Source organism: Trichocoleus sp. FACHB-591 (genome assembly GCF_014695845.1).
GTDB lineage: Bacteria > Cyanobacteriota > Cyanobacteriia > FACHB-46 > FACHB-46 > Trichocoleus.
This window is the reverse complement of the sequence record NZ_JACJPA010000114.1, coordinates 115,344-172,799: the sequence shown is the minus strand read 5'-3', so window position 1 is coordinate 172,799 and position 57,456 is coordinate 115,344. Positions and strand designations below refer to the sequence as shown.

The following is a 57,456-nucleotide window of genomic DNA, read 5'->3' as shown; positions in this document are numbered from 1 at the left end:
CTCAAAGTCGAGAAGGGAACCCATCGCCTCGTTCGTATTTCTCCCTTTAATGCTAATGACAAGCGGCAAACCAGTTTTGCTGGGGTGGAAGTAATGCCGATGATTGACAGCTCTGTAAACCTAGAGATTCCAGAGAAAGACCTGGAAATTACGACCTCACGAGCAGGTGGTAAAGGAGGGCAAAACGTCAACAAAGTAGAAACGGCGGTTCGGATTACCCACATTCCTACAGGCATTGCAGTGCGCTGTACGCAGGAGCGATCGCAGCTCCAAAACAAAGAAAAAGCCCTGGTAATTTTGAAGGCGAAATTGCTGATTATTGCCCAAGAGCAACGAGCTAAAGAGATTGCTGACATTCGTGGAGATATGGTGGAAGCCGCTTGGGGCAACCAAATTCGTAACTATGTCTTCCATCCCTACCAGTTGGTGAAAGATCTGCGAACTGGGGTGGAGACTACGGCGATCGCAGATGTGATGAATGGCGAGCTAGATTTCTTCATCCAAGCTTGTCTACGCCAAGACAATCAACTTGTTGAGAGCCAGTCCGCTTAGAGTTCTATGCCGGGGGCAGGGATCTAGCTGTTTGTCAGGGCGAAGCATTCGTAAACAGGCTCATCAGCCAACCTGTGTTTTTATACGAACGCTCCGCCCTCAAGGGTTATGGCTATTCGCCAGTAATCGCGAGACCATCGACCCAAATCCGAGGACAGACCCCACCGGGAGTCACTTCGGCTTCTGGCTCCACATAAGCGATCGCCTTGAGCAGTTCCAAGAAGTCTCCAGCTACGGTGGCCGACTCCACACTGACGCGATCGCCTTTGTTCACCACCCAGCCATCAAACGGTAGCGAGAACGAGCCTTGTAATGCTTGCACGCCTGCGTGAAGGGCTTGCAAATCATCAATCAAAACTACATTTTCAGCAGTGGCGAGGTCGTAGGTTTTATCAGTCGATTGACCAGCAGCAACGTGGTAGTAGTGCGGCCCCACAGTAATTTTTGCGCCCATATTGGCGTTGCCTGTGGGCTGAGCATTCATGCGCTTGGCAGTTCCGGCGCTGTGGAGGAAACCACTCAAAACACCTTCGGTGATTAGGGAGACTTTACGAGTTGGAGTGCCTTCGCCATCAAACATCTCCGCGCCGATATTACCGGGATGATGTGGGTCATCACAGACGGAAAGTAGAGGCGAAGCAATCTGGGTTCCCAGAGATTCGGGAGTAGAGAGACTTTGTTTGTCGAGGATACTTTGGGCGTTGTACAGGTTAGAGAACGCACCCAACAAGCTCAAGAACGCTTCGGGAGAGAACGCTACCAAGTATTTGCCCGACTGAATTTTGTTGTAGTTCAAGTGGCTGATGGTTTTCTCTGCCGCTTCCTGCACGCAAGCTTGCACATCTAGCTCTGGGAAGCCATGACCCACCCTGAACGCCCCTGCACTACGCGGCTTTCTGCCTTCTTCCTCGGTTTTGCTGTAGAGATACACCGAGGCATAGGAGCCGCCCTCATACCGCTGCGCTCCCTCACTGTTGAGGTAGAAGCGATCGAAATCGCGTTGCGCCATGCCGTTATATGGAACTCCAGCGATCGCCGGATGTGCTTCCAGTAATTCCTTTTCAGCCTTCACCAATGTCTCAATCAGCGTTGAGACTGGCGCTTGAGGAGTCTTCTCGTGAGAGGTTCCGGGAATCGGAACAGTGGCTTCGGGGCTAAAGTCGGGTACATGCTCTTTAGCGCCAAAGAAACTAGCCTCGTAAGCGGTTTTCAGTGCCAACTCTACCCCTGCTGGATCAACATCTGTGGTAGAGGTAATCCCCACTCGGTGCTCTTCATTCCACACCCGCACCGTGACGCTAGAACGATTCGATGCCTTAACTTGTTTCGGTTCTCCCTGGTCTACCTGAGCGCTAGTTTCATCCACCGAGGAACCGTAAATATCAAATTTTTGGATACCAAGTTTTGTGGCGCTTTCTTTGGCGTAAGTCGATAATTCTTGAATATTCGGCATATTGCAGTCTTACTGGCTAACGTATGTCTTTGTAAAAACCTTGTATTGAGTCTTAGTAGACCTCTCCCCAAACCCCTCGCCTCGCAGGAGAGGGGCTTTGAATTTGGCTCCCCTTCCCTCCGAGGGGAAGAGGCTGAGGATTAGGTCTTCAGGGAACCCCCTAACGTCCACCGACAGTGATCGAATCTACCTTGATGTGGGGTTGGCCGACGGTGACGTAGATGCTGCCACTGACCGAACCGCAGAAGCCTGCTGCCAAGCCTAAATCTTGAGAGCACATGGAGATCTTGTTCATGATTTCCTTGGCTTCACCGATCAGAGTTGCGCCCTTAAGAGGCTTGGTGACTTTGCCGTTTTCAATTAAGTAGGCTTCATCTACTGAAAAGTTGAATTGTCCGGTGGGGCCGACGCTACCGCCGCCCATCTTCTTGCAATAGATCCCTTTGTCGATCGAGGCAAATAGATCTTCAACGGAGTGCTCACCAGGGGCAATGTAGGTATTCCGCATCCGGGATGCTGCGGCGTGAGTATAGCTTTGGCGACGACCGCTTCCGGTGCGAGGATGTCCGGTGCGAATCGAACCTGTGCGATCGCTCAGGAAGTTCTTCAGGATGCCATTTTCAATCAGCAGCGTCCGTTGAGCGGGCATCCCTTCGTCGTCCATGTCGATGGTGCCGAACTCATCGGTAGACAAACCTTCATCCCAAGCAGTTAGGCTTTCATGGGCAATCTTTTCGCCTTTTTTGTCGATAAAAGGCGTAGTTTTGCGCTCAATTTGAGTGGTTTCGAGCAAGTGGCCGCAAGCTTCGTGGAAGATTACCCCACCAAACTTGTTCGCCATGATGATCGGGTAAGTACCTGATTCCACATAGTCGGCATAGAGCATCTTGCCTGCGGATTCGGCCACATCTGCGGCAGTAGCGGCGTAGTCCCAACCTCGGAGGAAGTCAGGGTTGCTGGTGTCTCCGACGCGCTGGCTGATAGAAGAACGGTTAGCGCCATCGGCACAGAGCAAACTGTAACCCACGGATTGAGTCAGACGAATATCTCTGGCAAAGGTGCCATCACTAGCTGCGACTAAGACTTCTTGCCAGTCGCGGAAGTAAGCAGCCCGTCGAGACTGGACGTGAGTAGCCTTGGTCTGTAGCTGAGCGTTAGCCGCTAAAAGAATGTCGCCCATCTCTCTCATGGAGCTGCAACCACCGAGCCAAGCTTCTTTGCCTTTTTTGGTGGCGTAGTCGCGCAGCAGTTCCAGGTTAATTTCAGGGACAAACGCACTGGGAGCAGGTAAATGCAAACCCAGAATCGACAAACCTTTTTCGAGAGCGGATTTGAGGCCAGAAAAAGTCAGGTCGTTGGTACTGACGTAGCAGTCCGCTTTACCCCGAAACACCCGCACGCCCGCCCCTGTGGATAAGCGGGGGGCAATGCTGCTGATGCCATCATCTTCTGCTAGACAGCTGATGTAATTGGTGCGCTCCAAGAAAAATTCGATAAAATCAGCGCCCGCTGCTCGTCCTAGCCCTAACAGTGTGGAGAGGGGAGCTTGCCAGGTTTCATCAAAGCGATCGCGGGTGGAGTTGTATTGGAGGGTGGGTAATTCTTTAGAGAGCAACAAAGTCTTTGGAGGCATCGATAACGTCATCTGCGGGCGTCCTTACAGAAAGTTGACTGACAAGCCTATTGGTTTCAGTCTAACAAATCGCTAGAAGCCTGATGATTGCTAACGTTTATCCTTCTTCGGCATCCCCAAAGCGGATAATGTCGTCTTCTCCTAAGTATTCGCCATTCTGCACTTCAATCATCACCAGTGGAATCACGCCTGGATTCTCAACTCGGTGCGGCATGCACATCGGCACATAAGTGGATTGCTTTTCAATCAGAATTTTTTCTTGGCCGTCACAGATCACCTTGGCTGTCCCAGAAACCACGATCCAGTGCTCACTGCGGTGGTAGTGCATTTGGGTGCTGATGTGGTGCCCTGGCTGTAGCTCAATCCGATTGATGCGGTAGCACTTGCCTTCTTCTAGGGCGGTCACTGTACCCCAATTTCGCATGCGGGTGGTAGCAGTATTGGCCAACTGGTTTGCCAACAGGGGTGTGGTGGGAGTTTGCTCGTTATTTTGGTTACTGCTCATCGGCGGCTCTCCCTATCTTTGTGGCTGGATCTTTGTGACTGGCTCAGATGGACGACGCTGGAATTATTCAAAATTTACCTCAGACCCGCTCAGGTTCCAATCATCTCGTGACTGAATTAACGCCTAATTTGCTTAGCGGGGTGAGGTCAGTCACATCTTTACCCAATCTTTATCACGTCTCCGGACGATTACGGTCACAGGTTTATAGGCGTGTCATCACCCGATCGAACGAAAAAATAGATCACAGTAGGAAAACAGTAATAACACTGAAACTAGCTGTGTTGATCCAGGAGTATTCGCCAATCTGGTTAGGTTGGTATCACGACTGGTGCTGAACTTATCGCATTTGTTCTAGGTGGCAACCAGGGTCCAGCTACCACACTCAACCCTGGTTGTTCTCCCAAGTCCGTATTACTTAGGAGTTACTTTTTATCATGACAAATAAACAGCGGGAGTTTGCAAAGGATCAGCCTTTTGTAACTCACCCTTCAGCCTTCCTGGGAACACCGCTGACCTACATCGTGTTGCCACTTTGCGGGGGTGTGGTGGGAGAAGCGATCGCTTCTCCTAATCCTGCTGAGTCATCGATTCATAACAACTCCCAAGCTGAGGAACAACTTGTCCCTGCAACCGCTCCTACAACTGAGAAGTTGTCTGGGGAGCCAGCTCAAACTAGCGAACGAGCCATGACCAACCTCTGTGAAGTGGCGATCGCCCTCTTGATCTTTGGCAGCATTCTGGGTTGGCTCACGACAGTCCCTATGTGGCTACCGCAATTTTTTCCCAAACCCTACTCCGCAACGTCCTGGTGTGTGCATTTTTACTCAAACTCACGGCCATTAGAGCGCTTGGATATTAGTTGAACCATAAAAGTTCAGTCATAAAAAATTCCCCAGGCCATTTGTGGCTCTAGGGAAGGGTGTAGGAATTATGAAATCTAGGGAGGAGAAGTTAACCAGTTAGGTAGGCGTAGCTTGGAGATTGCCTTGAAGTAGGCGCAGAATGGCCGTTTTTTCTAAAAGCCCGACCAAAATACCATTAGTCCGAACTACAGGTAACGCTGTCAGTTGTTGTTGCTCTAGCAAATTCACTACATCGCTCAGCGGTTGGTCTGCCTGAATTGTGGTTTCAGGGTTAATGGGTTGCATCACATTCCACACTTGGGTTGTAGCCCAACGTTCTACTGGTAAATGTTGCAGGTCAGCCAGCGCGATCGCTCCCATCAACTGCCCGGTTGTATCGGTGACTAAAAAGCGTTGCCAAGCCATCTGGTGGAATAAAGACCAGTCGGCAAATTCTCGCAGGGTCCAGTCAGCTTGTACGACTGGGCCATTGGGAGTCACCGCATCGGCTGCCGTAAATCCAGACAATTTGGATTGCACCGTGGCATATTGAGCCGTTCGGCCTGCATTCTGGAGCAAGAACCAACCAATCAGCAAGTTCCAGAAGTTAGCAGTGCTGCCAAAGACCAAGAGAGGAACTAAGCCAGAGGCGATCGCGGCCCAACCCAAAACTTGACCCGCTCGGCTGGCGAAGGCTACTCCTTTGTAAGGATTTCCGGTAAGCTTCCACACCAGCGCCTTGAGGACGTTTCCGCCATCGAGCGGCAAGCCTGGGATTAGGTTAAAGAGGGCTAAAGCTAAGTTAATGGAGGCGACCAATCCTAAAATAGCGGCCAGTGGACCTGAAACAGGGCTAACTAGAGCGATCGCAGTTAGAAGTCCAGAAATTATCAGACTGACCCCAGGACCTGCAACAGCCACCCAAAAGGCTTCAGCCGGAGTCTCCGATTCTTTTTCTAATTGGGCGAGTCCGCCAAAGAGAAACAGCGTAATCGATTTCACGCCAATCCCTTGCCGCAGAGCGACAAAGCTATGACCCAGTTCGTGAGCCAACACCGAAGCAAAGAGCAATAAAGCTGTGACTAAACCAAGTCCGAGGGGAAGCAAGCCACCCAAGCTAGGAAACTGAGCTGCCAGCCCACTACCGTAACTCCAAGTGACAAGTCCCAGGACCAGAAACCAAGATGGATGGAGATAAAACGGAATACCAAACAGATTACCGACGCGCAGAGTGCCGTTCATACGGGGCACCTCTAAAAATTGTTTACTTTCACTGTAAACAAATGTAAACAATTCTCTCAGCTTTCACTAGGGCGGAAGCCGCACTTTAGCGTTCGGTTATAGGAACCTTCATTCCTAGGGCTCTTCATCCCTAGGGATAGAGTTACTCCGCCGCGATCGCTCTTACAAGGTAATAGAAAAGATATCTCTCGAAGCAACTCGGTGCCCCGTACCCATGATGGCAATCTCCAAGATTCAGGTACGCCCGATTCACTTCCGTTTTCCCGATACCATTGAGCGCTATTGGCTCGGTGACAGTGCTTACAATACTCATCTGCTAAATAGCTTGACGTTGCTGCTCCCTAATATCGAGCGCTATATGAATCACGTCATTAAGCAGCAATTGCCTCACATTACTGACCCCCAGCTTCAGCCACAGGTGCGAGCGTTTGTTGCCCAAGAGTCCCAACATGCCAGCCAGCACACCCATTTTTGGAAAAATCTCCAACAACAGGGGTATTGCTTTGATGGATATGTCCGTTATGCCCAGGGGATTTGGCGACGGCTGACGCAACATGGGAGTTTGATCCTGAATCTAGCGATCGTGGCTGGGGGAGAGCACCTGACCTCGCTGATGGCCGAGGTCATTTTGACTGAACGCTTCCTCGATCCAGCAGAACCCAATCTCAAAGCGTTATTTGAATGGCACGCCGCCGAAGAAATAGAACACCAAGCAGTGGCTTTTGAGGTGTTGCAATCTGCGACTCGCAATTATGGAGTGCGCCTCTTGGGTTTAGTAATCTCAAATCTTTTAATGCTGGGTCTGATGAACTGGGGCATAATTCTGCTGTTGCAGCAAGACAAAAAATGGAGCGATCGCCAAGTTTGGCAAGACCTAATGCAATTTTGGTTCTTCAAAGAGAAGCTTTTGTTCAAGGCAATCATCAGCGGGTTTCACTATGCTCGGCCTTCTTTTCATCCCTCTCAAAAAGCCAACCAAGTGTTAGCTGCGAGAGTGCTACATTCCATCGCTCCTCACCCCAGCTCACCACTACGCTTGTAGCGAATTTTGAGGCCCAAAATGATTGAGGAAAGAATTAGGGTCACAACATTGGCACAAATGACTGGAATATCGTGAACATAACTGCCGTAGACGAGCCACAGCACAATCCCGACGCAAAGCGTGATCAGCATGCTCCAAGAAAGGTCATCGGCTGACTTAGATTTCCAGGTTTTGATTAGTTGGGGCAAGTAGGCGATCGTGGTTAGACTGCCTGCAATTAGTCCTAGCGTGGTGGTAAATTCCATTGCAACTTTTCTCCAGCGTCATTGACACAAACTTGAACCAACTCAGGAGCGATCGCGCTCTAGCTTCTTGGTTGTAGCTGGGAATCTTCAGAGATGCGATCGCAGGTTTACCCAGACTGCTGTAATTACCTATTACCCTCTGCGTGGAATTTCGGATTTAGATTATTGAGATTTCGCTAGAAGAAGCAAATTTGCTGGGGTGCAGGAGTAACCTCTAAGTACTACTTTTTAGGTGGGATCGAGCCAAGATTAACCAAGATGAATACAGCTCAGACTGACACCCTAAAAACTGCCCATCAAGCTTTTGATCGCTTTACCCACGGTTTAGCTACGGGTGAATGGCAAGCGTTTTTGGACATGGTCACCGAGGATTTTAGCTTCTGGTTTCCGATCGGGCCGTATCACGGGCTCAATACAGGAAAAGCTCGGACTGAGGCTTTTTTGCAGTATGTCTCTGATACGTTTGAGGATGGTCTGACTGTGACGCTCGATCGCGTCATGAGCAACGACACCACAGTGGTGTTTGAGTTTCGGGATGAGGGGATGATGCGGGGTCAGCCTTACAAAAATCGGGTGGCGATCGCTTTTGATGTGCGCGGAGACAAAATTTGCGCTTACCGCGAGTACTTTGGCAGTGATGGCAAGTCTTATTGATTGCAGTTCACTTCAGAAATAACTCTCGAATTCCCGAACTACTAATTTCGATCGCCAGTGCCGCTAACAGAAACCCTAAAAGTTGCGTGATGATGATTGCGCCTTCTGCCCCTAACCAATGATCGATGCGAGAAGACTGACGCACAATAAACCAAGTCACGAACATCGCACCCACAATCCCGATCGCAACACTGAAATGACCGATCGCGGAGTCTGCGTCAGACATCAACAACATCACACTGGTTAGGGTGCCTGGTCCTGCCAAGAGCGGAAATGCTAACGGGGTAATGGCTACGTCTCGACCTTGCTCCATAACTGGAGTCTCTGTATGCCCTTCCAGCATCTTTAAGGCGATCATCAGCAACAGTAAGCCGCCAGCTATCTCCAAGGAACCCATGCTGATGTGCAAGTAATCCAAGACTGTTTGACCACCAAAGGCAAAGGCTAGAATTACCGCAGTGCCAACAAGACTAGCGCGATCGACTACGCTATTTTTCTGCTCTATTTCCATGCCCTTGGTCAAAACTAAGAAAATAGGGGCATTCCCCAAAGCATCAGCTAAGACGAAGACCGCCACAAAGGTTTTGACCAGAACTGGAACATCTATAAATGTTTTGGCTAAGCTAAGGAATTCCATACCAGGGAAGCAAATTTTCTCAACAGTAGCGCGATCGCCTGTGCCTTACATTCCCTCCTTGGCTGATTTGTGAATCGCACAACAAGTTGAAGTGTTGCTGTAACATTCAAACACCCAACGAATCCATTCGTTTCCCTCTTAAAATGCCCAGCGTTCATCGTCCGATTTATCTGGATTGCCACGCTACGACTCCGGTAGACCCCAGAGTGCTAGACGCGATGCTGCCTTACTTTACGGAGTATTTTGGTAATCCGGCGAGTGTGACTCATACCTACGGTTGGGAAGCCGAAGCCGCGATCGCCAAAGCGCGGGAGATTTTGGCATCTGCGATTAACTGCGGGCCAGAGGAAATCGTCTTTACCAGCGGGGCTACAGAAGCGAATAATTTGGCGATCAAAGGAGTGGTGGAAGCCTACATTAGCAAGGGGCGGCACATCGTTACGGTAAGCACTGAGCATAGTGCGGTTCTCGACCCCTGCCGCTATTTAGAGTCTTTGGGCTTTGAAGTCACTTATCTACCTGTGCCATCCGATGGCTTGATCGACCTGGCAGAACTGGAGCGATCCTTTCGGCCTGACACGATTTTGGTTTCGGTGATGGCTGCCAATAATGAGATTGGGGTGTTGCAGCCACTGGCTGAGATTGGGGCGCTTTGTCGTCAGCATCAAGTTCTCTTCCACACCGATGCGGCTCAAGCGATCGCCAAGATTCCTCTAGATGTGGCGGCAATGCATATTGATTTGATGTCGCTCACAGCTCATAAGGTTTATGGGCCAAAGGGGATTGGCGCGTTATATGTGCGGCGGCGCAATCCCAGAGTGCAGGTGGCACCTCAACTACATGGTGGTGGGCATGAGCGAGGCATGCGATCGGGCACGCTTTACACACCGCAGATCGTCGGTTTTGCTAAAGCAGTAGAGTTGGCACTGGCCGAGCAAGACACAGAAACTCAACGCCTGATCCAATGGCGCGATCGCCTCTGGAAACAACTCAGTACGGTGGGCAATATCTACCTCAATGGTCATCCCACGCAACGTCTCCCTGGCAATCTCAATGTCAGTGTGGCAGGAGTAGATGGGCAGGCATTGTTGTTGGGGTTGCAATCGGTGGTGGCAATTTCTTCTGGTTCCGCTTGCACTTCGGCTGAAATCAAACCTTCCCATGTGTTGACTGCTTTAGGGCGATCGCCAGAATTGGCCTATGCTTCCATTCGGTTTGGTCTTGGACGGTTCAACACAGAAGCGGAAATTGACCAAGTCGCACAACAGGCGATCGCAACCATCCAGTCTTTGCGGGGTGCGGCAGTTTCTAGCCCAGCCTAGCCAGTTGACCCGTTTTCTAAAGCAGTCCTAAGGTTTCTAGAGCTTGTTTAGCTGCGCTCTTTTCGGCATCCTGTTTTCTGTGCCCCTTGCCTTCGCCGTACTTTTGGTCGGCTACGCGCACTTCAGCGGTAAATTCTCGCGCATGATCTGGGCCAGATTGAGCAATGATGGCGTACTTGGGGTTCTGACCTACTTTGGCTAAGGCCCAGGCTTGAAACCGACTCTTGAAGTTGATTTGTGCTGCGGTATCAACCAAAGTATCCGCGATCGCTTGAAACAGCGGTTCTACGTAGTTGCGGACTATCTCAATATTGGAACCTGTATCTATGAAATAAGCCCCAATCACTGCTTCAAAAGTGCTGCTGAGCAAGTTGGGATTTTCCCGCCCCCCGTTAATTTCTGCGCCTCGGCCCAAATGCATGAGGGGACCGAGGTTGAGGGCGATCGCAAATTTGGCGAGCTGTGACTCATCCACCAAGGCAGAACGTAGCGGCGTTAATTCTCCTTCTGGTTTTTCAGGGTAGTGCTTGTAAAGAAATTCGCCGCTAAGAAAGTTCAATATGGCATCGCCTAAAAACTCCAAGCGTTCGTTATCTTCCCCAAACGCCGGATGCTCGTTGGTGTAGGAACTGTGGGTCAGCGCTCGTTGTAACAAAGCGTTGTTTCGGAAGATGGGCAGTTTTTGCATCTCTACTCTGGTATGGCTCAGGCTCACCCACCTAGGTAAGCCAACTGGAGGGAGCAAAGAGGTCAACAATTCAGGGAATATACAGATTAATAGAGCTTCTTCACGTTTTCCTTACAGAATCGTCCTCATGAATACTGACAATAGCAGTCTTGGTTCTGCCATTGGGCCAATTATCCAACGCATTTTTACTTCTGGAAAAATCACCCAAGCCGACGAATATGGGTTTTTCTCGGCGATCGCTTCAGACGCAGTGTTGAGTGCTGAGGAGTTGAGTCAAATTCGGCGGATTTCTGACCACTTGGATATGGGACTCCTGAAAGTAGTGGATTGAGTTCCAACTGCTAGAGCAGCAAACCTGATCAACTGACGATCAACTTCCACAACAGTGAGCCGATGGCAATCGTAGCTAAGTGTTGGGGCAGCAAGCTGACCAAAGGTTGACGCGCAATTTTCTGAGTCAAAATCACACTCAACCAGACTGAGGCAATCAGCGTCACGGCTTGCAGGAATGCGATCACTGCGGGTTCAGCTACGGCGATTGGCACATTCACGCCGCTATAGCCAAAGGTGGCTAGCGTAATCGGCAAGACTCGGCCTGCTTCGGTTAAACCCAAGCGCAGATAGTGAGCTAAGCTGCCGCCCAGCACCAGTGGAAGATAGCCGTAGGCCAACTCTAAGAATGGACGCGGCTTGATGGTGCGGCTAGAAACTCGGACTAAGCCTTGAGCCAAGAGCGCGATCGCCACAGGCACCAACAACACCACAACAGAAACGGCAGCATGCCAACTAAAATGCTCTAAATGCAAATTCCAGCCAAAGTGATTTTGGATTTCAGGGAGGCGATGCAGAAAAATTGCTCCAAACAAGAGAAACAGCAACGCAACTTCGGCATAAGTCGGCTGATGGGTGGTCCAAAGCTCAATGCCTGGAGGCCGTAGATTCACTTCCACTGAGCGGTGGGGACAAGCTTTGAGGCAGGTCATACACAGTACGCAGTCGCGGTTGTCTTCCAGTTGGGCGGGGTGCGAGTAGAGCGGGCAACCGAGGCTTTCTTGGCCTTCGCCTTTTTCGGGACCACCTTTGTAGCATTGATAGGTGGTACAAGTCGCAGAACAAATGCCTTGCTGTGCCCGCAATTCAGTCATGGAGAGCTTGGCAAACAAGCCGTTCATGCCACCAATCGGGCAAAGATATCGGCACCAAAAACGGCGCTCAAACAACAGCGAAAAAATTACCGCCCCAGCCGTAATCAGCAGTAAGAGACAACCCGCCAGATAAGCTGTGTCTTCTAAATTCCAAAGTTCTTCCCAGAGTAAAATGAGCGTGAATAAGCCGAACAGAAACCAGCCACCCCATTTCTCAGCTTGTTGGCGGGGCCAAGGCAGTAATTCGCGCGGAAAGACTTGTAAGGAAAGCTTCTGGGCTAGCTCACCGTAGATCATGAAAGGACAAACCGAGCACCACAACCGTCCCACAAAGGGAAAGGCAAAGAGCATCAGCGGCCACCACCAAGCCCAAAATAAATTGAGGCCAATGTTGGAGTCACGAGTTTGGGGGCCGAACATCAAGATGGCGACGATGACAGCAAACATACCCAAAGTAAAGCCAAAGTTAATGCGATCGGGCCACCAATCACTCCGTAGAAACTGCCGCAACTTGGGATAGGCGTTGAGCAGGTTCACTCGGAAGCGTCTAGTTTTGTTGCTCACGGCCCAGAAGACTTCTTCCGTAAGTTCTGGTGCGCCATTCGATTGCGCGATCGCCCGTTCGATCAGTCCTTCTAGTTCCGTGAAGTTGCCCGGAAAGTCATAGCCTTGGAGTCGGCGCAGTGCTTCTGGGGTGACGTGGGGGCGAGCAATATTTTTAGTTCGACAGGTCAAGCTGATGTAGTACTCGGCTTGGGCCGCAATATCCGCCTTCCGCACCCGCAACGGTGGCACCTTGATCACATGAGGAACGCAATGCTTCCGTTCTAGCTGCGGCAAAGTTTTTTCCGACACCATCATGATCCGAGCGTGGCTGCGTTTAGGTTCTGGTGTTGGTTCTCCTTCGCGGCTAATTGGAGTGTAGGTTCCGGTTTCTAGTAAGAGCAAAATTTTGTCTAGCAGCGCGGGGGGTAGTTCTTGGATGTTGTTGAGGAGGAACGTACCCTGACCAATCCACTCTAGTAGCCCTGCCTTGCCGCCTACACGACCAAACAATTCCGCGCCGCTGGCTTGCAGCGTGTTGCAGTTGATTTTGATCATCGGTTGGTGGCGATCGCGGGAGCCAAAGTGAATCAAGGCTGCGGTGTTGTCTTTGCCCAGTCCTGGTTCACCAAACACCAATACAGACTTGCGATCGGCAGCCGCTTTTTTGATTTCCTGGCGCAATCGCACCGCATAACGACTAGAACCAACAATTCCCCGCCGCACTTTTGGCACCAAATAAGGACGCAACGCAGTTTGGCGTTCTTGCTCGAAGGCGAGTTGGGAGGCGACTTGATCTAGTTGGACAGCGAGTTGTTGGGCGGAACGAAACAGATCGGCGTTGAGTTCAGCCGCGCCATTCGATTGGCTAATCGCTTGCTCCAATAGGCTTTCTAGCTCTGGTAAATTACCAGGCAAGTCGTAGCTGGCTAAGACTTCGGCAGCTTCAAGTGTGAGTCTGGGTCTAGGAATGCCTTCCGCACGCGCAAAACAACTGATGTGATATTCAGCTTTGGCTTTGATATCAGCTTTGCGATCGCGCAGGGGTGGAACTTCTATCCAGTGACCCCACAAAGCTTGCCCAGGTTCAAGGCTCAGTTGCTCATTGACCTGATCTAGCGATCGCTCTGCGGTCAGGATGATGCGAGCTTCACACTGCTGCAATTCAGCCATCGGCTCTCCGTCACGGCTCACCGGGCGATATTCTCCAGTTTGGAGGAGTTGAATTACCTTGGCTTGCAGTTCTGGCAGGAGGTCTTGCAAGTGATCCAGCACTAACGTTCCGGTGCCTAGGTAAGCAAGTACCCCCAGTTTGCTACCTAATCCTGGGCTGCTGCGGCCAAACAGTTCCACCCCACTGCTAGAGAGCGTGCCACAGTTGAGCCGAATTAAGGATTCGTGCCGCGCCGCAGACGTAAAGTGAATCAACGCCGCTAGGTTGACTTTGCCAACTCCCGCTTCTCCTGTCAGTAAAACGGGGGTGCGATCGCGAGCGGCCTCTCTCACTTGTTTGCGGAGCCTGATCGCCACTTCACTACTGCCAATTACCCCCCGCTTCAGTTTAGGAATCACATAGGGTCGTAATGCTGATTGGCGCTCTTGTTCATAGGCAAGTTGAGAGGTGACCTGGTTCAGCTCCGCCGCAAGTTGGCGCGAGAAGGTACGGCTAATCTCTGGATATTGTTGCGCTAACTCTAGAAACTGTTCTTTAGTGATCCGCCACAACAAACCGTCGTCAAGCGTAATGACGGTTCGCTCAGTCGGCTGCTCTAGCAACAGTTCCTTGAGATGAATGATGCTTCCAGGCAGCAAGCTCACTGCTTTAGCAGGGCCATTGGGGCTGGTGTGGTAACTCTCTAAATGTCCTGCTTTCAGGATGTAAAGTACGTCTGGATGGGTATCTTCTAGAACCAGACGGCGATTTTCTTGTAACGGTTCTTCGACAATAGCAGCGGCGATCGCCTCTAGGGCTTCATCGGAGAGCGATACCAACTGGGTATGCTCTTTTAACCATTGAATCCGCTCAGCCCCATCCATATGCTCGCCCCCTATATTGTGGTTTGAACCCGATATGTCTAAATCGTCTTACCAATCCACCTTACCAATCGACTAGCGATCGCTCTTGCACTACCCGTTTGTAAACTACTTCTGTTTGTTGGGCAATTTTGGCCCAACTGAACCGCCGCCCCAAGTCTTCATAAGCATTGTCTATGAGCCACTGGGCATAACCCGGATTCTTCAAGACTTCCAAAATGCCCCAAGCTAGGGACTCAGAATTATTGGCCCAAGTCACAATACCTGTTTTGGTATGACGCACCACTTCAGGAAAGCCACCTGTATCCGAGACCACAACAGGTACTCTCGCCGCAAAACTTTCTAAAGCCACAATGCCAAAGGGTTCGTAGAGACTAGGGAAAACCGCACAGTTGGCAATGGTTTGAAACTTATTTAAGTCTTCCTCAGACATAAACCCGGTGAAGTAGGTTTTGTGGGCAATGCCGAGGTTCCAAGCCTGCTGTTTCAAGTGGTCTGTATTGCCGCCGCCGATGACCACCAACTTGGCATAGCCGCCCATTTCCCACAGCACCTTGGGCATAGCATTGAGCAGAACTGCCACGCCTTTTTCATGAGTCATGCGGCCCACGTAATAAACAATTTTTTCAGCATCCTCGGCAAACTGGCGACGGAAACTAGCAAAGTCAAAATCTGGGTGCCGTCGCTTCTTCTCGGGGCGGATGCCGTTGTAGATGACATCTACTTTTGCTTCAGGACTGCCCAATGCCCGTGCAGCTTCAGAGCGCATGTAATCGGTACAAACGATGACTCGCCAAGCGTTGTAGGCTAGATGAGTTTCTTTGCTACTGATGTAGTGGTGGATGTCGGTATGAATGCCGTTATGGCGGCCATATTCAGTGGCGTGAATGGTCGCAATGAGCGGGGTTTTAAACGTGTGCTTGAGAGCGATCGCCGCATCTCCAACCAGCCAATCGTGGGCATGGATCAGGTCGAAGGGGCCATCTTCTAGAATCAACTTGCCACCATGACGGCCCATGCTCTCGTTCATATTCACGACCCAGTGGAAAAAGTCGTGGCTATAGCCCACAGGCACCCGATGCACTTTGACCCCATCGACCACTTCATAACTGGGGGCTTGCCCAAATTCGACGGTAATCAAATGCACTTCATGGCCCAGCTTGACGAGTTCTGGATATAGCTCGGCCACATGTCGGGCAATGCCGCCCACAATGCGAGGCGGAAATTCCCAAGCTAATACCAGAATTTTCATCAAACGCTACTCCTGCACCTTCACATAAGTCCTAAGAACTTCACATATCAGTGTAGCGGCGACTGTAATTGCTACGAAGGAATGCAGGCATGATTCCTAAATCTTCACAAAGCGTTGCTTGGCTAGTCAGGCTGTCGCAAAATGGGTTCCAGCTCTTGCCGAAAACTAGACCAAGCCGTAGTCGCGATTGCGTCAGAATTAGCAGTACGCTGCATCAACAACACGCCATCTCGGAAGCCAATCAACCCGTAGGAGCGATCGCCCAAAAGCCGATCAACGACAGGCACCATTGTCTTCAGCAGCAGGCGATCGTCATCAAACACAACTTGGTACTGCCGTAACTGTTGAAAGTCCAGAATCACATAGTCCACCAAAACCACAGCCCGCGCATCATTTCTCACTTGTAGGGCTGGAAAACGCACAATCTCTCGCCGATTGGAGAGGTGAGGCACGATATGAGTGGTGGCTGAAACGCTGGCATCCGTTGAAATTTGAGCCATCAAGCCGCGAATTGCTGCCGCATGTTGCCATTGAGCTTGAGGCGCTGAGTAAACCCAAGGCTGAAACGAATCGGGAATCAGAAAGGACAAGGCTCGGTTGGGATTCGAGACAATCGTCAAAATTAGCGACACACTGAGGCAGAAAATCCAAAAGCGTCGAAACCGCCGAGTAAACGCCCCTGGATGCTTGGCCCACCACAGCACCGCTCCATAAAAGAATCCGGGAATCACCGTTAGGGCGTAGCGTAGGTCAATCGACAGGGCAGTCGGGTCTTGCCGCATGAAATTTTGCAGTAACGGAAACCCAGCCACCAGCCAAGCCGCTGGAGCCACCGCAGGCACAAAGGCTAAAGGTAGCCAATGGGCTAGTAAATAGCTAATCGTGCGATCGACAGGCGTGATAACTTCTTGAATTAACCGCAGCGGCTGAGTGGCGATCGCTCCAATCACCTGGATCGAAGATGCTTCCCGGTTGCCCACAAAATGCCCAAACTGCTCCACCATAAACCGTCGCGAAATATCAGGCGAGAACAGTGGCATGGCCCAGTTCGTCACTAGCAGTATATAAGCCACACTCAGCGCACACACACCCAACCCCGCCCGGAGATGCCGCCGACTCACCGCTAGATAAAACCCCACACTAAATAAGACGACACCCGCATCTTCTCGTACTAGCAGCGTCAGTCCTGCTAGCAGCCAGAACAGCCACCACCAGCGCTTCTCCATTGCCAGCAGCAGCCCAAAAATAAACAACGGAATCTGACACAAATCATGGAAGTTAGCCACCGTTGGCCCAATCACTGCTGCCGCCCCATAAAAGCTAGCGGCAATCATCACGGCTAAGGGTGGGTTGTGATAGTGCCGCGCTAAGGCATAAAGCACCAAACCAGCCGCTGTTATCAACGCGACTTGTAGCACTGACAGCAGCGCGGGAGAGGGAAACAAGGCATAAATTGGCAACCAGAGCAGCAACGCAGGCGTAAAGTGCTGGCCCAAACGGTGATAAAACACTTCTGGCACTTGACCGTCTTGGGTGACTGCTGCCGACAGCGTCGAAGAGAGTGAGCTTTGGAAGAAGCGACCGTGCAAGCCATTCCAAAACACTTGATTAAAAATGCCTTGGTCGAAGGCCACATAGGTTGGATAGAAGTTGTAATACCGATGCAGCGCGATCGCGGACAACACGACAAAAAAAGCGATCGCCATACCCCCCACCCACCGCAACTCCGGCTGTTTCTGCCACTGCTGCAACATGATTAGATGACTCTCTTCGCTACAGCCTTAACGCTCTCATGTTGTCGGCCTTGGCTCAACCCATTCCCCGAAATTTCTGCGATCGCCTAGAGTTTCGTGAATATTTCCAGACAAGACGCCAATTTTTACTCAGGTTTTGCCTATGTTAGGGGTAAGAAATGTCCTGCCTAAGTTCTGTTCGGGACTGGAGCTGTCGATCATGCCGTCTACTACTTCTCCTTTGCTGCCCCCACTGCTACTGGCTACGGATGGTTCTACAAGTGCTGGCACGGCACAACGGCTTTTGCTTCCGGTAATCCAGCTTTTCTCCCAACTGCCGCCTGAGGCAGACCGACAAACCTGGCTAGACATTCTCACTGTACAGCCTCGGCCTGCGGGAATGCGCCCAAGACTCCCGGCTCTATCCAGGAAACCAACGGCTGAAACCCGAACGCCTGAAGCAGAGCCAGAACTGACCTCACCCTTGCCACTACCTGAAGTAGAGAATGGGCATCGGGCTGATTTGAACCCGAATGATCTGTTCGCTCAAATTAAAGCTGAAGTGCCGCTAGACAGAAAAATTGCTTACCAGAGCCGAGAGGGGCGACCTGCGACTGAAATTTTGAACCATGCGCGGACAATTCAGGCTGGATTGATTGCAGTAGGTCATCGGGGTGTTGGTGGATCCCGGGAGTTGTTGCTGGGTAGCGTTTCTTCAGCGATCGCACGTTATGCCACCTGTCACGTCTTAGTCGCGCGAGGTTTACCTGAAACGCCGACACTGCAACCAAAGTGGCACCACGTACTTCTGGCCGTGAATGGCTCCCAATCCACTAAGCAAGCGATCGCCCTGACGCGCCAGTTAATTCCCGCAGGTATCCAGCGAGTCACCATCCTCTGTGCCCAAACACCCCTCAATCCTCACTACTTGTTTGGGCCGTTCGCCACTCCCACCCCTAATTGGCAACTCACGCAATCCTTGCAACAAGCCCAAAAAGAGCAAAGTGAGCAAATCATTCAAAAGGCGCAAGAGAAGCTAGCAGGAGCCAATGTAGCAATCACCAGCTTGATCCAGACTGGAGAGCCAGGGCCGATTATTTGTCAAATCGCTCAACAGCAGCAAGCCGATGTGATTATTTTGGGGAGCGATCGCCACCCTGCGTTTCGCAATATTCGCCTCACTGCTACAGGCGACTACGTCCTCCATCATGCGCCTTGTCCGATTCTGCTTTGCCGCACAGCGCGATCGGAAACGGAAACCAACCTAGGATCTGAGTCTGAGATTTCGCGCGAGGAGGCCTAGAACACGATAGTCTATATAGATGGTGGCAGTTCTACCTAGTCTTGTTTGAACCCAATCCAACCTATTTTGCCTATCCTAGGTGCTGACGAGAGATGGCATGAAAGCATCTCCTGACAAGCCAATCGACCCTGAAACTCCGCTACAACTACTTTTATTTGTAGACAAGCGCCCGAATTCAGGGGAACAGATTCGGCACATCCGTAATTATCTGAAAAATCTCAAAGCTCAATATTCGTTCGATCTACAAGTTATTGACGTAGGAGAACAGCCCTATCTAGCCGAACACTTTAAGCTGGTAGCAACCCCCGCTTTAATCAAAATTCAGCCAGAACCGCGACAAACGCTGGCGGGTAGTACTCTAGTGACTCAATTAGAAAATTGCTGGCCCCGGTGGCAACGTTCTGTTGAGGAATATCTAGCAACCTTAGAGTCACAAACAGATTCGTCTAGTCCGGAACGCCCCAACTCAACCATTGACTCAGTAGCCTATTCAGCCGAGTTGATGCGGCTTTCAGACGAAATTTTTCGCCTACAACAAGATCAAGAAGACTTGCAAGAGCAATTGCGGTTCAAAGACCGCATTATTGCCATGTTGGCTCATGACCTACGTAACCCTCTAACGGCGGCCTCGATCGCGATCGAAACGCTAGAACTCAGCTACAGCCCCAAGGAAGGGTTGAACACTCGCCTTAAGCCTGCTGTCACAGCTCAATTGCTCAAGCACGCTAAAACTCAAACGCGAGCGATCGACCGCATGATCACAGATATTTTGCAAGCAGCTCGTGGTACTAGCGGAGACTTTCAGATCCAGCCGCAGAAACTAGATTTAGGGTCGCTTTGCCAAGAAGTTTTAGTATATCTGCGCGATCGCTTTCAACCCAAAGAGCAGCAGATTACCCACGATATTCCGAGTGACTTGCCGTTGATCTACGCGGACCCAGAGCGCGTCCGCCAAGTTCTGATTAATCTGTTAGACAATGCCATCAAGTACGCTCCCGCAAAAGGCACCATTGCCTTTTCAGTCTTGCACCGCACCACTCAAAAAGTGCAGGTAAGCATCTGTGATGATGGGCCTGGTATCCCAGAAGAAAATCATGAACGAATTTTTGAAGAGCATTTTCGGCTCAAGCGCGACGAAGCTCAGGAAGGTTACGGTATTGGTCTAGCATTGTGCCAGCGCATTGTGCGAGCGCACTACGGCCAAATTTGGGTTGACTCCGTCCCCAACCAAGGTAGCTGTTTCCACTTCACCCTGCCAGTTTACCGTCCTTAGTTAGAGCCTCTCAGGACCAAAAGACGTGCTTGCTTATAACCAAATGGTTATGAAGGATTGAACTGCGATTCAGGGCTGCTATCTTTAGCATTCTGATCCTTCTAAACTGCATCCGTGAAGCTACTAGATTGATTTGTTACTTAATCCTGGGATTAGTAAGAACTCTGTATTTTTGACGTTAGCAATTGTTAAGTTAGAACTTCAAAGCTCAAGCTACTTGTTAAGAATATTGTCATCCTAAAGTTTATATAAACTACTGAGTGCTCTAAGCTAACTATTTTCAAAATTTTAGATATTGGCGTCAGGAGTAAGCAACTATGGACAGGGTTAAAGTTACTTGTGCCCATCTTTACTTCTAAAAAAACTAACTTAACTCGCTTTAAAGCTAAAAGAGTAGATGAACGAGGAGCCAACTTAAGCCTCTGATTGCCAGAGGCTGATTGGGTACGTTCTACTATCTATCACTGCTTCCTGTCTTTGTGTTTCTGTTTATCTCAGTGACTCAAAGTATCAAATTTTAATTAAATAACCTCAGTGAGAGAAGCATTTTATCAGTAATGAATGCTAACTAGATTGAAACATAATTGCATTCATACGGGTAAAGTTTGAGTATTTTTATAACTTTGAAGATTCAATATACTGATGCACCTAGCGTCGATAAAGCTCTCATGAAGCCTTTTCAAATCTCCGATGAAGCCTGGATTGAGAGTGCATTCCTCCCCTTGAATGGTAGGCAGCAGTTAGTTTATTGGCTCTAGTGAGTGGGAGTGAGAAGAAAGTATTTTATGAAGAAACAGCGAAGTTGATTTTAAGATTCTTTGAACTAATTAGGTTGCTGATTTAAGTTCAGCTAATTAGCGGATTCTAACCTTATAGAGGGCATATTAATTTTGATAGTAAGCAATGACAGCAGCAGATTTAGGTTTGGCTTAAGTCAAGTTGCTAAGGTTTCAACCAGCTCAACATTTATGAATACCAGCGTTGAAATTCTTCGAAGTCTAGCTCTAAACATTCCTTTACTCACAGCATAGTTAAGTGCTGCTTACTGAAATGAAACAGGATTCTCTGGATCGCCAGCCCGCTGCGTTTGAAGTCAGTGTTTATGAGTGCGAAGTCCATCTGAAGTTTCGTTTGATTGAAGAGAAAGGTGGACTCAGCGATCGCGATCAACTGCTAGAGCAACTGATTGATGCTTTTACCTGTGGTACCGACGAGTACCTGGAGCCGTTGCAAGTTTTAGTGAAAGCTGAAGAAGTTTCCGAAATGTCGGCTTCTCCCGAACTGCGTCGTCAACTCATCCGCCTACGCAACTCCAACGAACTAGCCTAGCGGCTCATGTCTTTTCAATCTGGGCATCCCTGTATCTGTCGCTCCTTTAGTTTTATCCGTACAGCTCATAACCTTTATAGTTCCTTGCTCCAAGCTTATAGAATGCTTGACTCAAGCAACTAGCTGAGTGCTTCATACTGGTGGCCACTGCATTTGGTTTCTCGTAGCCTCACCACTCAGTTACTGAAAAATTAAGCAAAATCTAAACCAGGTATTGACAGATTCAGGGAGATTGATTAAGTTAATAAAGGCGCGGCGATAAACCGAGGTAAATCGGTTGGCCAAATCAAAAACAGGCCCCCATCGTCTAGAGGCCTAGGACACCTCCCTTTCACGGAGGCGACGGGGATTCGAATTCCCCTGGGGGTATAACAACTAAAAATCCGTTCGATTCCAAAATTTGGTATTGAGCGGATTTTTGTTTATGACCTGACGGCGGTTAGCTATTGCCAATCCTATGCTGACTCTGCCTCGTAGCCTGTTGTTCTTGGCGAGCGATCGGGCACTCTGAGAGTAATAGGCCATCGCAAGTAAGCCAGCAGTTTTTAGGGATTGTGCTTGTGCAACAGAAATGGGATCAATGCCGCCTTCGGGCGATCGAACTGTATAAAGGCAGCAAATTTCGTGAATCTTTAACCCTTTCTGAAGCTAATTTGGAATTGGCTAGAGGCTTGCAAGATCAGGTCAGAGAAGCCGCTTCCCTCAGTGACCTGGGTTTAGCTCACTCTCGCCTCAGTCAACTCCAAAGAGCCTTGCACTGTTTCGATCAAGCTAGGTTGATTTTTCAGGTTTTAGGGGATCGAGCCAGTGAAACCGCTGCTTTGAGCAACACTGCCTTAGTCTATGCCAAACTGGGACAACCCAAACGCGCTTTGCTGCTTTACAACCAAATTTTGGCCATTCGGCAGCAACTGGGCGATCGCGCTGCTGAGGCCACCACTCTCAACAATATGGGCTTTGCTTATAGTGCCTTTGGTCAATCCCAAACTGCTCTAGAGCATTTTCAGCAAGCGCTTTTAATTCAACGTGAGCTGGGCGATCGCACGGGTGAAGCTACCACCCTGAACAATATTGGATCTATTTATAACGACTTGGGTGAGCTGGCTCAGGCATGGTTGCATTATCAGCAAGTGTTGTTGGTGAGGCAGCAGGCGGGAGATACGTCTGGCGCAGCCATCACTATGAATAATTTGGCCTTAACCTATGCCAACTTAGGTCAATCCAATCAAGCCCTGCTGTTCTATAACCAGATTTTGTTGCTACAGCAGGAGATGGACGATCGCTTAGGTCAAGCTGTGACCCTGTCAAATACAGGGGCAGTCCATCGGTCTCTGGGTCAGTTAGAGAAAGCTTTGGGATTTTACCAGCAAGCACTGCTTATCCGACGCGAAGCAGGCGATCGCTTGGGTGAAATTAATACGACGGCGAACATTGGCACTGTCTATGTTGAGTTAGGCAAAAAAAGCCGCGCTCTGGCATTTTATGCAAAAGCTTGGGGGCTAGCAGACCAACTAGGCAATCAAACCCTCACAGAATGGTTGCGGAGTTTAATTGAAAGTTTAGATATCAGTCTATAAGCTGCAAGTATTTAGTCCCCAACGGTCACCAAGTCAGCTTTGCTATGGTTGAAGTACAGGTCAAGACTTGAGCGATACACTTTGACCTGACTGTGGAACTAAATGTGAAGTTAGTGGGCCTGCTGCAACGCTTGGTCAGTGATGAGTGCGATCGCCTGTCACCAATTTGTTGGAGTGACCTGTGGGCCGATTGCAACATTTGTTTTCGCTACGTAAACTTCTATGCTGATAGAACGGTAGCGAAAGTGTGTGCTGCCCATTTCAATATTTGGCTGCTGCCAGTTGTAACTGCCCGATCACTGGGACTTGAGACTTGCTGACCGTATTCCTGCCAACCATTAGGAATTGTGAGTTGGGTTACGCTCTCGATCATCTCTTTGACCTTGCACATCCTCAAAATTTTGCTGATGCCTGGAGACTACTGCAATGCTTGAATCCTATCGCCAACATGTCGCTGAGCGGGCTGCCCTCGGTATTCCACCTTTACCCCTCACACCCCAGCAAACCTCTGAGCTGTGTGACCTCCTGAAACACCCTCCCACTGGAGAAGAAGGAGTTTTACTAGAGCTACTGCGCGATCGCGTTCCTCCGGGTGTCGATCAAGCGGCTTATGTTAAAGCGGGATTTTTGACGGCGATCGCCAAGGGAGAAGCCACAAGTCCTTTAATAAAGGCTGTGGAAGCTGTGAAGCTGTTAGGCACAATGATGGGCGGCTACAATGTGCACTCCTTGATCGAGTTGTTGCAGGTGGACAGTGCCGAGTTGGCAACGGCAGCTACAGCAGCTTTGAGCAAAACCCTGCTCGTTTTCGATGCCTTCCACGACATCCAGGAGTTAGCGACCACCAACGCATACGCTAAGCAAGTGATGGAAGCCTGGGCGAATGCTGAGTGGTTTACCAGTCGTCCGACATTGCCCGAAGCGATTCAAGTGACCGTGTTTAAGGTGCCCGGAGAAACCAACACCGATGACTTGTCTCCGGCGACTCACGCGGCGACTCGTCCTGACATTCCGCTGCATGCTCTGGCAATGCTCGAAACGCGGCAACCCGGATCGCTAGAAACGATCGCCCAACTCAAGCAAAAAGGCCATCCTCTTGCCTATGTTGGGGACGTGGTAGGAACCGGTTCTTCCCGCAAATCAGCGATCAACTCGGTGCTGTGGCACATTGGTCAAGATATTCCGTTTGTGCCCAATAAGCGCAGCGGTGGCTTTGTTCTAGGAAGTGCGATCGCGCCCATTTTCTTTAATACGGCTGAAGACTCCGGTGCCCTACCCATCCAGTGTGATGTAACTCAGATGGAAACTGGCATGGTGATCACGATTCATCCTTATAAAGGAGAGATCACCAATGAAGCAGGGGAAGTGATTTCTACCTTCACGCTGCAACCCGACACGATTTTGGATGAAGTGAGGGCAGGGGGACGCATTCCGCTGATTATTGGGCGATCGCTCACCGACAAAACCCGCACCGCTTTGGGACTTGAACCCAGCACGGTTTTTGTGCGACCCAATGCCCCGGTTGATACAGGCAAAGGCTATACCTTGGCCCAAAAGATGGTTGGTAAGGCTTGTGGTCTGCCCGGTGTGCGTCCTGGTACCTCATGCGAACCTTTAATGACCAGCGTCGGCTCCCAAGATACCACTGGCCCGATGACTCGTGATGAGCTGAAAGAGCTGGCTTGTCTGGGTTTCAGTGCTGACTTGGTGATGCAAAGCTTCTGTCATACCGCCGCCTATCCCAAGCCTGCCGATATCAAAACTCACCACGAATTACCCGACTTTATTTCCTCTCGCGGTGGGGTAGCTCTACGTCCGGGAGATGGCATTATTCACTCCTGGCTGAACCGGATGCTGCTACCGGACACCGTAGGTACCGGAGGTGACTCCCATACTCGCTTTCCCCTTGGCATTTCCTTCCCGGCGGGTTCTGGCTTAGTGGCCTTTGCTGCTGCCTTAGGCGTGATGCCCTTGGATATGCCTGAGTCTGTGTTGGTCCGCTTCAAGGGTGAACTGCAACCAGGCGTGACACTGCGCGACTTGGTGAATGCGATTCCTTATGTAGCGATCCAACAAGGGTTATTGACGGTTTCCAAGGAGAACAAGAAGAACATCTTCTCTGGACGGATCATGGAAATCGAAGGATTGCCCGACCTCAAGGTGGAGCAAGCCTTTGAGCTAACAGATGCGACTGCGGAGCGCTCCTGTGCGGGCTGCACGATCAAACTCAGTACTGAAACCGTGGCTGAGTACTTGCGGTCGAACGTGGCACTGCTGAAGAACATGGCGGCGCGTGGATACCAAGATGCTCGCACGATTATGCGGCGAGTCGCCAAGATGGAAGAGTGGCTAGCCAACCCAGCGCTAATGGAAGCGGATGCAGATGCTGAGTACGCCGCCATCATTGAGATTGACCTCAACGAAATCAAAGAACCGATCGTCGCTGCACCCAACGACCCAGACAATGTGAAGCTGCTGTCGGACGTGGCGGGAGACAAAATTGATGAGGTATTCATCGGTTCCTGCATGACCAATATTGGTCACTATCGCGCTGCTGCCAAAGTGCTAGAAGGTGCGCCTCCGGTGAATACTCGCCTGTGGGTTGCGCCTCCCACTCGGATGGATGAGCACCAACTGAAGGAAGAAGGGGTTTACAGTACCTTTGGGGTGGCAGGCGCTAGAACTGAGGTGCCTGGTTGCTCGCTGTGCATGGGGAACCAAGCCCGTGTGGCCGACAACACAACGGTCTTCTCGACTTCTACCCGCAATTTCAACAACCGCATGGGTAAAGGAGCGCAAGTCTATCTCGGCTCGGCGGAACTCGCTGCCGTCTGTGCCCTCCTCGGTCGGATTCCCTCGGTGCAGGAATACCTAGACATTGTGGCAAGCAAGATCAATCCGTTCGCAGACAATCTCTACCGCTACCTTAACTTTGACCAAATTGCTGGTTTTGAAGACGAAGGCCGCGTAATTCCCCTAGAGGAAATGCCCAGAATTGAAGACATCCTAGGTATGCCAACCGCCGCAGCACGTTAGTTAATAGTGCACTTTAGCAGGGAAAAATAATCTTAATAGCCTCTTCTCACTTAGCAGAAGGGGCTTTACTATTGCTAGCTAAATCTTGAGTTAGCATGGCCAGAAATGTCACCTGCTTGTTAGCCCCTATACCAAGAGGAGAAATGCTGTGAATACTAATGAGCTTTCGCAAGAGGTCAATGTTGTATATAACGCTTTTTCTCCGTTACTTGAGCTAACAGGGAATGATTTTGAGAATCTTTTAGTAGTAGACTTGGCCAAGATAGGCATAATTTGTGGGTTTAGTGATGGTGAATTTGACCATAAAGAACTGTATGTCTATTCACTAATGTTAGGGCTGGTGAGAAAAAGCCAAGACATTTTATCTGAACTATATTGGTGGGATTCTTCAAAAGAGGTAAGAGATGTTTACGAAAAAACAGTTTTGGATTTATTTGAGAGAGTAGCTGAAAATAATGCTTATGAATTTTATATACCCTCTGTAATCAGAAGTATTGACAAAAATAATGGAACTAATTTCTTTGATCCGTTCGTTAATGCCATGTACAGGTTTGCTCAAGTTATCGTCAAAGCAGATGGAACAGTTTCAGCAAAAGAAATAGAGTCATTAAAGTTAGTTTGGTACTTATTAAATAAAGAAGAGGATATTGAAATTCAAGAAGAGGAAGTCAGTCTTACTTCTGAATTTGAGGAAGAAAGTTTAGATGAGGTATTGAGCCACCTTAGCGAACTCATTGGCATGCAAAACGTGAAAGATGAAGTAGAAAGCTTAGCCAACTTCCTTAAGATTCAAAAGGTTCGGCTGGAAAGAGGAATGATAAAAACGCCTTTATCACTCCACGCTGTCTTTTGCGGGCCACCGGGAACTGGAAAGACTACAGTTGCACGATTACTTGGCAAAGTTTACAAAAGCTTAGGTTTACTAGATAAAGGACATCTTGTAGAAACTGATAGAGCAGGGTTAGTCGCTGGATATGTTGGACATACCGCGCTGAAAGTTAAAGAATTAGTAGATTCGGCTTTAGATGGTGTGCTTTTTATTGATGAAGCTTACACCCTAAAACCACATGAAGGAACTAATGACTTTGGTCAGGAAGCTATAGATACACTGCTTAAATATATGGAGGATTATAGAGACAGGCTGGTAGTAGTGGTTGCTGGCTATCCTGATGAAATGACTAGGTTTATAGAATCGAACCCTGGACTTAAGTCAAGATTTAACCGATATTTTTATTTTCAAAATTATACTCCTGATGAACTATTAGCAATGTTTGAGCAACGTTGCTTTAATAGTCACCTTCAGTTAACTAATGCAGCTAGAGAAAGCTTAAAAAACACGTTCAATATTCTATACACGAATAGAGACAGAATGTTTGGAAATGGAAGGTTAGTGAGAAATATTTTTGAGAAAGTTCTAGAAAAACAAGCTAATAGAATTGCTCGAATACCTTCAATTACAGATGCTCTATTAGCCACAATACAGCCGGAAGATATACCTTCTCTTGAAAGCCTAGGAATTCATCAACAGAAGCAAGCAACAATATCACCGCCTCAGCAAAACATTTTAGAATTGGCAAAGAAAGGTGATCCACAAGCGATCGCTGCTTTAATGAATCGCTCTCTCAAACCTAAAGGAATTACGGCTAAAGCAAACTTGAAGAATGATTGTTTGCAGGTAATGGTTGAGGCAGAGCAAGTTCCAGAGGTTCAGGCTATGGTATCCCTGATTCAGAAGGGTATGACCAGCTTAGGAGTTGAATCTATTGAAAGAGTAAGGTTATATGGACGGCGTAGAGGGGATGAATTACCGTCTTGGAGCCACGAATTTGACCTCGTTGCCAATCCATTCTCGTAGCTTTTTTACCAGCATTATGTATCTTGCTTTCCTCTTTCGATAACCATAGATACTACTTGCAAAATTAGCTTGAGATGCCGCTATCAAATGTCCCTAACTCCTCCACGCATCCATTGATTCACAGTGCCGCGATCGCTTTGGGCAGCAATTTAGGGAACTCGCAACAAGCTTTAGAATCAGCTTTAGTAGCACTAGACCAGACACCTGGCATTACGCTACAAGCGCGATCGCACTGGTATGTAACTGCCCCGGTTGGCCCGCCTCAACCCGATTTCCTCAATGGCTGTGCCCTGCTCACTACCACGCTGACCCCGCAAACATTACTCGCGACTTTATTAGAGATAGAACAGCAATTTGGACGAGTCAGACGGGAACGGTGGGGGCCGCGATCGCTCGACCTCGACTTGTTATTTTTTGATGATTTAATTTTGGAGACTGACACCCTCACCCTGCCACATCCCCGCATGAGCGAACGGGCCTTTGTGCTTGTACCTCTGGCCGAAATTGCCCCTGATTGGTTGGAGCCAGTTTCTCGAAAAGCGATCGCAGATTTGGTTCAGGCGGTAGACTGTTCAGGAGTGCGCCGATTGTGAGTCGAGTATCTTATGGGTTTTGGTTCCGAACCCCCACAGCTATTGAAGCAACGCCTCTTCTACCGAGGCCGCAAGTTTAACTTTGAAGTGAACACCCTACGTCTTCCCAACCGAGCGGTAGGAGATTGGGAATGTGTGCGGCACCCCGGTGGAGCACTGGCTGTCCCGGTCACTCCCGATGGCAAACTCATTTTGTTACGGCAATACCGTTTTGCCTTGAAGGGGCGAATTCTAGAGTTTCCAGCGGGCACCATTGAGCCTGACGAAGACCCAGCAGAAACGATTCGGCGCGAAATTGAGGAAGAAACTGGCTATCGCGCTGGTGCTTGGCGGAAGCTAGGAGAATTTTCCTTGGCTCCCGGCTACTCAGACGAGATTATCTACGCTTTTCTGGCCCAAGATTTAGAAAAGTTAGAGACGCCACCTGCCCAAGATGTCGATGAAGACATTGAACTGGTCTTGATGACTCCTGAGGAATTGGAGCAAGCAATTTTGGCGGGACAACCTGTCGATGCTAAGTCAATTTCTAGCTTCTTCTTAGCTCGCCCCTTTCTAACCTAGAGATTGTTAAAGCCTGAGCTAAATCTGACAGAGTTCAGTACAGTAGTACTGAAACACTTCCTTGCAGTTGTAGTAAGCCCGGATGTCTGATCTCATTTTGTTTTGGCACCGTCGTGATTTGCGAATCACAGACAATATTGGGTTGGCCCAAGCACGTCAGCAAAGCCCCAAAGTAATGGGTGTGTTCTGCCTCGACCCCCTTATTTTGGAGCGCAATGATGTTGCTCCCGCCAGAGTCACCTACATGATCGGCAGCTTGCGAGAACTACAAGCAAGTTATGCCCAGGCGGGAAGTGAATTATTGATTCTGCGAGCTGATCCCCGTGTCAGCATTCCTACTTTGGCAGCAGCTCTGAACGTTCAGGCTGTGTTTTGGAATTGGGATATAGAACCCTACGCTCGCCAACGCGATCGCGCTGTTCTAGAAGCGCTCCACGAAAAAGGCATTAAAGCGAGCAACTTCTGGGATCAACTTTTGCATGCGCCGGAGGATATTCGTTCAGGTTCGGGCAACCCTTACACGGTCTACACCCCCTTTTGGAGGAACTGGAGTAGTCGCCCCAAGGCTGAACCTGCAGAACGTCTACAGGGGGCAGTGGGTTTAACGCCAGAGGAAAAAGTAGCGGCTCAACAGGTCGGTGCGATCGCGCTCCCCACCGCTAAAGATTTAGGCTTTGTCTGGGAGAACGAACTGGTTTTGACGCCAGGGGAAACAGCAGCTCAAGAGCGACTGGAAGGATTTTGCGATCGCGCTTTGTCTAACTACGCCGAGCAACGCAATTTTCCTGCTGAAGACGGCACCTCGCAACTCAGCGCGGCACTTAAGTTTGGGGTGCTGGGGGTGCGTCATGTGTGGGCAGCCACTACAGCAGTGATGGAGCAAGCTCGCAGCGACGAAGCTAGAGACGGGGTGCAAACCTGGCGACAAGAACTGGCATGGCGCGAGTTTTACCAGCATGTCTTGTACTTCTTCCCGGAACTAGCTAATGGCCCTTATCGCCAACCCCTCAAAGATTTTCCTTGGCAAAACAACGACGACCACTTGCAAGCTTGGTGCGAAGGCAGAACTGGCTACCCGATCGTGGATGCAGCCATACGGCAGATGAACGAGACAGGCTGGATGCACAACCGTTGTCGCATGATTGTGGCTAACTTCTTAGTCAAAGATTTGATTATCAATTGGCAGGAAGGTGAGAAATACTTCATGCAAAAGCTGTTTGATGGCGATCTCTCGGCCAACAATGGGGGCTGGCAGTGGAGTGCTTCTAGTGGCATGGACCCCAAACCACTGCGGATTTTTAACCCTGCCAGCCAAGCCAAGAAATTTGACCCCGATGGCGCTTACATCCGCCATTGGCTCCCAGAACTGAGAAGCGTGGATACCGAAGATCTACTCAGCGGCAAGATTTTGCCTTTAGAGCGCGATCGCTGCGGCTATCCCGCTCCCGTTGTGGACCACAACAAACAACAAAGCTTATTCAAGCAACTCTATCAACAACAAAAAGCTGGCGTTGGGGTTGAAGCTTAGGCATATAAAGCTTTAATCCATTCCCACTCTCGGGCTAAGCCGTCTGCCAAGGACACTTGAGGTTGATAGCCCAGCAGTTTTTGTGCTTTAGAGACATCAGCGGCTGTATGGCGAGCATCTCCCATTGCCGCTCCAATGTGATTGCGTTTGATGGGTTGGCCCACCACTCGCTCCATAGTGTCGAGGACTTCGGCCAACACAACACGACTGCCTCCACCAATATTGAAGACCTCACCAATGGCTTCCGGAACGCTGCCTGCTGCTAAATTGGCAGCGATCGCATCAGCGACAAACGTGAAGTCGCGAGTTTGCTGGCCATCTCCGTAGACGGGAATCGCTTGGTCTTCCAAAACGGCCTTAAAGAACTTGTGAAAGGCCATATCCGGGCGTTGGCGAGGGCCATAAACCGTGAAGTAGCGCAAAGCGGTAACGGGCACCTCAAAGTTCTGATGATATAACCAACACAAACGCTCCGCCGCTAGCTTTGTAATGCCATAAGGGGAAACGGGTTGCGGGCAAATCGATTCGTAGGTGGGTAAAGTTTCGGCGTTGCCATACACAGATGAAGTGGAGGCAAAAACGAGCCGCTTCAGTTGCTTAGCGTCTTTTGCGGCTTCCAATAAAACTTGCGTGGCATTGATATTCCGCTCGGTGTAACTGCGAAAACCTTCGCCCCAACTAGCTCGGACCCCTGCCTGAGCCGCTTGGTGATAAACCACATCTACCCCATCCAGCAAGGCAGGCCAGTCTAAAGTTTGAATATCTCCTTCTACCAACCGAAAAGCAGAGTGGCTCTCGAAGGAAACAATATTTTTACGCTTCAGTGCAGGATCGTAATAATCATTGAACTGATCGACACCGATAACCTCATGTCCTTGGTTAAGCAGTGCCTCAGCTAAGTGAGAGCCAATAAATCCAGCAGCTCCTGTAACAATATGAATAGCCATATCTTTTAGGGGGTCTCAACAAATGACTTAACTTTCAACTATATCCAGACTCTATCTGGCATTTTATCCAGCCAATTCTAGCTCTATCCTGCGGCTAGCTTTTTAACTTTGTTGGTCAGCTTACGCCAGAAATTAGACTTTTGAGGAGTAGGTGCAGGTTGTTCTGGCTTTGGCTCATGCAAATAGCGGTAATGCTCCCAAATTTCCCAATAAGGACAACCGGGTTGGATGCGAATTCCTGCCCAGTGTATGTATTGCAGGGGTCGATTTACTTTTGAGTCGATCAGGTGATGGTCTTGAACAATGAAGTGAGGGCTACCTGCCCAGTTACCAGGGCCTTTCGGCTCTTGCTGGACAATATTGAGGCGACGCTGCACTCGCTTCAAGATCATGTAGTTAATAATGGGCTGATCGGAAGTCTTCTGAGAAAAGTCAAAATATTCCGGATGAGCGGCACATTCTGCAAAGTTGTTGTATAGATCTTCCTCGGAAAAGAAACCCTTTTTAGCGCCCCAAAAGCCTCCGTTAAACATACCTTTTAGGTCTTTTTCACTAAAGACTTGGTCTTCAATCACTTTTTGAGAAAAAACATTTTTGATTCCACCCGCATGCTGATAATCACAACAGATGAAATCATAATTAGCTAAATAATTCAGGTTGTCACTGATTTTCTCAAAAACAACAATATCGGTATCGATATACAGAAATTCCTCAAAAGGTCCAAACCAGCAAGCTTGTTTGCGAAATTGATTGGGTCTGGCAAAAAACTTTTCCCCAAAGGTTTGTTGGAGTTTGCTGGACAAGCGATCGATGAATTGCAAATCCTCGTAGAGCGTGACGCCATAGTCGCTGTTCAGCTTTGCTGCCACTGTATGATATTGATCGTCGTAGGGGATCATGACAATCGGTATCTCTGGATCATGCAGTCGGATGCTATTGAGCAAGGCGATCGCCTGACTCGTCACTTTGTCGTTTGCAACGATGTAAATGCCACGCTTCATCACTTTTTCCTCAACGAGCTAGTCCAAGTTTCTTCATGACCCGCTTTGTCAAACTCGGCGGCGCGTTGTAAAGCTTTGGTTTGCCTCTAAATTGAGGTTGATTTTCTGGTTCCTGCAAATATCGATAATGCAAGAAAATATCACGATAGGGAAAGTCTATATTTTCTCCATTACAAACTCGGTCGAAAAATTTAGAAGACAAGCCAATGTAATGTAGATAAGTTAGCTGTGCATTCTTGTCATACAAAACATGATTCTGGTCGACAAAATGGCTAGAGGTGATTGCGTTGCCAGAAATCTGGTCTTTTGGTAAATTCAATGCCAAGTTGTGAATGGGAATCTGCGATCGCATCACCAGATAATTCAATACAGATTGGTTAGGAGCAGACATATAGAGAATTTCTGATTCGCCCGCTTGCAATTGAGACACTAACCAAGCTCGTTGATCTTGATCTAATAATCCTCGTTTAGATGCATACATTCCAGCACAGAAAATTTCGGAGCGAATTCTAGATTCTGGAAAGACTTCGTTGAGTTTAGGCGATCGCAAATTATAAATATGATCAGGGCTCTTATACTGAAAATCGTAAACTACAAAATCATGAGTATCTAAAGCCCCAAAAACGTTTTGCAAAGAATTCATCACTAGCACATCAGCATCTAAGTAGATGAATCTGTCAAAAGGCGCTTCTGGATCAAAAGCACAATATCGTCGATTCATTCCTAGACGGTATACCCCTGAAATGCCCTGCTTTTGCCAAGTTTGAAGCGCAGTTGGATGAGCCGACCAAATATTTCTTGAAAAGTCTTCCCACCGAGAAAACAAATGAGGATCTTCTAGAAGCGTGACATTCTTTCTGGAGGCAATTTCTGCCCGCACTCGCTCAACTCGCTCATCATAAGCAATGATACAAACTGGTATCTCGCTACCAACATTAGCTTCAATGCTGTTTAAAAGAGCAACTAACTGGTTATACACCACGTCGTTAGCAAGGGTATAGATACCATCTACCATCGAACTCTCCACTCACGCTGGCTTGATTGTAATGCAGGGGCACTCATGTATCTTCCGCGATTTACGGTGAAATCCGTTAATCTACAGATCAAAATTCTGGTTGCTAACGAGCACGAGTCCTCTAAACCCTACTAACAAGAGCCTGAAATTGCAAACTGTCTAAGATGAATCACCCGTATTTTCAAGGATTCTTCTCAAAAACCTTAAGCGACTTTATAGTTTCTTTGCAGTGTGTCCTTTAGGCTGTTGGTTGGGCTTTCAGCTTCTAACTCAGATGGATACGCCCCTATTAAAATCAAGGACAGAAGCACGGCTTTTAGCAGATCCGCCGCTCTAGTCGTTCTCAAATTCCATGTAAGTTAAGGAAAGGAAAGATTAATGGCATCTCCTACTTGCTCATTATCCATACTGGCTGCGCGGACTGATGTTCCCTTCATGATGCACACCATTCCTCATTTAGTCAGGACTTGCAACTTTCCTTTCACTCAGCGCCTACTCGCCATTGATACAGCTCCCCTCTCTGGTGATAAAGTGGGTCGCCCCGGAATTGGTAGCCAGGAGGAGGTCCGAGCCAATTGTGATCAATTACTCAAGTCAGGGGTAGTTGATACGGTATCCGATATTGATTACTCGGAAGCCTACCATAACCGAGTGTATGCCAAACATTTTGGCCGTCGCATCCGCCAAACCCATAACTATAAGGGATATCCCATTCTAGGTACCCTATTCAAGATTGAGGAAGCTAAAACTGACTACGTCCTCCATTTTGATAGTGACATGATGCTTTACCAAGCTCCGGGATATAGCTGGATCGAGGAAGGCATGGAACTGATACAAAAACATCCTGAGATTATGGCCATTCGCCCGCTAGCAGGTCCACCGACAATGGATGGTAGCTTGTATCAGCAGGTGCCCTATGAGCGCGATCCCAATGGTTTTTATCGCTTCAAATTCTTCAGTAGCCGAGCTTACTTAATTAATGTCAAGCGTTTTGAGGAATTGCTACCATTACCTATTCTGTGGCGATCGTACAGAAACAACGTTCTCAACCAATTACCCAACACTGTTAAAACCACTCTTAATTATTTCACTGGCAAAAATGCTCTAGACTCCTGGGAAATTATGGTTTCCAAGAGAATTGAGAACACTACGTATGTGCGAGCTGTCATTGACTCTCCCAAGGCTTGGACTGTTCACCCGAAGGATCGGGGTCCAGAATTTATTGCAGCTCTACCCCAGCTAATTGAAAAGATTGAAGCAGGTTGGTACCCGCCAGAGCAAGCAGGGCACTACGACTTACAATTCAAGGCTTGGCTTTCATAGAAGAACTGTGTAGCTGTTACAGCAAAATCATTTCTATCTTTAGCAGGCATTCTGATTTTAAGGAAGCTACTATGCTCCTTTAAGGAGCCAACTCTAAATGGGAGGTTGAATTGTGCAACAAGGTATTTACGTAGTAGCAAACAATAATGTCTACGATCAGTTGGTTGCTTTGCTTAATAGTATTGAAGCCAACTACAGTCGAGACATACCGATTTGTGTAATTCCTTATAACAACGATATCGACTTGATTAAAAAAGAGATTGTCAAGAGAAAAAATGTCTCTTTATTTGAGAATCAAGCAATTATTGAGAAGTGGGAAAGATTTGTCAACAAGGTGCAAACCTTATACTATGACTATCCTCATAAAATAGGAAATAAGCAAAAGAAGGCTCAAAAAGTTCAACACAGTAGAAAATATTGTGCGTTTGATGGGGAGTTCGATAAATTTATTTTTATTGATTGCGATACGTTAGTTTTTCGTCCCCTCAATCACATCTTTCAAAAGCTGGATGACTACGATTTCATAGTGCATGATTTTCAAAGAAAGACTTCTAGCAACAAAAACACGATTGATAGTTTTATAGAAGTTTTCCAAGATTCGTATGGATCGACAGATGTCCTCTCACGCTACTTTCACTGTAGTGGTTTCTGGGGGGCGAAGCGAGGTGCGATCACAGAGCTTGACCTAGAAGTGTTTCTTCAGGATTTGGCATCTGGTGAAATCAGAATTTTTGGAGACAAGCTGAGTGAGCAACGTCTGCTTAATTATATGACTTTAAAGAAGCTATTTAAGCCTTACAATTTAACGTTTGATGGTGATTCAGAATATTGCACAGGAGTATGTGTTACCTCCAAACATTTTGAGGAAAAGCAAAATATTTTGTACGACAAAGGCAAAAGACTAACCTACTTACATTACATGGGAGTTAGTAATGAGCTTTTTGGTCAACTCTGTGAATGGCAAAAAAGTAAAATTCCGTTCAAGAATGCACTCTTGCCGATTACAGACAAGCTGTTTGATCGCAAGATTAGCAGCATTCCATACAAGGATGTATTTGTACATTACAGATTTCTTCATGAGGCATGAGGAAGTGAAGCTAAAAAAGAACAGGTCATTGGCGTAAAAAACTACAATGACCTGCTCTCTCAAAAAGCTATTCTTATCGGAAAACAGGATGATTTAGTAATAGTGCACAGAAGCCTTTAGCTATTACAGGCTTACACCTTAGCTTCTTCTTCAAGAGACTCTAAGGTTTGCAGTAGTTTAACGGCTGAATAGTAAGCCTCTTCAGTCAGTTCACTCGCTTCTTCTGAGTTTTCTGCCATTCCATCAACAACCAGCTTTAGAGAACCAATCATGGAATTCAGGCGGCTGCGAATTTCGTAAGAGGTTTTAGAGACAGCAGTATGTTTGCTGAGTTTAAGCGCTTCTTGCGTGTCTTCCGAAAACTGCATCAAGCATAGGCGCGCATAATAGCCACCTTGCTTCAACAGTTCCTCATGGGAGCCCAGCTCTACAACAGAGCCTTTGTCCATCACTGCAATTTGGTCAGCCTTCTGCACCGTAGAGAGACGGTGAGCGATGACAATCGTGGTGCGATCGCGGCTTAATTCATCAATAGCTTGCTGTACAAGGCGCTCTGATACTGTATCCAAGGCGCTAGTAGCTTCATCCAAGACCAAAATCTCTGGGTTCCGCAGTAAAGCCCGAGCAATCGCGAGCCGTTGGCGCTGACCGCCAGAGAGCAAAATGCCGCGATCGCCAAGAGGCGTATCAAAGCCTTGAGGTAGCTGCAAAATAAACTCGTGAGCATTAGATCGCTTGGCCGCCTCAATGACATCCTCGTCAGTGGCATCTGCTTTGCCGTAGGCAATATTGTTGCGAACTGAATCGTTAAATAAGAAGGTGTCTTGACTGACGATTCCCATTGACTGTCGGAGCGATCGGAGGTTGAACTCTCGCAAATCTTGGTCGTCTAGTGTAATGCGGCCTTCGGTGGGATCGTAGAACCGAGGTAGCAAATCGACAAGCGTTGATTTACCTGCACCTGAGGCTCCTACCAAGGCTAAGGTAGTTCCTCTGGGAACCCAGAGATCTACATTTTTGAGTACCAAGCTGCTGCGGCTTGGATAGCCAAATGATACATTCTCAAACCGAATCCCTTTCTCCAGTTTGCTGTAGAGTAACGAGCCATTCTTCATGAATGGTTTGTTGTCACGACGCAGAAAATCACTCACACTTTCAACACTCGCCGAAGCATTGGCAAATCCATTGCGAGCGCCGTTTAATTGACCAACGACGGGGAGTAATCGAAAGAGGATAAAGAGATAGGTTAGTAATACAGCGGAGACCGCTTCTAGCTGTTGAAAGAAGAAGGTTCGACCTAGAAATAGAATGGTTAAAACAGCGATGATGCCAGACATTTCATTGACTGGTGCGATCGCTGAAGAGTTAGCTTGAGATTGGAATTCGGCCTTCTCTCGGACTAGAATTAAGTCTTCTAATTGTTTGTATTCTTTTTCTTCATTGCCAGCAGCTTTAATCAGTCGAATCCCTGTCAGGATATCTATGAGGCGACTCGTGTAAATACGGGCAATCTCAGTTAAGGTACGACCAAACTCTTTAGATCGGCGGATCCAAAATTGATTAACTAAAATAACTAGTGAAAGCAGGAACGTAGAAGCTAGGGTCAGTTCCCAAGATATTGATAAGAGAATGCCAACAAATACTAAAATAGTAGTAGTTGTTGAAATAAGCTGAAAGATAATTTGAACTGAGCGAGCAGTTCGGCTAACCTCGTTACCAATTCGGTTAGTAATGTCCCCAACCTTAATTCGGCTATAGAAATCCAGATCGACTTCTAAGAGAATTCTTAGCCCTTCTTTTCTCAAATCATTCACTAACAATCTAGCTAAATGACCTGAGGATAGAGAATTGATGTATCCAATTACATTCTTGAGACCAATAGCAAATAGAATTGCTCCCAACATTAAAATCAGACGATATTGTTCAGGTGCGCCACTGAACATGCCCATAATTTTTTGAATTACGGGTGGTCCGCCTTGCAGAACTACGTCTTGGCCTAGAAAACTCAAGACTACGGGCACAATTAGAGTCGTGCTGACACCATTAAACAGGGCTCCAGAAAAACCCAATACTATGGTGATGACATTCCAAAGTGGGTATCGGAGAGCGTACTTTATCAGTAGTTGATTGGGAGACATTCAGTGTTTCTTGTTTGTTTCCTGCTAATGGTTTCTAACTAGTAGCAAATAAACTTAGTGTTTTTAATAACTAAAGTTACTATTATTGCATTAAAAGTCGTCCTCAAATTTTTTACAATATATTTTTATTATCGAAACCTCCCAGCTTTTGACCCTCATTGGTTTATAAGATTTAGTTTATTCCGCTATATGTTAGTCAATCTATTTCAGTGATTAGATACGTTCTAGGTATTGCTTTACGTAGTCTTTAAGGCTTTGTAAATATTATGTAAAGTTAAATGAACACCAGCGGTTTGTCCTTGAACGGAGTAAAAGCATTGGCATCAAAGCGGTAGAGGCTGGCAGGGCGTCCTGCTCCCCGTGACACTTTGATGCCAGTGTCATGGAGGAAGCCAAGCTTGAGTAAACGAGAGCGAAAATTGGAGTAGTCTGAAAAATTTTCTCCCAGCACGGTTGTGTAGAGTTGATAGAGGTCGTTGAGTGTAAATACGTCTGGTAGCACCTCAAAAGCTACTGGGCTGTATTCCAATTTGTTGCGCAGTCGTTGATATCCATATTTCAGAATTTGGTTGTGATCGAAGGCTAGTTGGGGTGCTTGTTCGAGCGGATACCAAGCAATGCCACTCACCCCATTAGCGATCAGTTCAGCATCTTCAAACCGTACTAGGGCAAAGTAGCTGACTGAGAGGTAACGCACTCCATAACTGTCAGGTGATTCTCTAGGATCGCGACCTGGTTCTCCAAAGGTGTAGAGCTGTTCTAGGTAAAGGTTCCTGACACGAATTTTTTCGGCCAGAATTCGATAGGCAGCGTCCTCTAAAGATTCTCCTTGCCGCACTAAGGTTCCTGGCAAACACCATTGGCCGAGGAAAGGTTCCTCTTGGCGCATTACTAATAAGGCTAGCAGCCGATTCTGAGCTGTATCGACTGAAAAAATGACGTTGTCTACTCCAACTTTGAAGTCCGCCAATGCTGGTTGGGCTACCGGATCTGCACTCTTTTTGGGGCGGTTTCCTGGCATGCGTACAATTGCTCTTGATGAATATAAGCTTCAACGGTCGGGGATAATGCTTCTGCGTGGCCTGCTTCCCGATAGGCGGTGGAAGAAATGGCAGGTCCAGTCAAATTAGCGATCGCAATTTTGGCACCAAGCTGCCTCAACTCCGCCAAATCATTATCCTTTAGAGGGTAACCTGGGCGAGGAATAACCAACAGCTTGACTTGTTGCAGTAGGTCTTCTACTCGGTACCAAGTGGGCAGTTGGGCAACTAAATCTGCACCGATTGTAAAGGTGAGGTGGGCATCAGGCCATTGCTGCTGCGCCTGTTGAACGGTGATTAAAGCACGAGAACTGCTGAGTTCTGGGTGCAAGCTGATATTGCGTCGTGGCGGTTCAATATCTTGAATCAAGAGCTGGAGCATAGCGCTTCGATGCTCTAGAGGCGTTTGATGAGATTTGAAAGGATTATTAGAAGCCCAGACGGCCACATAGTCGAACTGTTGAGATAACCAACCCAGGATGGCTTGATGTCCGGCGGTGGGTGGATCAGCACTGGTGCCAAAGAGCGCAATGTTCGGCATAGGTTAAGTTGCCAACGGGATAGGTGAGTTGTAAGAACAGGCAAGTTGACGGAGAGAATCTAATCGTTACGGTCGAGCGTGGCGGGTTTGATCCGTTAGCTCTAGGAGGGGAGCGGAAATTTCTAGAGGTGGGGGTGATGGGCACTGGAGGCGACGTAACTCGGCGGGCAAACTCGCGACAGAGGCGCTGGTGCGCTCTACGATCGCCTCTAAGGATTCGAGTGACTGCAAGCGCTCCCCTTGTTTAAAGACGGGTTGTAACAACGGTTGTTCATGATTAGGCATTTCTGTGATCAACCCTAAGCGATCGCTGTGGATTTGTCCGTGTTCAAAGCAGCGAAAAATTTGCTTGCGTCCAGGATAAGTTAGCTTACCGCTAGCCTCTTTCATAACTGGCCGACCATCCAGTTCGACGAGCTTATAAACTCCATTGACAGGCTCTCCAGTGACTAAGCGGGTGCCTAAACCGTAGCCATCAATGCAAGCACCTGCGGCTCGTAATTCTGCAATTTTCCACTCATCTAGATCTCCGCTGGCAAAAATGGGTACGCCCGGAAGCCGCGATCGCACTTGCTGAGAAAGGGTAACCAAATCTCCAGAGTCAATTCGTACCCCTTCTAACGTCAGGGTGCCAGCTTCGACTTGCTGAGCGAGTTGATCGGCAGCGGCGATCGTGTTGTAAGTGTCAATTAACAAAGGAGCCCCCGGAAAGTAGCGGTGAAAGGCCGTAAACGCTTCCATTTCGCTTCCTTGGAGGGTTGCCAAAGCCATGACTAAGGAATGAGCCATCGTCCCAGCGGGTTGACGACCGAGCTGGAGGGCCGCCAGCACATTAGAAGTAGCATCTAACCCAGCAGCTAAAGCGGCTCTTGCCGCCCAGAGTGCTGCCTGAGGGCTAAAAGCCCGACGAGTACCAAATTCCAATAGCACCGCTTGTGGACCCGCCGCATCTCGCAGCCGGGCGGCGCGAGTGGCAATGAGTGTTTGGTAATTCAGCACATTTAAGAGATAGGTTTCCACAATTTGGGCTTGCCACAAGGGAGCTTCTACCCTTAAAAGCGGTTCGTTAGCAAAAACAACGGTCCCTTCTGGGACAGCCCAGACATCTCCGGTAAAGCGGGCAGTTTCTAGTAGGGTCCAGAAGCGATCGGGAGCTTGGCTAAAAATTTCACTGGCTTTTAGGGCTGCAATTTGTGTCGGACTAAATTTGAGCTTCTCTAAGTACTCCAATGCTTGCGCCAAACCCATCGCCACCAAATAGCCAAAATTTTCTGGCAAGCGTCGCACAGTGAGCTCAAAACTAGCCCGACGTTGCTCAATGCTTTCTCCGACATAGCAAGCCGACATAGTGAGCTGGTAAAGATCGGTCAGCAAACTATAATCTTCTGGCTGTAGCGTTAGTTCTAAATGGGTCACATTTTCTCCTAGACCAGCAAAATTTTCAGGTTTGATCTTTTGCCAAGGCAGCAACTCTACAACCAACCTCCTAAGTTGCCTCAACTCAGCAATTTAGCCATTTTTTTCAACACCTTTCCCCAACGAGTTGCTAATTGGCGTGTCAGTTACGGCATTCAAGGTGCTTCTACCACGACTATTCTTGTCGTCCCAGAGCCTTTGTTCTAATTATAGTCAAACTTACCAAAATTAGATAAAGCTTCTGCTAAGGTTTCACTGATTTTGTCAAAATTGCATGATAGGAGTGGTCTGCAAGCAGTGAGGTAAAGCTCTTGCCTATTAGCCAGCAAGCTATCCGTACTCAGAATGCTCTATAGATTTAACCCACTAAGTTATAGTGATTTTTTGCAAAACTAAGCGGTTAGCTTAGCTCAAAAATAATAAAAATTTGGTGCTGCGCTTAGCGGTCGGGTTGACGAATTAGTAATTCTGTCTCTGGAAGAGCTCAAAAGTATGAGGGCGATCGCCCTGGCTTGTACCCAAAGAAGTTCTCACTAGCTGTTTAAAAGTAAAGCAGTATCAAGAAGGGTAAATGCTGCTCCAATTAAGCTAAAGAATTATACAAATTTCAACTCGTTCTAGAAGAGTTGAAGATAATAAAAGTATCAGGTTACACAGCTTAGTTTAGGTCGAGTCACTACTCACTAATCTTGAGAGAAACCTTATGAAATTACGTACCGCCTTCAATGATTTAATTCAGTTTATTTTTGGTGCGGTGAATCGGATCTTTAGCCCTACTGACGATGAGTATCCTGCAACAGGTCTCCAGCCTTTTGAAGGAGATGTGAGATCCAGTCGGTCTCATGATTGGTAGTTAATTGGGTGCTTAGCGGTTCTGCACTATCTGAGGGGCTAAATGCAACCTTAGTTAGTGCAATCCTAAGTTGCTTGAGTACTGTTGCTAGTTATCTGAATTGGCTCGTGGTTTTACTCGTAAATATCTTTGACTCGGTGAAGTATTTCCTTATTCTTCGCCGAGTTTAATCATGAGTATCCAGATTTGATCTGTTAAACTTTTTGCTGTTTTGTTGCGATCGCTAACTTAGTTCATTAGCTTATCTAAAATGGTTAGTCCGCTAAGATTTCTTGAGTGCAGTTGCCATTGGAATCCCACTGTAGTTCTGCTATTAGCAGAGCGCTGACCCCGATTACAACTCCAGTCAGCAAAAATTGCCAAGCTGCAAAGTAAGGCAGGATGAAGATGCCAAGCAAATGAATGAGCGCAACTAAGATGAAGGCTCGCGATCGCATCCGCCAACCTGTCCCCAAATAACCCACTGCGTTTAATCCTAGCCATAGGGGGCAAAGCTGCAACAACATGTCACCCCAGCCCCAAAAGATGCTGAGGTCAGTAACTACTACACCACCGAGCATTAACCAAGCCCACCAGCGCAACACCCACTTGAAATGCTCAAATCGGCTCCAGGGTTCTGTTAATAGATGCATACCCAGAGTGCCGAATACCGTTAAGGCGGACCACCAAATAGCTTGCAAACTCCAACTGATAGGTAGAAATTGAGCCGTTGCAAAGATGGCGATCGAAATAACTCCCCAAAGCAAACACGCTTGATCGATGCGCGTATAAAAAGTGGAAATGATGGTTTTATCACCTACCTGCCAATGAATTCTCCACAAACCAGGTAAGTCTTCAATGGCAAATGCAGATTCTTTAGAGCGCAGTAAAGGAATATCAAGATTAAAAAAATCTAGATTAATCGGGCTAACTAAATTCATTGACTTCAATAAGGTGATTGATAAAAGGCGATTGAAAATAAAATGATGTCGTTCCTTGAGTCGGAACGCTACAATCATCTCTCCTCATGTATCGCCTTTAATCTATCGACAGAAGCGGTTTAACTGATCCGAGAGTCTGTCAACAGAAGTAGCTGAAGTCGTTAGCTTTTACTTTAGATTAATGACTGTAATCTCTAGATCTAGCTTGGAATAGAACTAAAGACTGATAGTTTATGCTGACTGAAAGATTAAAACTGTATCTGTTTTTACGCTTAAATCTGGTTCAGGCTTGACTCTTTAAAAATATCAAACAGGTGCTTATTTTTTGATAGAAACTTAACAAATGATTTGAAGCGCCAATTATCAAAGTGGCTAAATATACCTAAATAATTAGCTCAGTCAAAGAATTTTGCTTAATAAAAAACTTAATGCTCCACTGGCAATGGGGACCGTTAAGTTATCGATTCCGAACTTGGAAAAAGCTTCTAAGCCAGCGGCAACTATGGCAACGGCCAAAGGAATGCACCAAGTTTGCCAAGTGTTGCCTTGGACTCCAAACAAAATGGCGCTGCTGACCACGTAGCTCACACCTGCCATCGTCAATGAGCCTTCCCAGCTTTTTTGCATATCCCAAAGCTGGTAAGGGTGGCGACCAAAACGGCGACCAATTAAAGCTGCTAGCCCATCTCCCCAAGTCATCACCAAGATGCCAAGAGCCGCGTATTGAGGCTGGTGTATAGGCCAGAACCAAGCAATCAACACCCCAATGCTAATGGCATAAAAAAAGGTGCCCCAGCTTTTACGACCCACACTGTTCATGCTTGCCAAAATCGGGATGTAATAGGAAGTAAAGGCGATCGCGCTAGCCAAGACAGAAGCCGTAATGCCCATCCAGGCGGGAATCTGGAGCCACCAAGCCAGCAAAATGACATTGCCCACGCCGATATGGACGACTTTCCGGACGATCTCTGCGTCAGTCTCTGTATAACGACCTAGCCACTCTGCCAAGAGCACAACACAACTGAGCCAGATGCCGACAACAGTTAACTGGACCCAAAAGCTGGGTGGAGAAACAAGGCTGAAGACTTCAGTTAGCAAAGCGAGAACACAGGGTAGGGGTGCTTTCTCACTTTATTAGATCTTGATTAGATCTTGGCTTGGATCTAATTGCTACGGCCAGGAGTGCGATCGCTAGTTGCGCCCTTAGCCACGGCTCCAGCTTCTGTTCTGTATACTGAGCTTTAAGTTTCCTTGATTTTTTACATAGCAGGTCAGTCTCCTTCAATCCAGATTTTTGAAGGCATTTTTAAGTAACGGAAGAGAGTATGAAAGTCGCGATCGCAGGTGCCACAGGTTTTGTCGGCAGTCGTCTAGTCGAGCGTTTACAGGCGGAAGGCCATCAAATTGTCGCTTTCAGCCGTAGCCGTGAGCGAGCCGAACAATTGTTTCCTCGCACCGTTTTCTCAAATGTAGAAGTTGTTCCCTACACTCCTACTACTCCGGGCGCTTGGCAGCAGGCCGTGGCAGGTTGTGATGGCGTGGTGAATTTGGCTGGGGAAGCGATCGCGGACGGCAGATGGACTGAATCCCGCAAACAAGAAATTTTGAGCAGTCGCCAACTTAGCACCCAAAACATCGTGGCGGCGATCAACCAAGCCAACCCGAAACCAACCGTATTAGTCAACGCTTCAGCAGTGGGCTATTACGGCACGAGTGAAACCGCTACCTTTGACGAAACCAGTGCGGCTGGCAAAGATTTTTTGGCGCAAGTTTGCCAAACCTGGGAAGCGGAAGCCCAAAAAGTTAAGGATAGCGGCACCCGCTTGGTGATTGTGCGGACTGGCATTGTTTTAGGAATGGGAGGCGCACTAGCCAAAATGCTACCTCCGTTCAAGCTGTTCGCAGGTGGGCCGATTGGTAGTGGTCGGCAATGGTTTTCTTGGATTCACCGCGAAGACTTGGTCAGCCTAATTCTGCAAGCACTGACCCAAACCGACATGCAAGGGGTGTATAACGGTACCGCTCCTAACCCAGTCCGTATGGCTGAGTTTTGCCATGTATTAGGCGAGGTGCTGAATCGCCCTTCCTGGTTGCCAGTCCCGGATTTTGCCTTAGAAGCACTGCTAGGAGATGGAGCCAAAGTCGTCCTAGAAGGTCAGCAGGTACTACCAAAGCACACCCTCGCCGATGGCTTGCAATATCAATACCCCACGGTGAAACAAGCGCTCTCAGAAATCTTGGCGGCTGGCTAGAACGAGAATTGGCAATAGGGATAGGCGTAGTGAGGAAGGACGGCGATCGCACCTCACCTCACTGCCTCTATCTTCAAGCAACCCTGTAGTATGTGAAATGGAGCCTGCTCTCTACACAAATGACGCTTGCTCTGAAGCTGCCTGACCCAGTTTAATGAGTTCTCTGCTCGCGATCGCACCTAAGTTTTATGACTGCCACCACTGATTTTCTCGGCCATCTCAACCCCTCTCAAAGACAAGCCGTGGAACATTTCTGCGGGCCACTTTTGGTGGTGGCGGGAGCAGGATCAGGCAAAACCCGCGCCTTGACCTACCGGATCGCAAATTTGGTGCTGACCCACCGAGTAGATCCAGAAAGCATCTTGGCGGTGACTTTTACCAACAAAGCAGCCAAGGAAATGAAGGAGCGGATTGAGCGCTTGTTTGCCGAGCGGCAAGCGTTGGATGAATTTGGCAAGCCCTTTCATTTGCTCGCGCCTTACGAACAAAAGCAACTGCGATCGCGGGTCTACAAAAACATCACCAAAGAATTGTGGATTGGCACCTTCCATGCGTTGTGTTGTCGGATTCTGCGGTTTGACGTTGATAAGTATCAAGACAGTAATGGTCGTCAGTGGACCAAGAACTTCTCAATCTTTGACGAATCGGACGCGCAGAGCTTGGTCAAGGATATTGTCCAAAACAAGTTGAATTTGGATGACAAAAAGTTCGACCCGCGATCGGTGCGCTATGCCATTAGCAATGCCAAAAACGAAGGCTTGTCGCCACAAGAATTGGAGCAACAGCAGCCCAACTTTAGAGGTCGGGTGATTGCTAATGTCTATAGCTGCTATCAAGATGCCCTAGCCGCCAACAACGCCCTAGACTTTGACGACCTGATTTTGTTGCCCGTGCAACTGTTTAAGCAGAATGAGCAGGTGCTAGCTTACTGGCACAAGCGGTTTCGCCACATTTTGGTCGATGAGTACCAAGACACCAACCGCACCCAGTACGACTTAGTGCGCTTACTCGTAACAAACGGCGCAGAGTCGCGCGACTTTAAGAGCTGGGATTACCGTTCAATTTTTGTCGTGGGGGACGCCGACCAGTCGATCTATTCTTTCCGTAAAGCCGACTTCAAAATCTTGATGGGCTTTCAGGATGACTTTGGCGATCGCCTCCCCGACGACGACACTCGGACGATGGTGAAGCTGGAGGAGAATTACCGCTCCACTGAAAACATTCTCCAAGCGGCCAACGAACTGATCGAGAACAACACGGAGCGGATCGACAAAGTTCTGAAGCCGACTCGCGGTAGTGGCGAAACCATTTTCTGTCATCGCTCTGACGATGAAACCGCTGAAGCCGAGTTTGCGGTTCACCAAATCCGCACCCTAGAACGCCAGAACCCCGAACTCAATTGGGGCTGTTTTGCTATTCTCTACCGCACTAATGCCCAATCCCGCGCCTTTGAGGAATCGCTGGTGCGTTGGGGAGTGCCCTACAAAGTCGTGGGTGGTCTCAAGTTCTACGATCGCAGAGAGATTAAAGATGTCTTGGCCTACCTGAGAGCGATCGCCAATCCCGCTGACACCGTTAGTTTGCTGCGCGTGATCAACACCCCCCGGCGTGGCGTGGGCAAAACCACGATCGACTCTCTAACTAATGCCGCGCAACAACTGGGTGTACCGCTCTGGGAAATCTTGCAAGACGACACTTCAGTTAAAACCTTGGCGGGTCGCTCTGCAAAAGGTGTCCTCAACTTTGCCAGTATCATCCAAACTTGGCGAGAGAAACTAGAAACCATCCCTGCCACAGAGATTGTCCAAGGCGTGCTGGAAGACTCTGGCTATATCCAAGACTTGCAGAACCAAGGCACGGATGAAGCCCTCGATCGCGTGCAAAACGTCCAGGAGCTTTACAACGCGGTGCGGCAATTTGAGGAAGATAACGAAGACAAAAGCTTATCAGGTTTCCTAGCCAACGCCTCTCTCGCCTCTGACTTGGATGACCTAAAAGAAGATGACGCCCGCGTTTCCCTAATGACGCTGCACTCCTCGAAGGGATTGGAGTTTCCAGTGGTGTTTCTGGTGGGTTTAGAGCAAGGCTTGTTCCCCAACTTCCGATCGCTCGAAGACCCGACGGCTTTAGAAGAGGAACGGCGGCTTTGCTACGTCGGCATCACTCGTGCCCAAGAGCGGTTGTTCATTAGCCACGCGCGGGAACGTCGCCTCTATGGTTCACGCGAACCTGCTAGTCCCTCGCTATTTCTAGCTGAGTTGCCTAGGGAGTTACTTACCAGCAACGTTGCTACGGCCATCCCCACACGGATGACTCAGGGAATTGCTGCGGCTAAACGCGAAGGCGTTGCTGTCGGCTCCGTTCGGCCCAATAGCCATGAAGATGACTGGACTGTGGGCGATCGCATTGTGCATAAAGCTTTCGGCGTGGGCCAAGTCACACACATCTTTGGCAAAGGGGACAAAATCTGCCTCGCCATTAAGTTTCCGGGTTTAGGCCAGAAAATTATTGACCCAAAGGTCACAGTGTTGCAGCGCGTAGAATAATTCAATTCAATCGGAGGCACCTAAATAGGATGGCAAAGCATACACAAGCCCATATGGCCAAGACCTTGGAGAAGAACAGAGCCGAGGCTTGGAAGGATATGACGAAGCGCCAGATGGAATACTACATGGGCGCTAAACTTTTGGAGATTGGGGTGAACCCAAAGTCAGCTATTTACCGCTGGTCTATGGAGGACAAGGGGAATAGCGAGGAATGGACCTATAGCGCCTATTGGGGTGACTCGAAGGAAAAGCTGGAGCAGCAGGAAGCTCAAGGTAGCTAAATAGGTTGAGTCTTTGGCTTGGTTGGTGCTGCATCCCGTCAGATTTTGCAGAACCGCGCCTTTGGGGGCGCTTGCCCCCAAGCCCCCACTGAGAGACGGTTGCGTCCCTCAGACTCCCTCCAAAAGGGGCACAAATGTTTGGTGCATTAGGTTGATTTGTATTAGTGATGAGGTTGTTGTACTCTTAGAAAGACCGATCGGTCTTTTTTAAGGACTGCTGTATGGCTAAAGCTGACGAAACTAGAGCCAAGATTCTGCAAGAGGCGGCGACTCTGTTTAATCAGCAGGGCTACGCGGGTTCGTCGATGTCGGACATCATGCAGGCGACAGGGTTACAAAAAGGAGGGATTTACAACCATTTCACGAGTAAGCAGGCTCTGGCTTTAGAGGCTTTTGACTTTGCTTTTCAGAGGTGCCAAGAACGGTTTCGCATTGCTCTGGCGACAAAGCAGCATGCTATAGAACGATTGCAAGCGATTTTGGGTGTCTTTTACAGTTTTATCAAAGACCCGCCGATCGCGGGAGGTTGCCCAATTCTCAATACGGCGATCGAGAGTGATGATGCCAATCCTGCATTGCGCGATCGCGCTCAAGCAGCGATGAATACTTTACGCAATTCGATTCGACGCACTGTGGAGCGGGGAATTGCCAGGGGTGAAATTCGGCCTACGGTTGAGGCGGATACCGTAGCAACGGTGATGATTTCTACTTTGGAAGGAGCCCTAATGATGAGCAAGCTCTATGACGATCCAGTGCATTTGCAGCGATCGATCGCGCATCTAAATGATTACCTTTGCGATCGCTTACAACCACCATCAATTTAGCGGGTTAAACGAAGGGTTATTTTTTTGAAGTTCTACAGACCGATCGGTCGGAATTTATCCTTCTAGGAGTTTTTAATGCTGAAGTTCTACTATGCTCCCCTCTCACCTAATGCGCGTCGAGTCTGGTTGACGCTGTTAGAAAAACAGATTCCATTTGAGCCTGTGCTGATGCAGTTGAATGGAGACCAATTCCAACCGGAGTTTGCCGCGATTAATCCTTTCCATCACATTCCTGTAGTGCTGGATGAAGGGGTGAGAGTCTTGGAATCTTTGGCAATTCTGGATTACCTAGAAGCTAAATACCCTCAACCTGCTCTGCTGCCAACTGAGCCACAGGCGATCGCCACAGTACGGATGGCCCAGATGGTGATGACGAACGAATTGGGACCAGCAGTGTTTGGATTGGTTGTGCAGCCCGAAGAACCAAAGCAGCTCGAACGAATTCAACTTCAAGTAGCGCAAGGATTGAGTTTTCTTAACGAGTTGTTGGGCGATCGCCCCTACTTTGGTAGCGACCAATTGACTTTGGGCGATGTTGTCGCAGGAGTTGTGGTGTCTCTGTTGCCTTATGTGCAAGTTGACTTAGTGAGCTACCCAGCCCTCAAAGCTTGGTCGGAGCGGTTGATGGCACGAGAGGCTTGGCAAAAAACACAACCCAACCCACAGCAGTTTGAGGAATTTAGGCGGCGAGTCAAGATCATTGCCAAACAACGGTTGCGCCATTACTTGCAGGGTAGACGACGCGATAAAGCGATCGCCCCTGGTTCTTAGTTCTAGTTGCTACGAGCTGAACCACGGCTGAGGATACCGCTGAGTGACCTGCCTTAGGAAAGAGGGACGCCCGCTTGGATTTATCTACGCTGTGATCAGAATGGGGAAAATAAATGAGTTATTTACTAATCATTGTGCTGCTCGCTTGGGGTGCGGTTTACCTATTTGCCAGACAGGCAGGTAAGAGTGATGCACCTAAATAATCTGATTGAGCGGTTGGCTGAATCGTGATGTGAAAGCAATGATCAGGAAAGTCGGATTGTGGCTGCTCTGGATTGGCTTTATTGCCTATGCTTTGTTCTTAGCTCCCCCCTGGCAGCCTGACGTAGGCCGCTTACAAAACTTCTTGGCGGGAAACTGGACAGATCTGAACGCTTGGGTCGTGGCAGTGTTCAGTCTGATTGGCATGTGGGTGATGATCTATAGCTGCCTCATATTTGCCGATGGCCGTATGCAAAAGCTTCCTGCTTGGCCGTTTGTCCTAGGTTCTCTGGGAACCGGAGTGTTGGGTTTAATTCCTTATTTGGCGTTGCGAGAGCCAAACCAACATTTTTCGGGGCCTAAAGATGGCTGGCTCAAGTTTTGGGATTCACGCCGCACTGGTTGGTTGATCAGCATAAGCACGATCGCCTTTATTGCCTATGGCATTCTATTGGGTGATTGGGGTGGGTTTGTGCAGGAGTTTCAAACCAGCCGCTTCATTCACCTAATGAGTTTGGCGTTTTGCCTTTTCGGTCTGTTGTGGCCGACCTTGCTAGGAGACGACATGGCCCGTCGGGGCTTAAAGGAGCCAGGCTTGTTTTGGACTGTAGCTTTAATTCCGCTATTTGGGCCACTGGCTTATCTTTGCTTCCGCCCACCGCTACCAAACGATTAAAAGTTAGATAACAGATAAAAGTCTAAGCTCGACTGATTCTGGCTTTGGGCCTGCCTGCTTTTATGCCTAAAGAGAGATCTTTAATAATTCTTTGAAAACTCCTGATAATATTTCGGGCTCTCGTGATTTTGTCTGGGAATTACTAATTAAAGCTGTTTTATCAAGGTAGGCGAGTTGTGAGCCAAGCTAATGCTGGTCCGAAATCTTGTGCTTGCTACAACCTCTCGCCCTGTGGTGCAGCAGAGGCTGGCAGATTGTTTCTGTGGCTTCCTGTACCGCACACCCTAAAAAAAATCGTGCCCTATTTGCAGGCAGCAAACTTCAGTTGCGATCTGATGCCAGAGCGGCATGGCTTGAGTATTGCTTGTGCGCCTGGGCAAACCCAGGAGTTAGCCAAAAATATCGGCGAGTTGCTGACTCCGCGAGAGTTGGAATCTACTCAAGTGTTGTTTGTTCGAGGGAATATCCAGCCGCGAATTCATGACTTTAGCGATATCACCTCGCTACAACGCTTCATCAAGTTCACCCAATCCGATTGGCTGGTAGAGATGCTGGCGGCTAAACGCTTCACTAGCTTTTTTCAGCCAATTGTTCACATGGCAGACACCTCTCAGATTTATGCTCACGAAGCGCTATTGCGGGGGTTTGACGAGCAAGATCGTTTGATTATGCCAGGTGCCATTTTGGATTTGGCTACAGAAGCGGGACTGCTGCCCCAAGTGGATCGACTGGCTCGTCTAAGCGCGATCGCTGCTGCCAGTCGGCATCAAATCTCCAGCCACATCTTTATCAATTTTTCCCCCACGGCGTTGTATGACCCAGTTTCCTGTCTACGGAGTACTGTAGATGCCATTGATGAGGCAGGCATTCCTCATGAGCGTGTGGTGTTTGAAGTAATTGAGTCCGATCGCCCTCAGGATTTAGATCATCTCAAATCAATTTTGAAATACTACCGAGATGCAGGGTTTCTGATCGCGTTGGATGATTTAGGCTCAGGCTACTCTAGCCTCAATTTGTTGCATCAATTACGTCCAGACTTCCTCAAGTTGGATATGGGCTTGGTTCGAGATGTGCATCAAGACCCCTATAAAGGTCTGATCACAGAAAAGATTTTGGAAATTACGCAGCAGTTAAATATTCAGACGGTGGCTGAAGGCATTGAGTGCATTGGCGAGCTGGACTGGCTGCGGCAGCGCGGTGCCACTTTTGCCCAAGGATACTTGATTGCCAAACCAGGGGCTTTGCCTGCCGCTACGACGCCTTGCTTAACTGCGATCGCGCCACCGATTTCAAATCAATCTAGTGACCACCCGTCGGACGCAAGTAGCCAAGATCAGCAGTTAGGCAGCCAACCACTAGCGAACTACGACTTACAGGCGCAAATTGACCAGCAAAGCGAGTCGGAGCGAATTGTTGCTGCTGTAACTCAGCGCATTCGGCAATCTCTGGACTTAAATGAAATTCTGCAAACCACAGCGGCAGAAGTTCGACAACTGTTTCAGGTAGATCGGGTTGTTCTTTATCGCTTTGCGTCCGACTGGAGCGGGGTCGTGGTGGTAGAGTCTGTAGCCGAGGGATGGCTACCTATATTGGGGCTGAATGTCATAGATACTTGCTTCCAATCCAATCACGCTTGTGAATATAAGCAAGGACGAACTAAAGCAATTGAAGATATTCACGCCGCAGAGCTGACGCCATGCCATGTAGAGCTACTACAGCAGTTGCAAATTCGGGCTAATTTAGTGGTGCCAATTTTGCAGCAAGAGAAGCTGTGGGGGCTAATGATCGCCCATCAGTGTAGTGGTCCTAGAAGCTGGAAAGCTTCTGAGATCAACTTATTCAGTCAGTTGGCGGGTCAAGCCGCGATCGCGATTCAGCAGTCGGAACTTTATCAACAACTACAACAAGCTAACCAAGAGCTACAGCGCCTCGCGTCTTCAGATGGCTTGACTCAAGTGGCAAATCGTCGCTGCTTTGATGAGTATTTAGCTCAGGAATGGCAGCGGTTAGCGCGGGAGCAAGCTCCTTTGTCCTTGATTCTGTGCGATGTAGATTGCTTCAAGTTATATAACGACACCTATGGGCACTTAGCTGGGGATGATGCTTTAAGACAAGTTGCCCAAGCGATCGCCCAAGCTGTAAAGCGACCTGCGGATCTAGTGGCTCGTTATGGGGGTGAAGAGTTTGCCATCATCCTACCGAATACTGATGCGGTGGCTGCTGCCGCAGTTGCGACCGAAATCCAGGCCAAGATCAAAACTTTGCAACTGCTGCACATTAGTTCTCAAGTCACTGGATTCGTAACGCTTAGCCTCGGTGTCGCCACAACAATTCCCCAGAGCAAGTCTTCTGCTGCAACTTTAATTGCAGCCGCTGATCAAGGTCTTTACCGAGCTAAAGCTCAAGGCCGCAATCGCTTATTTCAAATCAACTACGAAGAAGCAAATACTGCTGCAATTGTGGAAAGCTAAGCCTGCTTGTATGTAGAGCGATCGCACTCAGATCAATATGCATTATTTGGTTCAGCCCCTAACCATTGCAGATGAACCGTTTCTGTGGGAAATGCTGTTTGAGGCAGCCCACCTGAGAGACGAGGGCGAAACCAATATTCAAGCCGCGATGAATCATCCCCTCCTAGCTCGTTACGTTGAAGGTTGGGGCCGAGAAGGAGATCTAGGATTTGTAGCGATCGCCTCCGGTACCAACCAGAAAGTTGGAGCAGTCTGGGTCAGGCTTTGGCCAGGGGCAGAAAAAGGCTTCGCTTATGTCGCAGATGACGTGCCAGAGCTAGCGATCGCCGTACTACCGGACTATTGCAACCAAGGCATTGGCACTCAGCTCATCGCTGATTTACTCGAAGCGGCAAAACCGATTTACCCAGCGATTTCTCTCAGCGTCAGAGATAGTAATCCTGCCCTACGGTTGTATGAAAGGATGGGGTTTCGAGCGATCGCGGGGAGTGAAGTTCGCAATCGCACTGGCGGCATTTCCTTCACGATGAAAATAGCGCTATAAACGTAGACTTGCTACTTACAAAATCTGGTTGCAATTCCGCATTGCCAGCAAAGCAGTACCGTAGGCTGCTTCCGTTTGCGCGGAGCGAACCACAGAGGTTTTTAGTTGGCGCTCGCGAATTTTGGTCCAAGCTGAGTTGTCTGCCCCTCCCCCCGCTGTATAGACCTGTTTGAGCGGCGTGGCTCCTAACTTCTGCAACAGCTCATAGCCCTGAGCTTCAATGCGGGCCATACTCTCTAGCAAACCGTGGAGAAATTCCACTGGGTCTTCCGGGCGTGGTTCTAGTTGGGGAGCTAGGGCAGCATCATTGATCGGAAAGCGTTCGCCAGAGTGCTGCAATGGGTAGTAATGTAACGAGCTTTCCTGTTCAGTGGGAATTTTTTCGCTAAACGTTTCTAGTTGCTCAGAACTAAAGAATTTTTGCAACACTGCTCCACCTGTGTTGGAAGCGCCGCCCACAAGCCACCACTCGCCCAAACGATGGCTGTAGATACCGAATTGAGTGTCATCGATCCGAGTTTGGCTCAAAAGCTTGAGGACCAGAGTGGAACCGAGCGACGTAACAGCTTCACCGGGGATTTGGGCTCCACTGGCGAGAAAAGCGGCAATGCTGTCTGTGGTGCCAGCACAGACGAGGCAATCGGGGCGCAAGCTAAATTGGGTAGCGATCGCCGCCTTAATCGGGCCAATAGGCGTACCAGGAGCCACAACTTGGGGTAGCAAGGGTGACATGGGCAAACTCTCTAACCAAGCTGGGTAGCATAGCTGCTCGGCGTCATAGCCCAGCTTGAGGCTGTTGTGATAATCGCTGATTCCTAATTTGCCGTGGAGCAGAAAACTCAACCAGTCAGCTTGGTGTAAGAAATAGCGCACTTGGGCAAACTGCGGTTGCTGAGTCCACCACAACAACTTAGCCAAACTAGAAGTGGCACTGATGACACTGTGATTCGCAGGGGCGATCGCCTGCAACATCTCTAAAACTGCTGCTCCACGAGCATCGTTATAGAGAATCGGTTCATCAATGGGTCGTCCGGCGCTGTTGCAGATCAGCACAGTCGAAGAAGTGCCATCGATCGCGATCGCTCGGATAGATTGGCGCAGGTCTAGGGGGATTTTTTCGATCAGGGCAAATAAAGCCGTTTGCCAACTGGTGACCCAATCCTTTGAAGCCATGGCGACATAGGGATAACTGGCTTGCGCCTGCACGGTTCCCTCGGCGTCAATTGCGATCGCGCGTGCGCCTGAAGTGCCAAAATCTAGGCCAAGGTAAAGGTTCATTGGGTTAAAAAGGTATTAAATCTATCTACTGACGTTAGACGTTTGGTTTTATACTCACTACAATTCATTTTTAATAAGAAACGGCAAAAACTCTTTAGGAGTTTCACATGAAATACACATTTGAAGTCCTAGGTGTCTCACCCATTTTACATTTCTTCAATCATCAACAGGAAATTATACAAAAGCTGCCAGAACCTGGGGTGGAATATGTTGGTTCCTACCGTTGCACCCTTGATTCTTTTATTCAATCCATCGAGACAGTACCTCCCCAACGCGGTTGGGATTTAGATCAAGTGGTAGAAACTGTCGTCAATTTTTGGATGAATAATTCTGAAAAGATTCAACTCTGGAAACACCGCTTAGAAGATGCTGGCAGCGAGAACTTAATTGTGGCTAGGATTGCAGATCTCAAAGCTTTAAGAACCACGTTTGAATCTCTAATTAGTGATTAAAACAACAGGCTATTTTTATCTATTCCTAATAGATTGCCAACTGGCAATCTTAGGGTTTAGTGAAAACTGTCAGCATCACAGGACCCAGTAAATAATAATGGCCTTGGCAAGTTAGCCCTGTCTGTTGTCCTAGCTGTTCGCGGGCTTGCTGGCTATAAAGCCGAATTTCTCCTGGCGAGATCAGTAGAACTTGGGTATCTGACCAAGGCTGCCACGTCAGGTCAACCAAGTAGAAGCAACCCGCTGGTTTTAAGACTCGGCTGACTTCAGCAAAAACTTGCTCTGGCTGGCGGTAGTGCAAAAAGCTAAGCGTATTAAACACGGCATCAAACTGTGCCTCGGCAAAAGGTAGCTGCTCGGCATCACCTTGAACATAGGTGAGCCGAGACGGCAAAGGATGGCGTTTTTGGGCTTGCCCCAGCATTTCGGGAGAGAGATCCAATCCTGTCCCTTGTAAGCTGGGAAATTGCTCTGCTAAACGATAAAGTAATCGCCCAGTACCGCAACCCAGATCTAGCACCTGAGCGCGATCGCCTAGCTGAATAAATTCCAACAAGCGCTGATGAATGGCTTGGTAAAACACTGAGGGAAAGAGCCAGTCATAACTGGGTGCCCAGCGATCGAACAGTTGTTTCTTGTCCAAAGATTTTTCGTTCCCAAAGAAAAGAGACATGGTTCCAGAACAGCGAGCAAAGCCTTTCCTTTATTCTCGCGATCGCTGGCAGAAGGTGTGGGGATCAGAACCCTACTCAAGGTATAGGTAGCCAAGGTGGAGGTCCTTCCCGCCGAAGGAATCTCTCTGAAGGTGAACTGAGGTAACTTGGTAGGCGTTGAATGAGCTAAGACTTCGCCGCATTGGATGCATGAGGTGTCAAGGCAAATCTTACTCAGCCAGCTTGAATTTTTACATACGGGGATATGACCATGAGTGAAGAACAAGAATATAGAAGCGGTAATCCTGAAGACGCTGAACCTGGCAAAGGTGCAGGAGGGGATCAGTTTGGCGTGCAGATGGCGCAAAACCCAGCTGTGAACCCAGCTGATGAAGAAATTCCCTCCAACGTAGATGTGGCCCGCAATATCAAGAACTTGGATGCTGCGGTGGAGCAGGAAGAAAATACTGACCTGAAGACAACCGATGGTTATGTAATCGATGAGTCTGGTCGGATCGACAACTTCGCGATCGAACCTCCTATGTACGTGCAAGAATAAACTCCGTTTAGCAGCGTCCCCAGAGCCGAACTTAAAGCAGCCGAATCCAGAGAAGCCGAACCCCGATGAGCCAACCGTTGACAGACACCGCACTTCCAAAATTGGGGTTGGTCTGCATTACCTCTACCAATCAAGTGCGCTATCGTGCTTTGACCCGGAAGCGGTTATTACAGCTAGAACTCAGTGAACAGGAACGAGTTTTGCGAGCGCTGTATGCCGATAATCTACAGCGCCTCAACCTCGCGATCGATTTCTGTCTAGAACAAGGGATTCGGCTCTATCGGCTAACTTCAGCTTTATTTCCGTTTGCCGATGAGCCAATCGGTGAAGGAATTTTGCTGGATTTTCAAGACACGCTCCGAGTCACGGGCGATCGCGCCCAAGCGGCAGGTATTCGCCTCGTCATCCATCCGGATCAGTTTGTGGTGCTTAGCTCTGATAAACCAGAGGTGATCGAGAATAGCATCAAAATTCTACGGACTCAGGCGCAAATCTTTGACTTGCTCGGTTTGCCGCGGTCGCCTTGGGCGATGATGGAAATTCACGGCGGCAAAGGCGATCGCGCGGAACGGTTGATTCAGGTAATTCGCGATCTACCCGATGGGATTCGTTGCCGTTTGGCTCTGGAAAACGATGAATACGCTTACAGCGCGGCAGAAATCTTAGCAGTTTGTCAGGCGGCTGAAGTGCCTATGGTATTTGATGCCCACCATCATGTCATTCACGAAAAACTGGAAAGCTACGAGCACCCTAGTGTAGCGGAGATGGTGTTAGCCGCTCGTGGCACTTGGCCCTTTCCAGAATGGCAGCTAGTGCATATTTCTAATGGTTGTGATGCTTTTGGCGACCCCCACCACAGCGATCTCATCACAGTCATGCCCAGTTCTTACCGGGAAGTGCCTTGGATTGAGGTGGAAGCAAAATTAAAAGAGCAGGCGATCGCGAAACTCCAGGAAGAGTGGTTAGCTCCTGCGATCGCCTCAATGTCAGCCTAATCAACCAAGCCTTAACTTTTTCTCAACCCCTCTCCACGCCAGAGAGGGGTTGATCGATCAGGAGCTAAGTTAGCTTATTGAGCTGTGACGGTAGA

Annotated in this window: 52 protein-coding genes and 1 tRNA gene (2 of these 53 running past the window's edge); 31 read left to right on the top strand and 22 right to left on the bottom strand. The window is 48.6% G+C overall.

Annotated features, from left to right (window positions below; all coding sequences use genetic code 11):
* Positions 1–552 (top strand): peptide chain release factor 2 gene (gene prfB, locus H6F90_RS26210; RefSeq protein ID WP_190433617.1); it begins 571 nt to the left of the window's first position. Within the gene, positions 1–552 belong to an annotated coding region that runs on past the window's edge; the region does not span the whole gene.
* A gap of 112 nt (positions 553–664) precedes the next feature.
* On the opposite strand, the gene H6F90_RS26205 is transcribed toward prfB, so the two are convergent.
* The 3 genes from H6F90_RS26205 to H6F90_RS26195 all read right to left on the bottom strand — a co-directional run bounded on the left by H6F90_RS26205 (position 665) and on the right by H6F90_RS26195 (position 4,143).
* On the bottom strand, positions 665–2,005 hold the full coding sequence (locus tag H6F90_RS26205) for a TldD/PmbA family protein (protein WP_190554972.1): 1,341 nt from the start codon (positions 2,003–2,005) through the stop codon (positions 665–667).
* A 160-nt stretch (positions 2,006–2,165) separates the two neighbouring features.
* Positions 2,166–3,638, bottom strand: a complete 1,473-nt coding sequence (locus tag H6F90_RS26200) for a TldD/PmbA family protein (protein WP_190554984.1) — start codon at positions 3,636–3,638, stop codon at positions 2,166–2,168.
* Positions 3,639–3,735: 97 nt separating this feature from the next.
* Entirely contained in the window at positions 3,736–4,143 is a 408-nt protein-coding gene (locus tag H6F90_RS26195; protein ID WP_190433610.1) for a phosphomannose isomerase type II C-terminal cupin domain, read from the bottom strand.
* A 434-nt stretch (positions 4,144–4,577) separates the two neighbouring features.
* Here H6F90_RS26195 and H6F90_RS26190 point away from each other — a divergent pair, with 434 nt between their 5' ends.
* Positions 4,578–5,006, top strand: a complete 429-nt coding sequence (locus H6F90_RS26190; RefSeq protein ID WP_190554971.1) for a hypothetical protein — start codon at positions 4,578–4,580, stop codon at positions 5,004–5,006.
* Positions 5,007–5,102: 96 nt separating this feature from the next.
* Here H6F90_RS26190 and H6F90_RS26185 read toward each other — a convergent pair whose 3' ends face one another.
* Complete coding sequence (locus H6F90_RS26185) at positions 5,103–6,227, bottom strand: site-2 protease family protein (RefSeq protein WP_190554970.1); 1,125 nt, start codon at positions 6,225–6,227, stop codon at positions 5,103–5,105.
* Positions 6,228–6,441: 214 nt separating this feature from the next.
* Between H6F90_RS26185 and H6F90_RS26180 the strand changes: the two genes are divergently transcribed.
* Positions 6,442–7,269 (top strand): metal-dependent hydrolase, encoded by an 828-nt coding sequence (locus H6F90_RS26180; protein ID WP_190554969.1) that lies wholly within the window; start codon positions 6,442–6,444, stop codon positions 7,267–7,269.
* Here H6F90_RS26180 and H6F90_RS26175 read toward each other — a convergent pair.
* Positions 7,242–7,514 (bottom strand): SemiSWEET transporter, encoded by a 273-nt coding sequence (locus H6F90_RS26175; protein WP_190433603.1) that lies wholly within the window; start codon positions 7,512–7,514, stop codon positions 7,242–7,244. The genes H6F90_RS26180 and H6F90_RS26175 overlap by 28 nt on opposite strands.
* A gap of 258 nt (positions 7,515–7,772) precedes the next feature.
* Here H6F90_RS26175 and H6F90_RS26170 point away from each other — a divergent pair, with 258 nt between their 5' ends.
* Positions 7,773–8,168 carry a nuclear transport factor 2 family protein gene (locus H6F90_RS26170; RefSeq protein WP_190554968.1) on the top strand — a complete coding sequence of 132 codons (396 nt, stop codon included), beginning with the start codon at positions 7,773–7,775 and terminating at the stop codon, positions 8,166–8,168.
* 7 nt (positions 8,169–8,175) lie between these two features.
* On the opposite strand, the gene H6F90_RS26165 is transcribed toward H6F90_RS26170, so the two are convergent.
* On the bottom strand, positions 8,176–8,805 hold the full coding sequence (locus H6F90_RS26165) for a MarC family protein (RefSeq protein WP_199296182.1): 630 nt from the start codon (positions 8,803–8,805) through the stop codon (positions 8,176–8,178).
* A gap of 143 nt (positions 8,806–8,948) precedes the next feature.
* Here H6F90_RS26165 and H6F90_RS26160 point away from each other — a divergent pair, with 143 nt between their 5' ends.
* A complete protein-coding gene (locus H6F90_RS26160; RefSeq protein ID WP_190554967.1) occupies positions 8,949–10,127 on the top strand; it encodes an IscS subfamily cysteine desulfurase in 1,179 nt (392 codons plus the stop codon).
* A 16-nt stretch (positions 10,128–10,143) separates the two neighbouring features.
* On the opposite strand, the gene rnc is transcribed toward H6F90_RS26160, so the two are convergent.
* Complete coding sequence (gene rnc, locus H6F90_RS26155) at positions 10,144–10,815, bottom strand: ribonuclease III (protein WP_190554966.1); 672 nt, start codon at positions 10,813–10,815, stop codon at positions 10,144–10,146.
* A 127-nt stretch (positions 10,816–10,942) separates the two neighbouring features.
* On the opposite strand from rnc, the gene H6F90_RS26150 reads away from it, so the two are divergent.
* Positions 10,943–11,146, top strand: coding sequence for a hypothetical protein (locus H6F90_RS26150; RefSeq protein WP_190554965.1), 204 nt, complete (start codon positions 10,943–10,945; stop codon positions 11,144–11,146).
* A 28-nt stretch (positions 11,147–11,174) separates the two neighbouring features.
* Here H6F90_RS26150 and H6F90_RS31645 read toward each other — a convergent pair whose 3' ends face one another.
* The 3 genes from H6F90_RS31645 to H6F90_RS26135 form a co-directional block, all read right to left on the bottom strand.
* Positions 11,175–14,540, bottom strand: coding sequence for a sigma 54-interacting transcriptional regulator (locus H6F90_RS31645; protein WP_190554964.1), 3,366 nt, complete (start codon positions 14,538–14,540; stop codon positions 11,175–11,177).
* 61 nt (positions 14,541–14,601) lie between these two features.
* Positions 14,602–15,789: a glycosyltransferase family 4 protein gene (locus H6F90_RS26140; protein ID WP_190554963.1), complete on the bottom strand. Its 1,188-nt coding sequence runs from the start codon at positions 15,787–15,789 to the stop codon at positions 14,602–14,604.
* Positions 15,790–15,911: 122 nt separating this feature from the next.
* The gene (locus H6F90_RS26135) at positions 15,912–17,543 is read right to left on the bottom strand and encodes a DUF2079 domain-containing protein (RefSeq protein ID WP_190554962.1); all 1,632 of its coding nucleotides are present in this window, start codon (positions 17,541–17,543) and stop codon (positions 15,912–15,914) included.
* A 199-nt stretch (positions 17,544–17,742) separates the two neighbouring features.
* On the opposite strand from H6F90_RS26135, the gene H6F90_RS26130 reads away from it, so the two are divergent.
* From H6F90_RS26130 to H6F90_RS26085, 10 genes are all read left to right on the top strand, one after another.
* Positions 17,743–18,825, top strand: a complete 1,083-nt coding sequence (locus tag H6F90_RS26130) for a universal stress protein (RefSeq protein WP_190554961.1) — start codon at positions 17,743–17,745, stop codon at positions 18,823–18,825.
* Positions 18,826–18,922: 97 nt separating this feature from the next.
* A complete protein-coding gene (locus H6F90_RS26125; protein ID WP_199296181.1) occupies positions 18,923–20,098 on the top strand; it encodes a histidine kinase in 1,176 nt (391 codons plus the stop codon).
* A 1,050-nt stretch (positions 20,099–21,148) separates the two neighbouring features.
* Positions 21,149–21,427, top strand: coding sequence for an Npun_R1517 family heterocyst differentiation transcriptional regulator (locus tag H6F90_RS26120; RefSeq protein ID WP_190433581.1), 279 nt, complete (start codon positions 21,149–21,151; stop codon positions 21,425–21,427).
* Between the two features lie 296 nt (positions 21,428–21,723).
* Positions 21,724–21,796, top strand: a tRNA-Glu gene (locus H6F90_RS26115).
* 191 nt (positions 21,797–21,987) lie between these two features.
* Positions 21,988–23,004 (top strand): tetratricopeptide repeat protein, encoded by a 1,017-nt coding sequence (locus H6F90_RS26110; RefSeq protein ID WP_190554960.1) that lies wholly within the window; start codon positions 21,988–21,990, stop codon positions 23,002–23,004.
* A 426-nt stretch (positions 23,005–23,430) separates the two neighbouring features.
* Positions 23,431–26,040 carry a bifunctional aconitate hydratase 2/2-methylisocitrate dehydratase gene (acnB, locus tag H6F90_RS26105; RefSeq protein WP_190554959.1) on the top strand — a complete coding sequence of 870 codons (2,610 nt, stop codon included), beginning with the start codon at positions 23,431–23,433 and terminating at the stop codon, positions 26,038–26,040.
* A gap of 148 nt (positions 26,041–26,188) precedes the next feature.
* Positions 26,189–27,895 (top strand): AAA family ATPase, encoded by a 1,707-nt coding sequence (locus H6F90_RS31640; protein WP_199296180.1) that lies wholly within the window; start codon positions 26,189–26,191, stop codon positions 27,893–27,895.
* Positions 27,896–27,969: 74 nt separating this feature from the next.
* Positions 27,970–28,488, top strand: coding sequence for a 2-amino-4-hydroxy-6-hydroxymethyldihydropteridine diphosphokinase (gene folK / locus H6F90_RS26095; protein WP_190554958.1), 519 nt, complete (start codon positions 27,970–27,972; stop codon positions 28,486–28,488).
* A 12-nt stretch (positions 28,489–28,500) separates the two neighbouring features.
* Positions 28,501–29,049 carry an NUDIX hydrolase gene (locus H6F90_RS26090; protein WP_190554957.1) on the top strand — a complete coding sequence of 183 codons (549 nt, stop codon included), beginning with the start codon at positions 28,501–28,503 and terminating at the stop codon, positions 29,047–29,049.
* An 82-nt stretch (positions 29,050–29,131) separates the two neighbouring features.
* A complete protein-coding gene (locus H6F90_RS26085) occupies positions 29,132–30,577 on the top strand; it encodes an FAD-binding domain-containing protein (protein ID WP_190554956.1) in 1,446 nt (481 codons plus the stop codon).
* Here the strand turns inward: H6F90_RS26085 and H6F90_RS26080 are convergent.
* The 3 genes from H6F90_RS26080 to H6F90_RS26070 all read right to left on the bottom strand — a co-directional run bounded on the left by H6F90_RS26080 (position 30,574) and on the right by H6F90_RS26070 (position 33,540).
* Complete coding sequence (locus tag H6F90_RS26080) at positions 30,574–31,524, bottom strand: NAD-dependent epimerase/dehydratase family protein (protein ID WP_190554955.1); 951 nt, start codon at positions 31,522–31,524, stop codon at positions 30,574–30,576. The genes H6F90_RS26085 and H6F90_RS26080 overlap by 4 nt on opposite strands.
* A gap of 83 nt (positions 31,525–31,607) precedes the next feature.
* Entirely contained in the window at positions 31,608–32,525 is a 918-nt protein-coding gene (locus H6F90_RS26075) for an Npun_R2821/Npun_R2822 family protein (protein ID WP_190554954.1), read from the bottom strand.
* Positions 32,526–32,535: 10 nt separating this feature from the next.
* Positions 32,536–33,540, bottom strand: coding sequence for an Npun_R2821/Npun_R2822 family protein (locus H6F90_RS26070; RefSeq protein WP_190433564.1), 1,005 nt, complete (start codon positions 33,538–33,540; stop codon positions 32,536–32,538).
* Between the two features lie 378 nt (positions 33,541–33,918).
* Between H6F90_RS26070 and H6F90_RS26065 the strand changes: the two genes are divergently transcribed.
* Positions 33,919–34,863, top strand: a complete 945-nt coding sequence (locus H6F90_RS26065) for a hypothetical protein (RefSeq protein ID WP_190554953.1) — start codon at positions 33,919–33,921, stop codon at positions 34,861–34,863.
* Between the two features lie 112 nt (positions 34,864–34,975).
* Entirely contained in the window at positions 34,976–35,950 is a 975-nt protein-coding gene (locus tag H6F90_RS26060; RefSeq protein ID WP_190554952.1) for an Npun_R2821/Npun_R2822 family protein, read from the top strand.
* 131 nt (positions 35,951–36,081) lie between these two features.
* Here H6F90_RS26060 and H6F90_RS26055 read toward each other — a convergent pair whose 3' ends face one another.
* The 4 genes from H6F90_RS26055 to H6F90_RS26040 form a co-directional block, all read right to left on the bottom strand.
* Positions 36,082–38,088, bottom strand: coding sequence for an ABC transporter ATP-binding protein (locus H6F90_RS26055; protein ID WP_190554951.1), 2,007 nt, complete (start codon positions 38,086–38,088; stop codon positions 36,082–36,084).
* A 274-nt stretch (positions 38,089–38,362) separates the two neighbouring features.
* On the bottom strand, positions 38,363–39,109 hold the full coding sequence (locus tag H6F90_RS26050; RefSeq protein WP_190554950.1) for an NUDIX domain-containing protein: 747 nt from the start codon (positions 39,107–39,109) through the stop codon (positions 38,363–38,365).
* Complete coding sequence (locus H6F90_RS26045; protein ID WP_190554949.1) at positions 39,070–39,669, bottom strand: nicotinate-nucleotide adenylyltransferase; 600 nt, start codon at positions 39,667–39,669, stop codon at positions 39,070–39,072. The genes H6F90_RS26050 and H6F90_RS26045 overlap by 40 nt, the downstream gene beginning before the upstream one ends.
* Before the next feature lie 66 nt (positions 39,670–39,735).
* Positions 39,736–41,085 carry a nicotinate phosphoribosyltransferase gene (locus H6F90_RS26040; protein WP_370588095.1) on the bottom strand — a complete coding sequence of 450 codons (1,350 nt, stop codon included), beginning with the start codon at positions 41,083–41,085 and terminating at the stop codon, positions 39,736–39,738.
* Between the two features lie 39 nt (positions 41,086–41,124).
* On the opposite strand from H6F90_RS26040, the gene H6F90_RS26035 reads away from it, so the two are divergent.
* Positions 41,125–41,292, top strand: a complete 168-nt coding sequence (locus H6F90_RS26035; RefSeq protein WP_190554948.1) for a hypothetical protein — start codon at positions 41,125–41,127, stop codon at positions 41,290–41,292.
* A gap of 496 nt (positions 41,293–41,788) precedes the next feature.
* Positions 41,789–41,938: a hypothetical protein gene (locus tag H6F90_RS26030; protein WP_190554947.1), complete on the top strand. Its 150-nt coding sequence runs from the start codon at positions 41,789–41,791 to the stop codon at positions 41,936–41,938.
* A 254-nt stretch (positions 41,939–42,192) separates the two neighbouring features.
* Here the strand turns inward: H6F90_RS26030 and H6F90_RS26025 are convergent, their stop codons facing one another.
* Both H6F90_RS26025 and H6F90_RS26020 read right to left on the bottom strand, forming a co-directional pair.
* The gene (locus H6F90_RS26025) at positions 42,193–42,858 is read right to left on the bottom strand and encodes a hypothetical protein (protein ID WP_190554946.1); all 666 of its coding nucleotides are present in this window, start codon (positions 42,856–42,858) and stop codon (positions 42,193–42,195) included.
* A gap of 399 nt (positions 42,859–43,257) precedes the next feature.
* Positions 43,258–43,956 carry a diacylglycerol/polyprenol kinase family protein gene (locus tag H6F90_RS26020; protein ID WP_190554945.1) on the bottom strand — a complete coding sequence of 233 codons (699 nt, stop codon included), beginning with the start codon at positions 43,954–43,956 and terminating at the stop codon, positions 43,258–43,260.
* Between the two features lie 227 nt (positions 43,957–44,183).
* Here H6F90_RS26020 and H6F90_RS26010 point away from each other — a divergent pair, with 227 nt between their 5' ends.
* The 8 genes from H6F90_RS26010 to H6F90_RS25975 all read left to right on the top strand — a co-directional run bounded on the left by H6F90_RS26010 (position 44,184) and on the right by H6F90_RS25975 (position 53,424).
* The gene (locus tag H6F90_RS26010) at positions 44,184–45,110 is read left to right on the top strand and encodes a TIGR01777 family oxidoreductase (protein WP_190554943.1); all 927 of its coding nucleotides are present in this window, start codon (positions 44,184–44,186) and stop codon (positions 45,108–45,110) included.
* A gap of 188 nt (positions 45,111–45,298) precedes the next feature.
* Positions 45,299–47,656, top strand: coding sequence for a DNA helicase PcrA (gene pcrA, locus H6F90_RS26005; protein WP_190554942.1), 2,358 nt, complete (start codon positions 45,299–45,301; stop codon positions 47,654–47,656).
* 29 nt (positions 47,657–47,685) lie between these two features.
* Entirely contained in the window at positions 47,686–47,937 is a 252-nt protein-coding gene (locus H6F90_RS26000) for a hypothetical protein (RefSeq protein WP_190554941.1), read from the top strand.
* Positions 47,938–48,158: 221 nt separating this feature from the next.
* Positions 48,159–48,761, top strand: a complete 603-nt coding sequence (locus tag H6F90_RS25995) for a TetR/AcrR family transcriptional regulator (protein ID WP_190554940.1) — start codon at positions 48,159–48,161, stop codon at positions 48,759–48,761.
* A gap of 75 nt (positions 48,762–48,836) precedes the next feature.
* Positions 48,837–49,532, top strand: a complete 696-nt coding sequence (locus H6F90_RS25990; protein WP_190554939.1) for a glutathione S-transferase family protein — start codon at positions 48,837–48,839, stop codon at positions 49,530–49,532.
* Positions 49,533–49,773: 241 nt separating this feature from the next.
* Positions 49,774–50,409, top strand: a complete 636-nt coding sequence (locus H6F90_RS25985; RefSeq protein WP_190554938.1) for a hypothetical protein — start codon at positions 49,774–49,776, stop codon at positions 50,407–50,409.
* Between the two features lie 176 nt (positions 50,410–50,585).
* Positions 50,586–52,880 (top strand): EAL domain-containing protein, encoded by a 2,295-nt coding sequence (locus tag H6F90_RS25980; RefSeq protein ID WP_190554937.1) that lies wholly within the window; start codon positions 50,586–50,588, stop codon positions 52,878–52,880.
* A 37-nt stretch (positions 52,881–52,917) separates the two neighbouring features.
* Positions 52,918–53,424 (top strand): N-acetyltransferase, encoded by a 507-nt coding sequence (locus H6F90_RS25975; RefSeq protein ID WP_190554936.1) that lies wholly within the window; start codon positions 52,918–52,920, stop codon positions 53,422–53,424.
* A gap of 15 nt (positions 53,425–53,439) precedes the next feature.
* Here the strand turns inward: H6F90_RS25975 and H6F90_RS25970 are convergent, their stop codons facing one another.
* On the bottom strand, positions 53,440–54,702 hold the full coding sequence (locus H6F90_RS25970; protein ID WP_190554935.1) for an FGGY-family carbohydrate kinase: 1,263 nt from the start codon (positions 54,700–54,702) through the stop codon (positions 53,440–53,442).
* Between the two features lie 107 nt (positions 54,703–54,809).
* Here H6F90_RS25970 and H6F90_RS25965 point away from each other — a divergent pair, with 107 nt between their 5' ends.
* Entirely contained in the window at positions 54,810–55,154 is a 345-nt protein-coding gene (locus H6F90_RS25965) for a hypothetical protein (RefSeq protein ID WP_190433532.1), read from the top strand.
* A 49-nt stretch (positions 55,155–55,203) separates the two neighbouring features.
* On the opposite strand, the gene H6F90_RS25960 is transcribed toward H6F90_RS25965, so the two are convergent.
* On the bottom strand, positions 55,204–55,827 hold the full coding sequence (locus H6F90_RS25960) for a class I SAM-dependent methyltransferase (protein WP_190554934.1): 624 nt from the start codon (positions 55,825–55,827) through the stop codon (positions 55,204–55,206).
* Positions 55,828–56,078: 251 nt separating this feature from the next.
* Here H6F90_RS25960 and H6F90_RS25955 point away from each other — a divergent pair, with 251 nt between their 5' ends.
* The gene (locus H6F90_RS25955) at positions 56,079–56,366 is read left to right on the top strand and encodes a hypothetical protein (protein WP_190433531.1); all 288 of its coding nucleotides are present in this window, start codon (positions 56,079–56,081) and stop codon (positions 56,364–56,366) included.
* 65 nt (positions 56,367–56,431) lie between these two features.
* Positions 56,432–57,361 carry a UV DNA damage repair endonuclease UvsE gene (gene uvsE / locus H6F90_RS25950; RefSeq protein ID WP_190554933.1) on the top strand — a complete coding sequence of 310 codons (930 nt, stop codon included), beginning with the start codon at positions 56,432–56,434 and terminating at the stop codon, positions 57,359–57,361.
* Positions 57,362–57,435: 74 nt separating this feature from the next.
* Here uvsE and H6F90_RS25945 read toward each other — a convergent pair whose 3' ends face one another.
* Positions 57,436–57,456 carry the 3' portion of an amidohydrolase family protein gene (locus H6F90_RS25945; RefSeq protein ID WP_190433529.1) on the bottom strand. 1,377 nt of this gene lie beyond the right edge of the window, so 21 of the gene's 1,398 nt are visible here — the last part of the coding sequence; its start codon lies beyond the right edge, outside the window; it ends in the stop codon at positions 57,436–57,438.

What these genes read in the sequence shown, in the direction of transcription:
- H6F90_RS26205 (WP_190554972.1), bottom strand. Translation starts at nt 2,005, where the DNA reads ATGCCGAATATTCAAGAATTATCGACTTACGCCAAAGAAAGCGCCACA.
- H6F90_RS26200 (WP_190554984.1), bottom strand. Translation starts at nt 3,638, where the DNA reads ATGCCTCCAAAGACTTTGTTGCTCTCTAAAGAATTACCCACCCTCCAA.
- H6F90_RS26195 (WP_190433610.1), bottom strand. Translation starts at nt 4,143, where the DNA reads ATGAGCAGTAACCAAAATAACGAGCAAACTCCCACCACACCCCTGTTG.
- H6F90_RS26190 (WP_190554971.1), top strand. Translation starts at nt 4,578, where the DNA reads ATGACAAATAAACAGCGGGAGTTTGCAAAGGATCAGCCTTTTGTAACT.
- H6F90_RS26185 (WP_190554970.1), bottom strand. Translation starts at nt 6,227, where the DNA reads ATGAACGGCACTCTGCGCGTCGGTAATCTGTTTGGTATTCCGTTTTAT.
- H6F90_RS26180 (WP_190554969.1), top strand. Translation starts at nt 6,442, where the DNA reads ATGATGGCAATCTCCAAGATTCAGGTACGCCCGATTCACTTCCGTTTT.
- H6F90_RS26175 (WP_190433603.1), bottom strand. Translation starts at nt 7,514, where the DNA reads ATGGAATTTACCACCACGCTAGGACTAATTGCAGGCAGTCTAACCACG.
- H6F90_RS26170 (WP_190554968.1), top strand. Translation starts at nt 7,773, where the DNA reads ATGAATACAGCTCAGACTGACACCCTAAAAACTGCCCATCAAGCTTTT.
- H6F90_RS26165 (WP_199296182.1), bottom strand. Translation starts at nt 8,805, where the DNA reads ATGGAATTCCTTAGCTTAGCCAAAACATTTATAGATGTTCCAGTTCTG.
- H6F90_RS26160 (WP_190554967.1), top strand. Translation starts at nt 8,949, where the DNA reads ATGCCCAGCGTTCATCGTCCGATTTATCTGGATTGCCACGCTACGACT.
- rnc (WP_190554966.1), bottom strand. Translation starts at nt 10,815, where the DNA reads ATGCAAAAACTGCCCATCTTCCGAAACAACGCTTTGTTACAACGAGCG.
- H6F90_RS26150 (WP_190554965.1), top strand. Translation starts at nt 10,943, where the DNA reads ATGAATACTGACAATAGCAGTCTTGGTTCTGCCATTGGGCCAATTATC.
- H6F90_RS31645 (WP_190554964.1), bottom strand. Translation starts at nt 14,540, where the DNA reads ATGGATGGGGCTGAGCGGATTCAATGGTTAAAAGAGCATACCCAGTTG.
- H6F90_RS26140 (WP_190554963.1), bottom strand. Translation starts at nt 15,789, where the DNA reads ATGAAAATTCTGGTATTAGCTTGGGAATTTCCGCCTCGCATTGTGGGC.
- H6F90_RS26135 (WP_190554962.1), bottom strand. Translation starts at nt 17,543, where the DNA reads ATGTTGCAGCAGTGGCAGAAACAGCCGGAGTTGCGGTGGGTGGGGGGT.
- H6F90_RS26130 (WP_190554961.1), top strand. Translation starts at nt 17,743, where the DNA reads ATGCCGTCTACTACTTCTCCTTTGCTGCCCCCACTGCTACTGGCTACG.
- H6F90_RS26125 (WP_199296181.1), top strand. Translation starts at nt 18,923, where the DNA reads ATGAAAGCATCTCCTGACAAGCCAATCGACCCTGAAACTCCGCTACAA.
- H6F90_RS26120 (WP_190433581.1), top strand. Translation starts at nt 21,149, where the DNA reads ATGAAACAGGATTCTCTGGATCGCCAGCCCGCTGCGTTTGAAGTCAGT.
- acnB (WP_190554959.1), top strand. Translation starts at nt 23,431, where the DNA reads ATGCTTGAATCCTATCGCCAACATGTCGCTGAGCGGGCTGCCCTCGGT.
- folK (WP_190554958.1), top strand. Translation starts at nt 27,970, where the DNA reads ATGCCGCTATCAAATGTCCCTAACTCCTCCACGCATCCATTGATTCAC.
- H6F90_RS26090 (WP_190554957.1), top strand. Translation starts at nt 28,501, where the DNA reads ATGGGTTTTGGTTCCGAACCCCCACAGCTATTGAAGCAACGCCTCTTC.
- H6F90_RS26085 (WP_190554956.1), top strand. Translation starts at nt 29,132, where the DNA reads ATGTCTGATCTCATTTTGTTTTGGCACCGTCGTGATTTGCGAATCACA.
- H6F90_RS26080 (WP_190554955.1), bottom strand. Translation starts at nt 31,524, where the DNA reads ATGGCTATTCATATTGTTACAGGAGCTGCTGGATTTATTGGCTCTCAC.
- H6F90_RS26075 (WP_190554954.1), bottom strand. Translation starts at nt 32,525, where the DNA reads ATGAAGCGTGGCATTTACATCGTTGCAAACGACAAAGTGACGAGTCAG.
- H6F90_RS26070 (WP_190433564.1), bottom strand. Translation starts at nt 33,540, where the DNA reads ATGGTAGATGGTATCTATACCCTTGCTAACGACGTGGTGTATAACCAG.
- H6F90_RS26065 (WP_190554953.1), top strand. Translation starts at nt 33,919, where the DNA reads ATGGCATCTCCTACTTGCTCATTATCCATACTGGCTGCGCGGACTGAT.
- H6F90_RS26055 (WP_190554951.1), bottom strand. Translation starts at nt 38,088, where the DNA reads ATGTCTCCCAATCAACTACTGATAAAGTACGCTCTCCGATACCCACTT.
- H6F90_RS26050 (WP_190554950.1), bottom strand. Translation starts at nt 39,109, where the DNA reads ATGCCAGGAAACCGCCCCAAAAAGAGTGCAGATCCGGTAGCCCAACCA.
- H6F90_RS26045 (WP_190554949.1), bottom strand. Translation starts at nt 39,669, where the DNA reads ATGCCGAACATTGCGCTCTTTGGCACCAGTGCTGATCCACCCACCGCC.
- H6F90_RS26030 (WP_190554947.1), top strand. Translation starts at nt 41,789, where the DNA reads ATGAAATTACGTACCGCCTTCAATGATTTAATTCAGTTTATTTTTGGT.
- H6F90_RS26025 (WP_190554946.1), bottom strand. Translation starts at nt 42,858, where the DNA reads ATGAATTTAGTTAGCCCGATTAATCTAGATTTTTTTAATCTTGATATT.
- H6F90_RS26010 (WP_190554943.1), top strand. Translation starts at nt 44,184, where the DNA reads ATGAAAGTCGCGATCGCAGGTGCCACAGGTTTTGTCGGCAGTCGTCTA.
- pcrA (WP_190554942.1), top strand. Translation starts at nt 45,299, where the DNA reads ATGACTGCCACCACTGATTTTCTCGGCCATCTCAACCCCTCTCAAAGA.
- H6F90_RS26000 (WP_190554941.1), top strand. Translation starts at nt 47,686, where the DNA reads ATGGCAAAGCATACACAAGCCCATATGGCCAAGACCTTGGAGAAGAAC.
- H6F90_RS25995 (WP_190554940.1), top strand. Translation starts at nt 48,159, where the DNA reads ATGGCTAAAGCTGACGAAACTAGAGCCAAGATTCTGCAAGAGGCGGCG.
- H6F90_RS25990 (WP_190554939.1), top strand. Translation starts at nt 48,837, where the DNA reads ATGCTGAAGTTCTACTATGCTCCCCTCTCACCTAATGCGCGTCGAGTC.
- H6F90_RS25985 (WP_190554938.1), top strand. Translation starts at nt 49,774, where the DNA reads ATGATCAGGAAAGTCGGATTGTGGCTGCTCTGGATTGGCTTTATTGCC.
- H6F90_RS25975 (WP_190554936.1), top strand. Translation starts at nt 52,918, where the DNA reads ATGCATTATTTGGTTCAGCCCCTAACCATTGCAGATGAACCGTTTCTG.
- H6F90_RS25970 (WP_190554935.1), bottom strand. Translation starts at nt 54,702, where the DNA reads ATGAACCTTTACCTTGGCCTAGATTTTGGCACTTCAGGCGCACGCGCG.
- H6F90_RS25965 (WP_190433532.1), top strand. Translation starts at nt 54,810, where the DNA reads ATGAAATACACATTTGAAGTCCTAGGTGTCTCACCCATTTTACATTTC.
- H6F90_RS25960 (WP_190554934.1), bottom strand. Translation starts at nt 55,827, where the DNA reads ATGTCTCTTTTCTTTGGGAACGAAAAATCTTTGGACAAGAAACAACTG.
- H6F90_RS25955 (WP_190433531.1), top strand. Translation starts at nt 56,079, where the DNA reads ATGAGTGAAGAACAAGAATATAGAAGCGGTAATCCTGAAGACGCTGAA.
- uvsE (WP_190554933.1), top strand. Translation starts at nt 56,432, where the DNA reads ATGAGCCAACCGTTGACAGACACCGCACTTCCAAAATTGGGGTTGGTC.